Origin of the sequence: Ramlibacter lithotrophicus, from assembly GCF_012184415.1 — a bacterium.
Lineage (GTDB): Bacteria > Pseudomonadota > Gammaproteobacteria > Burkholderiales > Burkholderiaceae_C > Ramlibacter > Ramlibacter lithotrophicus.
In genome coordinates, this window is record NZ_VTOX01000005.1 from 220,751 (window position 1) to 276,283 (window position 55,533).

Annotated in this window: 53 protein-coding genes (2 of these 53 only partly in view); 17 read left to right on the top strand and 36 right to left on the bottom strand. The window is 69.5% G+C overall.

Features of this window, described 5'->3' with window-relative positions; translation table 11 throughout:
- The 4 genes from RAMLITH_RS15610 to gpmA form a co-directional block, all read right to left on the bottom strand.
- On the bottom strand, positions 1-1,339 hold the 5' portion of the coding sequence (locus RAMLITH_RS15610) for a sigma-54-dependent transcriptional regulator (RefSeq protein ID WP_168108357.1). It extends 89 nt beyond the left edge of the window; only the first 1,339 of its 1,428 coding nucleotides appear in the window; the start codon lies at positions 1,337-1,339; the stop codon falls past the left edge of the window.
- The gene (locus RAMLITH_RS15615; RefSeq protein WP_168108358.1) at positions 1,336-2,967 is read right to left on the bottom strand and encodes a sensor histidine kinase; all 1,632 of its coding nucleotides are present in this window, start codon (positions 2,965-2,967) and stop codon (positions 1,336-1,338) included. Before RAMLITH_RS15615 ends, RAMLITH_RS15610 begins: the two co-directional genes overlap by 4 nt.
- A gap of 181 nt (positions 2,968-3,148) precedes the next feature.
- Positions 3,149-4,588, bottom strand: a complete 1,440-nt coding sequence (locus RAMLITH_RS15620; protein ID WP_168108359.1) for a S41 family peptidase — start codon at positions 4,586-4,588, stop codon at positions 3,149-3,151.
- A gap of 163 nt (positions 4,589-4,751) precedes the next feature.
- Positions 4,752-5,495 carry a 2,3-diphosphoglycerate-dependent phosphoglycerate mutase gene (gpmA, locus tag RAMLITH_RS15625; RefSeq protein ID WP_168108360.1) on the bottom strand — a complete coding sequence of 248 codons (744 nt, stop codon included), beginning with the start codon at positions 5,493-5,495 and terminating at the stop codon, positions 4,752-4,754.
- 85 nt (positions 5,496-5,580) lie between these two features.
- Between gpmA and RAMLITH_RS15630 the strand changes: the two genes are divergently transcribed.
- From RAMLITH_RS15630 to RAMLITH_RS15645, 4 genes are all read left to right on the top strand, one after another.
- A complete protein-coding gene (locus RAMLITH_RS15630) occupies positions 5,581-5,988 on the top strand; it encodes a rhodanese-like domain-containing protein (protein ID WP_168108361.1) in 408 nt (135 codons plus the stop codon).
- A 42-nt stretch (positions 5,989-6,030) separates the two neighbouring features.
- A complete protein-coding gene (gene grxC, locus RAMLITH_RS15635) occupies positions 6,031-6,297 on the top strand; it encodes a glutaredoxin 3 (RefSeq protein WP_168108362.1) in 267 nt (88 codons plus the stop codon).
- Between the two features lie 110 nt (positions 6,298-6,407).
- On the top strand, positions 6,408-6,872 hold the full coding sequence (secB, locus tag RAMLITH_RS15640; protein ID WP_168108363.1) for a protein-export chaperone SecB: 465 nt from the start codon (positions 6,408-6,410) through the stop codon (positions 6,870-6,872).
- 19 nt (positions 6,873-6,891) lie between these two features.
- The gene (locus tag RAMLITH_RS15645; protein WP_168108364.1) at positions 6,892-7,893 is read left to right on the top strand and encodes an NAD(P)H-dependent glycerol-3-phosphate dehydrogenase; all 1,002 of its coding nucleotides are present in this window, start codon (positions 6,892-6,894) and stop codon (positions 7,891-7,893) included.
- Positions 7,894-7,966: 73 nt separating this feature from the next.
- Here RAMLITH_RS15645 and RAMLITH_RS15650 read toward each other — a convergent pair whose 3' ends face one another.
- Genes RAMLITH_RS15650 through RAMLITH_RS15665 form a run of 4 tightly spaced genes read right to left on the bottom strand, consistent with a single transcriptional unit; the run spans position 7,967 to position 11,216 of the window.
- Positions 7,967-8,635, bottom strand: a complete 669-nt coding sequence (locus RAMLITH_RS15650) for a cytochrome b/b6 domain-containing protein (protein ID WP_168108365.1) — start codon at positions 8,633-8,635, stop codon at positions 7,967-7,969.
- Positions 8,632-9,990 (bottom strand): cytochrome c3 family protein, encoded by a 1,359-nt coding sequence (locus RAMLITH_RS15655; RefSeq protein ID WP_168108366.1) that lies wholly within the window; start codon positions 9,988-9,990, stop codon positions 8,632-8,634. Before RAMLITH_RS15655 ends, RAMLITH_RS15650 begins: the two co-directional genes overlap by 4 nt.
- 36 nt (positions 9,991-10,026) lie before the next feature.
- Entirely contained in the window at positions 10,027-10,746 is a 720-nt protein-coding gene (locus RAMLITH_RS15660) for a response regulator (RefSeq protein WP_168108367.1), read from the bottom strand.
- Positions 10,743-11,216 (bottom strand): response regulator, encoded by a 474-nt coding sequence (locus RAMLITH_RS15665; RefSeq protein WP_168108368.1) that lies wholly within the window; start codon positions 11,214-11,216, stop codon positions 10,743-10,745. Before RAMLITH_RS15665 ends, RAMLITH_RS15660 begins: the two co-directional genes overlap by 4 nt.
- Positions 11,217-11,494: 278 nt before the next feature.
- Between RAMLITH_RS15665 and RAMLITH_RS15670 the strand changes: the two genes are divergently transcribed.
- Positions 11,495-12,244, top strand: a complete 750-nt coding sequence (locus tag RAMLITH_RS15670; protein ID WP_168108369.1) for a HesA/MoeB/ThiF family protein — start codon at positions 11,495-11,497, stop codon at positions 12,242-12,244.
- 81 nt (positions 12,245-12,325) lie between these two features.
- Here RAMLITH_RS15670 and RAMLITH_RS15675 read toward each other — a convergent pair whose 3' ends face one another.
- The 3 genes from RAMLITH_RS15675 to RAMLITH_RS15685 form a co-directional block, all read right to left on the bottom strand.
- Positions 12,326-13,738: an amidase gene (locus tag RAMLITH_RS15675; protein WP_168108370.1), complete on the bottom strand. Its 1,413-nt coding sequence runs from the start codon at positions 13,736-13,738 to the stop codon at positions 12,326-12,328.
- Positions 13,739-13,811: 73 nt separating this feature from the next.
- A complete protein-coding gene (locus tag RAMLITH_RS15680) occupies positions 13,812-16,064 on the bottom strand; it encodes an AsmA family protein (RefSeq protein WP_168108371.1) in 2,253 nt (750 codons plus the stop codon).
- A gap of 7 nt (positions 16,065-16,071) precedes the next feature.
- Positions 16,072-16,254, bottom strand: a complete 183-nt coding sequence (locus tag RAMLITH_RS15685) for a hypothetical protein (protein WP_168108372.1) — start codon at positions 16,252-16,254, stop codon at positions 16,072-16,074.
- Positions 16,255-16,499: 245 nt separating this feature from the next.
- On the opposite strand from RAMLITH_RS15685, the gene RAMLITH_RS15690 reads away from it, so the two are divergent.
- Entirely contained in the window at positions 16,500-16,889 is a 390-nt protein-coding gene (locus RAMLITH_RS15690; protein ID WP_168108373.1) for a response regulator, read from the top strand.
- A gap of 7 nt (positions 16,890-16,896) precedes the next feature.
- Here the strand turns inward: RAMLITH_RS15690 and RAMLITH_RS15695 are convergent, their stop codons facing one another.
- Positions 16,897-17,529: a response regulator gene (locus RAMLITH_RS15695; protein ID WP_013902425.1), complete on the bottom strand. Its 633-nt coding sequence runs from the start codon at positions 17,527-17,529 to the stop codon at positions 16,897-16,899.
- 140 nt (positions 17,530-17,669) lie between these two features.
- On the opposite strand from RAMLITH_RS15695, the gene RAMLITH_RS15700 reads away from it, so the two are divergent.
- From RAMLITH_RS15700 to RAMLITH_RS15730, 7 genes are all read left to right on the top strand, one after another.
- Positions 17,670-19,010: a CHASE3 domain-containing protein gene (locus tag RAMLITH_RS15700; protein WP_168108450.1), complete on the top strand. Its 1,341-nt coding sequence runs from the start codon at positions 17,670-17,672 to the stop codon at positions 19,008-19,010.
- A gap of 181 nt (positions 19,011-19,191) precedes the next feature.
- Positions 19,192-19,356, top strand: coding sequence for a DUF1328 domain-containing protein (locus tag RAMLITH_RS15705; protein WP_168108374.1), 165 nt, complete (start codon positions 19,192-19,194; stop codon positions 19,354-19,356).
- Positions 19,357-19,394: 38 nt separating this feature from the next.
- Positions 19,395-19,736: a hypothetical protein gene (locus RAMLITH_RS15710; protein WP_168108375.1), complete on the top strand. Its 342-nt coding sequence runs from the start codon at positions 19,395-19,397 to the stop codon at positions 19,734-19,736.
- Between the two features lie 20 nt (positions 19,737-19,756).
- Positions 19,757-20,128 (top strand): phage holin family protein, encoded by a 372-nt coding sequence (locus tag RAMLITH_RS15715; RefSeq protein WP_168108376.1) that lies wholly within the window; start codon positions 19,757-19,759, stop codon positions 20,126-20,128.
- Between the two features lie 76 nt (positions 20,129-20,204).
- The gene (locus tag RAMLITH_RS15720; RefSeq protein ID WP_168108377.1) at positions 20,205-20,684 is read left to right on the top strand and encodes a hypothetical protein; all 480 of its coding nucleotides are present in this window, start codon (positions 20,205-20,207) and stop codon (positions 20,682-20,684) included.
- 107 nt (positions 20,685-20,791) lie between these two features.
- Entirely contained in the window at positions 20,792-21,106 is a 315-nt protein-coding gene (locus tag RAMLITH_RS15725; RefSeq protein ID WP_168108451.1) for a BON domain-containing protein, read from the top strand.
- Positions 21,107-21,241: 135 nt separating this feature from the next.
- Positions 21,242-22,369, top strand: coding sequence for a zinc-binding metallopeptidase family protein (locus RAMLITH_RS15730; protein ID WP_168108378.1), 1,128 nt, complete (start codon positions 21,242-21,244; stop codon positions 22,367-22,369).
- 61 nt (positions 22,370-22,430) lie between these two features.
- Here RAMLITH_RS15730 and RAMLITH_RS15735 read toward each other — a convergent pair whose 3' ends face one another.
- Both RAMLITH_RS15735 and RAMLITH_RS15740 read right to left on the bottom strand, forming a co-directional pair.
- A complete protein-coding gene (locus tag RAMLITH_RS15735; RefSeq protein ID WP_168108379.1) occupies positions 22,431-22,955 on the bottom strand; it encodes a BON domain-containing protein in 525 nt (174 codons plus the stop codon).
- Positions 22,956-23,118: 163 nt separating this feature from the next.
- A complete protein-coding gene (locus tag RAMLITH_RS15740) occupies positions 23,119-25,590 on the bottom strand; it encodes a ligase-associated DNA damage response DEXH box helicase (protein WP_168108380.1) in 2,472 nt (823 codons plus the stop codon).
- 52 nt (positions 25,591-25,642) lie between these two features.
- On the opposite strand from RAMLITH_RS15740, the gene RAMLITH_RS15745 reads away from it, so the two are divergent.
- A complete protein-coding gene (locus RAMLITH_RS15745; protein ID WP_168108381.1) occupies positions 25,643-26,959 on the top strand; it encodes a sulfatase family protein in 1,317 nt (438 codons plus the stop codon).
- 81 nt (positions 26,960-27,040) lie between these two features.
- A complete protein-coding gene (locus RAMLITH_RS15750; RefSeq protein WP_168108382.1) occupies positions 27,041-28,711 on the top strand; it encodes a SulP family inorganic anion transporter in 1,671 nt (556 codons plus the stop codon).
- Here RAMLITH_RS15750 and RAMLITH_RS15755 read toward each other — a convergent pair whose 3' ends face one another.
- The 22 genes from RAMLITH_RS15755 to RAMLITH_RS15860 form a co-directional block, all read right to left on the bottom strand.
- On the bottom strand, positions 28,712-29,530 hold the full coding sequence (locus RAMLITH_RS15755) for a DUF429 domain-containing protein (protein ID WP_168108383.1): 819 nt from the start codon (positions 29,528-29,530) through the stop codon (positions 28,712-28,714).
- Positions 29,527-30,519, bottom strand: coding sequence for an NADPH:quinone reductase (locus RAMLITH_RS15760; RefSeq protein WP_168108384.1), 993 nt, complete (start codon positions 30,517-30,519; stop codon positions 29,527-29,529). The genes RAMLITH_RS15755 and RAMLITH_RS15760 overlap by 4 nt, the downstream gene beginning before the upstream one ends.
- 19 nt (positions 30,520-30,538) lie before the next feature.
- Positions 30,539-30,961, bottom strand: coding sequence for a BLUF domain-containing protein (locus RAMLITH_RS15765; RefSeq protein ID WP_168108385.1), 423 nt, complete (start codon positions 30,959-30,961; stop codon positions 30,539-30,541).
- A gap of 2 nt (positions 30,962-30,963) precedes the next feature.
- Positions 30,964-31,686 carry a GTP cyclohydrolase I gene (gene folE / locus RAMLITH_RS15770; RefSeq protein ID WP_420376916.1) on the bottom strand — a complete coding sequence of 241 codons (723 nt, stop codon included), beginning with the start codon at positions 31,684-31,686 and terminating at the stop codon, positions 30,964-30,966.
- 73 nt (positions 31,687-31,759) lie between these two features.
- Positions 31,760-33,484, bottom strand: coding sequence for an ATP-dependent DNA ligase (locus RAMLITH_RS15775; protein ID WP_168108387.1), 1,725 nt, complete (start codon positions 33,482-33,484; stop codon positions 31,760-31,762).
- Positions 33,481-34,500, bottom strand: coding sequence for a ligase-associated DNA damage response exonuclease (locus RAMLITH_RS15780; RefSeq protein ID WP_168108388.1), 1,020 nt, complete (start codon positions 34,498-34,500; stop codon positions 33,481-33,483). The genes RAMLITH_RS15775 and RAMLITH_RS15780 overlap by 4 nt, the downstream gene beginning before the upstream one ends.
- On the bottom strand, positions 34,500-35,720 hold the full coding sequence (gene clsB, locus RAMLITH_RS15785; RefSeq protein ID WP_168108389.1) for a cardiolipin synthase ClsB: 1,221 nt from the start codon (positions 35,718-35,720) through the stop codon (positions 34,500-34,502). Before clsB ends, RAMLITH_RS15780 begins: the two co-directional genes overlap by 1 nt.
- 6 nt (positions 35,721-35,726) lie before the next feature.
- Positions 35,727-36,455, bottom strand: coding sequence for an endonuclease/exonuclease/phosphatase family protein (locus RAMLITH_RS15790; protein WP_168108390.1), 729 nt, complete (start codon positions 36,453-36,455; stop codon positions 35,727-35,729).
- Positions 36,456-36,519: 64 nt separating this feature from the next.
- Positions 36,520-36,984 (bottom strand): dihydroneopterin triphosphate diphosphatase, encoded by a 465-nt coding sequence (gene nudB / locus RAMLITH_RS15795; RefSeq protein ID WP_168108391.1) that lies wholly within the window; start codon positions 36,982-36,984, stop codon positions 36,520-36,522.
- A 54-nt stretch (positions 36,985-37,038) separates the two neighbouring features.
- A complete protein-coding gene (aspS, locus tag RAMLITH_RS15800) occupies positions 37,039-38,844 on the bottom strand; it encodes an aspartate--tRNA ligase (protein WP_238344218.1) in 1,806 nt (601 codons plus the stop codon).
- A gap of 42 nt (positions 38,845-38,886) precedes the next feature.
- Positions 38,887-39,504 carry a DUF502 domain-containing protein gene (locus RAMLITH_RS15805; protein ID WP_168108392.1) on the bottom strand — a complete coding sequence of 206 codons (618 nt, stop codon included), beginning with the start codon at positions 39,502-39,504 and terminating at the stop codon, positions 38,887-38,889.
- Between the two features lie 11 nt (positions 39,505-39,515).
- Positions 39,516-39,842, bottom strand: a complete 327-nt coding sequence (locus RAMLITH_RS15810; RefSeq protein WP_168108393.1) for an FmdB family zinc ribbon protein — start codon at positions 39,840-39,842, stop codon at positions 39,516-39,518.
- 81 nt (positions 39,843-39,923) lie between these two features.
- Positions 39,924-41,378 (bottom strand): high affinity choline transporter 1, encoded by a 1,455-nt coding sequence (locus RAMLITH_RS15815; protein ID WP_168108394.1) that lies wholly within the window; start codon positions 41,376-41,378, stop codon positions 39,924-39,926.
- 110 nt (positions 41,379-41,488) lie between these two features.
- The gene (gene ubiB / locus RAMLITH_RS15820) at positions 41,489-43,054 is read right to left on the bottom strand and encodes a ubiquinone biosynthesis regulatory protein kinase UbiB (RefSeq protein ID WP_168108395.1); all 1,566 of its coding nucleotides are present in this window, start codon (positions 43,052-43,054) and stop codon (positions 41,489-41,491) included.
- Positions 43,051-43,596: a hypothetical protein gene (locus RAMLITH_RS15825; RefSeq protein ID WP_168108396.1), complete on the bottom strand. Its 546-nt coding sequence runs from the start codon at positions 43,594-43,596 to the stop codon at positions 43,051-43,053. The genes ubiB and RAMLITH_RS15825 overlap by 4 nt, the downstream gene beginning before the upstream one ends.
- A 125-nt stretch (positions 43,597-43,721) precedes the next feature.
- Positions 43,722-44,693, bottom strand: coding sequence for a Tim44 domain-containing protein (locus RAMLITH_RS15830; protein ID WP_168108397.1), 972 nt, complete (start codon positions 44,691-44,693; stop codon positions 43,722-43,724).
- A gap of 22 nt (positions 44,694-44,715) precedes the next feature.
- On the bottom strand, positions 44,716-45,447 hold the full coding sequence (ubiE, locus tag RAMLITH_RS15835; protein ID WP_168108398.1) for a bifunctional demethylmenaquinone methyltransferase/2-methoxy-6-polyprenyl-1,4-benzoquinol methylase UbiE: 732 nt from the start codon (positions 45,445-45,447) through the stop codon (positions 44,716-44,718).
- A 178-nt stretch (positions 45,448-45,625) separates the two neighbouring features.
- Entirely contained in the window at positions 45,626-46,036 is a 411-nt protein-coding gene (locus RAMLITH_RS15840; protein ID WP_168108399.1) for a gamma-butyrobetaine hydroxylase family protein, read from the bottom strand.
- A 59-nt stretch (positions 46,037-46,095) separates the two neighbouring features.
- Complete coding sequence (locus tag RAMLITH_RS15845; protein ID WP_168108400.1) at positions 46,096-47,721, bottom strand: ShlB/FhaC/HecB family hemolysin secretion/activation protein; 1,626 nt, start codon at positions 47,719-47,721, stop codon at positions 46,096-46,098.
- 74 nt (positions 47,722-47,795) lie between these two features.
- Positions 47,796-49,175 carry a FecR family protein gene (locus RAMLITH_RS15850; RefSeq protein ID WP_168108401.1) on the bottom strand — a complete coding sequence of 460 codons (1,380 nt, stop codon included), beginning with the start codon at positions 49,173-49,175 and terminating at the stop codon, positions 47,796-47,798.
- 107 nt (positions 49,176-49,282) lie between these two features.
- Positions 49,283-49,735, bottom strand: coding sequence for an HIT family protein (locus tag RAMLITH_RS15855; RefSeq protein ID WP_168108402.1), 453 nt, complete (start codon positions 49,733-49,735; stop codon positions 49,283-49,285).
- Positions 49,735-53,616, bottom strand: a complete 3,882-nt coding sequence (locus RAMLITH_RS15860) for a DUF3683 domain-containing protein (RefSeq protein ID WP_168108403.1) — start codon at positions 53,614-53,616, stop codon at positions 49,735-49,737. The genes RAMLITH_RS15855 and RAMLITH_RS15860 overlap by 1 nt, the downstream gene beginning before the upstream one ends.
- Before the next feature lie 270 nt (positions 53,617-53,886).
- Here RAMLITH_RS15860 and ugpB point away from each other — a divergent pair, with 270 nt between their 5' ends.
- Positions 53,887-55,191 carry a sn-glycerol-3-phosphate ABC transporter substrate-binding protein UgpB gene (gene ugpB / locus RAMLITH_RS15865; RefSeq protein ID WP_168108404.1) on the top strand — a complete coding sequence of 435 codons (1,305 nt, stop codon included), beginning with the start codon at positions 53,887-53,889 and terminating at the stop codon, positions 55,189-55,191.
- Positions 55,192-55,300: 109 nt separating this feature from the next.
- Positions 55,301-55,533, top strand: the beginning of a protein-coding gene (ugpA, locus tag RAMLITH_RS15870) for a sn-glycerol-3-phosphate ABC transporter permease UgpA (RefSeq protein WP_168108405.1). It continues 655 nt past the right edge of the window; 233 of the gene's 888 nt are visible here — the first part of the coding sequence; it begins with the start codon at positions 55,301-55,303; its stop codon lies beyond the right edge, outside the window.

Sequence of the window (55,533 nt, forward strand, 5' to 3'; positions counted from 1 at the left end):
GCTGCATGCCCGTTTCCTCCGCGCTGCGGGTGACGTTCCAGCCATGGCGCTTGAGCGTCTCGTGGATGAACAGCTTCTCGATGTCCTCCACCGACTTCTCGCGCGCGATCTTCTTCACGCGCTTCAAGTCCTCGCTGGTGCGCGGCACCTCCAGGTCGCGCCGCGGCGCCACGTGCAGGATGCTCGCCAGGTGCGCCTGCCGGATCATGTCGTCGGAGGCCAGGATCACGGCGCGGTGAATCGTGTTCTGCAGTTCGCGCACGTTGCCCGGCCAGTCGTACGTCATCAGCAGGCTCATCGCGCCGTCCGAGAACTTCGGCACCGGGCGACCCAGTTCCTCGCTGAACTGCTTGAGGAAATGGAAGGCCAGCGCCGGGATGTCGTCGCGCCGCTCCCGCAGCGGCGGGATGTGGATCGGGAACACGTTGATGCGATAGAACAGGTCCTCGCGGAACGTGCCTTCCTCCACCATCGCCCGCGGATCCTTGTTGGTCGCCGCGAGCACCCGCACGTTGGTCGTGTGCACGCGCGTGTCGCCCACGGCGCGGAACTCGCGCTCCTGGAGCACCCGCAGCAGCTTCGCCTGCGTCGACAGCGGGATGTTGCCCAGCTCGTCGAGGAACAGCGTGCCGTTGTTGGCCACCTCGAACATGCCGCGCTTGTTCGCCACCGCGCCGGTAAACGCCCCCTTGACGTGGCCGAACAGCTCGCTTTCCAGCAGGTTCTCGGACAGCGCCGTGCAATCCACCGGCACGAAGGGCTCGTCCTTGCGCAGGCTGTTGTAGTGGATGGCCCGCGCCACCATCTCCTTGCCGGTGCCGCTCTCGCCCGTGATCAGCACCGTGGCGTTGGTCGGCGCGCACTTGGCGATCAGCCGGTACACGGCCTGCATCTGCGGCGAGAAGCCGATGATGTTCTCGAAGCGGTACTTGGAACTGACCTCGCTCTTGAGCGAGCGGTTCTCCTGCTTCAGCCGCCGCTGCTCCACGGCCCGGGCGACGACCATCTTCAGCTCGTCGGGGTCGAAGGGCTTGGAGAGGTAGTCGAAGGCGCCCAGCTTCATCGCCTTGACGGCGGTCTGGATCTGCGAGAGGCCGGTCATCATGACGACGTCGATGTCCGGGTGCCGTTCCTTGACGTGCTGCAGCACCTCCATGCCGTCGATCTTGGGCATCATGATGTCCAGCACCACGATGTCGTAGCCGCCCTCGTCGATCCGCCGCAGCGCTTCCCAGCCGTCGCCGACCGCCTCCACCTCGTAATCGTCACCCTCGAGGATGCGCAGGCAGCTGCGAACGACGATCTCCTCGTCGTCCACGATCAGGACCCTGTTTTTCATTGAATGCTCTCCGAGAGATGAAGCGCCGACTCGCCGACGGGCAGCCGGGCCGGCAGGCAGATGCGGAACGTGCTGCCCTCGCCCACCGTGCTTTCGACCTCGATCTCGCCGCCGTGCGAGCGGACGATGCCGTAGCTCACCGACAGGCCGAGGCCGGTGCCCTTGCCCACCTCCTTGGACGTGAAGAACGGATCGAAGATGCGCTGCAGGTTCGCCGTCGGGATGCCGCAGCCGGTGTCGGCGATCGCGATCTCCACCACCGGCAGGGCTTCGCTGGCGCCGGCCAGCTTGCGCGGCGGCAGCAGCCGGCTGCGCACGGTGACGCGGCCCCGGCCCTCGATGGCCTGCTGCGCATTGACCAGGATGTTCATGAACACCTGCTTCATCAGGTCACCGTCGACCGACAGCCGCGGCAGGTCGGGGTCGAGGTCGGTGACGATCTCGACCTGCTGCAGGGCGGCCGAGCGCTCCACGAAGCGCACCGTCTCCTGCACCAGCTGGTTCATGTCGACCAGCGCCTTTTCGGGCGTCTTCTCGCGCGCGAAATCGAGCAGCCGGCGGATGATGCTGGCGCAGCGCTTGGTTTCGCGGATCACGAGGTCCAGGTCGTCGGCGTCGGCGCTGCCTGCGGGCATCTTCTTGCGCAGCAGCGTGGTGAACGTCAGCACGCCGGTCAGCGGGTTGTTCAGCTCGTGCGCGATGCAGGCGGCGAGCTGGCCGATGGAGGCCAGCTTCTCCCCGCGCGCGACTTCGGCCTCGGCCAGCCGCAGTTCCGCGGTGCGCTCCTTGACCTTTTCCTCGAGCTTCTCGACCCAGCCTTCCATTTCCTCCCGCGACGCCTTCAGCGCCGCCATCATCGTGTTGGTGGAGCGGGCGAGGCTGCCGAACTCGTCGTCGCCGCGCACCGGGATCGAATGGTCGAAGTTGCCGGAAGCCAGCCGCTTGGCGCCTTTCTCCAGGTCGGACAGGCGCACGTAGATCAACCGGTGCAACAGCCACCCGACGCTCAGCGCCACCAGGAGGACGAAGCCGACCGACACCACGATCATGTTGATCATGTGGCTGCGCATGGTCTGGTTGATCGCATCCATCGAGTACGTGATGTCGACCACGCCGAGCACGGGCTGCGCCTTGGGGTCGTTGTGGCACGAGGCCGCGGCGCACGACTTCTCGTTGCGGATCACCTCCATGGTGCCCAGGCGCTGGTGGCCGTCGGCGGTCTCGAAGATGCGCCACTTCTTGTGGTTCGGGATGTCCGAGAGCACCTTCTCGGCTTCGTGGCAGTTGGAGCAGTGCTCGGCTTCCTTGTCGATGTTCTGGCCGATCTCCTCCGGGTGGTTGGAGTGCGCGATCACGCCGCTCTTGCGCACCACGCGCACCCGCTGGATGCCCTGCTGCTTGCCGATGTCCTGGATGATCTTGTCGACGATGTCGGGCTCGTCGAGCAACATGGCGTAGCGGGTGCTGCGGGCGATCACCTGCGACAGCTGCGTCATCTGGGCCACCAGGGTGTTCAACTGGTCGCTGCGCGCCTGCTGCGCGACCAGGAACACGAACAGCACCATCACGGTCACCAGGACCGCGCTGAGGGAGAGACTGACCCTGGCTTTGAGGCTGGTCGGGAACATGCCGGCGGGGCGCGCCGTGGTGCAGCGCGCCTCGGGGCCAGTGTGCCCTCAACCGTAACAGGGTCGTTTGATCACAAGCAAGTGAGCCGGGGTTAGCGCCTGCCGCGGCGCAGGAACGAAGAAGCGGGGACGAGCCCCGCTTCCGGTGTCGCATGGAGCGCGGCCCGCCGGCCGCCGCGACTCAGTTTTCCTTCTTCTCGTCCTTGCGCTCGACGATCTGGGTCTTGCTGATCAGGACCGGGCGGCCCTTGAGCTGGTTCAGCGCCTGCACCAGCTGGAAGTCCTTGTCGCTGCCGAACTCGGGCATCTTGCGGTCGGCCACCGGCTTCTTGGCCTCTTCCTCGGCCCGCTTGCGCGCTTCCTCGCGCGCCTTCTCGCGCACCGGATCCTTGGTCTCGGGTCCCTGGCCGCTCATCAGGTGCTTCTCCAGGTCGGCCTCGCGGGTGCGCAGGGCCGAGAAGATGTTGCCTTCCTCGGTCTCGTCGACCAGCACGTCCGGCACGATGCCCTTGGCCTGGATCGACCGGCCGTTGGGCGTGTAGTAGCGCGCGGTGGTCAGCTTCAGGCCGGTGTCCGGGCCCAGCGGGCGCACGGTCTGCACCGAACCCTTGCCGAAGGTCTGGCTGCCCAGGACCGTGGCGCGCTTGTGGTCCTGCAGCGCCCCGGCGACGATCTCGCTGGCCGAGGCCGACCCCTCGTTGACCAGCACCACCAGCGGCACCGTCTTCAGCGCAGCCGGCAGGCGGCGCAGCGGATCGGCGCCGGCGCGGCGCTGGTAGTACTCGGGCGCGGCCCTGTAGACGAACTTGCTTTCCGACAGCTGGCCGTTGGTCGAAACCACGGTGACGTTCTCCGGCAGGAAGGCCGCCGAGACCGCCACGGCCGCATCGAGCAGGCCGCCCGGGTCGTTGCGCAGGTCGAGGACCATGCCCTTGAGGTTCGGCTCGGCCTTGTACAGCTCCTCAACCTTGCGCACGAAGTCGTCCACGGTGCGCTCCTGGAACTGCGACAGCCGGATCCAGCCGTAGCCCGGCTCGATCAGCTTGCCCTTGACCGACTGGGTCTTGATCTCCTCGCGGGTGATCGTCACCGGGAAGCTGCGGTTCTCGTCCTTGCGGAAGATGGTCAGCATGACCTTGGTGTTCGGCTCGCCGCGCATGCGCTTGACGGCGTCGGAGAGCGACAGGCCCTTGACCACGGTATCGTCGATCTTGGTGATCAGGTCGTTGGGCTTGAGCCCGGCGCGGTAGGCCGGCGAGCCCTCGATCGGGGACACCACCTTGACCAGGCCGTCCTCCTGCGAGATCTCGATGCCGACGCCGACGAAGCGGCCGGAAGTGCCTTCGCGGAATTCCTTGAACGACTTCTTGTCGAAATACTGCGAATGGGGATCGAGGCTGGCCACCATGCCGGCGATCGCATCGGTGATCAGCTTCTTCTCGTCGACCGGCTCGACGTAGTCGCTCTTGATCATCCCGAACACGGCGGCAAGCTGCTGCAGCTCCTCCAGCGGCAACGGCGCCAGCGAACCACGGGCGACCGTCTGCAGGGAAACGGTCGTCAGCGCGCCGGCCAAGGCGCCCACGGAAATCCAGCCGGCAATCTTCAGTTTGTGGCTCATGGGAAAAAGGGGTCCAGTCCTTGCAGCGTTCGGAAAATATACACCTGAGAAGCTGCTCTGACGCAGCGGTTCCCCCGTGGTTCCCGCCCGCGCCGTCCAGATGTACGAAAACTTCGCGTTTACCTGAGCTTTACCCTGGTTTTCCCCAGTGCCGTCGCCGCCGTCAGGCCTTGCCCTGCGCCGCCACGGCCGCGGCGGCCTTCGCGGCCGCCTCGGGGTCACCCAGGTAATAGTGCCGCAACGGCCTGAGCTGCTCGTCCAGTTCGTACACCAGCGGAATGCCGTTCGGGATGTTGAGGCCGACGATCTCCTGGTCGGAGATCCCGTCCAGGTATTTCACCAGCGCCCGCATCGAGTTCCCGTGGGCCGCCACCAGCACGCGCTGGCCCGACCTGATCGCCGGTGCCATGGCCTCGTTCCAGAACGGCAGCACGCGCGCCACGGTGTCCTTGAGGCACTCGGTGCGCGGAAAGTCCTCGGGGCGCACCTGCTCGTAGCGCCGGTCGCCGCGCTCCCAGCGCGGGTCGCCCTCGTCCAGGGCCGGCGGCGGCACGTCGTAGCTGCGGCGCCAGACCAGCACCTGCTCGTCGCCGAACTTGCGGGCGGTTTCCGCCTTGTTGAGGCCCTGCAGCGCGCCGTAATGGCGCTCGTTCAGGCGCCAGGAGTGCACCACCGGCAGCCAGGTGCGGTCCATCTCGTCGAGCACGTGCCACAGCGTGCGGGTGGCACGCTTGAGGACGCTCGTGTAGCACAGGTCGAAGTCCCAGCCTTCCGCCTTGAGCAGCCGGCCGGACTGCACGGCCTGCTCCAGTCCGAGCGGCGTGAGATCCACGTCGGTCCAGCCGGTAAAGCGGTTTTCCAGGTTCCAGGTCGATTCGCCGTGGCGGATCAGGACGAGCTTGTGCATGGGTGAGAGGGCCCTCGGTGTGCGGTGCGGAACCCGGCATTTTAGAATTGCGGGTTCACCTGCAAGCCGCATTCCCCAAGGAACCATGAAATTCATCATCGACAACTGGATGCTCATCTCGGTGGCATTCGTCTCCGGCGCCATGCTGCTGTGGCCCGCCGTCCAGGGCGGGGCCGTGCGCGGCGTATCCGCGGCGGGCGCCGTCCAGCTCATCAACCGGGAGCGGGCGGTGGTCGTCGACGTGTGCGGAGCCGACGAATTCGCCGCCGGACACGTCACGGGCGCCAGGAACGTCCCGCTGGGCGAGTTCGAGCAGCGGCTGCCGGAGGTCGTGAAGAACAAGACCGTGCCGGTGATCCTGGTGTGCGCCAGCGGCATGCGCGCCAACCGCGCGCTGGCCACGGCCAAGAGACTGGGCTACGAAAAGGCCCAAGTGCTGGCCGGCGGGATGAAGGCCTGGAAAGAAGCTAACCTCCCGGTCGAGAAGGCCTGAACCGGCGCCCGCAGCGCGGTCGGACCCACACACAGGAATTCCATGCAGCCCGTCAAGATGTACACCACGGCCGTTTGCCCTTTCTGCATTCGCGCCAAGCAGATCCTCAAAGCCCGCGGGGTCGATGCCATCGAGGAGATCCGCGTCGACACCCAGCCGGAAGAGCGGATGAAGATGATGGAGCTCACCGGCCGCCGCACGGTGCCGCAGATCTTCATCGGCGACACCCACGTCGGCGGCTGCGACGACCTGATGGCCCTGGACGGCCAGGGCGGGCTGGTCCCGCTGCTGAACGGCCAGTCGTCCTGACCCGGGCGCCGCGCCCGCGGGCCGGTCCGCCCGCCCTGAGATAATCCCCCATCCAGCCCGCTTCGGCCGCCGCCGGCGGGCTTTCGCTCGCATTGACAGGAAGAGAAACCATGGCCGAACAGTCCAACGATCCCGTGTTCCAGATCCAGCGCGTCTACCTGAAGGAGGCGTCCCTGGAGCAGCCCAATTCGCCGGCCATCCTGCTGGAACAGGAACAGCCTTCCGTGGACATCCAGCTCGGCGTCGAGGCCCAGCAGGCCGCCGACGGCGTGTACGAGGTGGCCGTGACGGCCACCGTCACCACCAAGATCAAGGACCGCACGGTGTTCCTGGTCGAAGCCAAGCAGGCCGGCATCTTCGAGATCCGCAACGTCCCGGCCGAACAGATGAACGCCGTGATGGGTATCGCCTGCCCGCAGATCGTCTACCCCTACCTGCGCAGCAACGTGTCCGACATCGTGACCCGCGCCGGCTTCCCGCCCGTGCACCTGGCCGAGATCAACTTCCAGGCGATGTTCGAGCAACAGCAGCAGGCGCAGGCCGAGCAGCCCTCCGGCATCATCACCACCGCCTGAAGCCGTCCGGTCCGGCGCCATGAAGATCGCGGTGTTCGGCGCCGGCGCGTGGGGCACGGCGCTGGCCGTCTCCGCCGCGCGCCGGCACGAGGTCACCCTGTGGGCCCGCGACCCGGCGCAGGCGGCGGCGATCGACCGCGAGCGCGAGAACCGGCGCTACCTGCCCGGCATCGCCCTGCCGCCGGCACTGGCCGCCGCCACCGGCGGTGCGCACGTCATTCCCCGGCTGGCGGGCGGCAGTGACCTGTCCATCGTCGCGACGCCCATGGCGGGACTGCGGGAGATGCTGACCCACCTGCGGCAGCATCCGGGGCCGGTCGCCTGGCTGTGCAAGGGCTTCGAGGCGCCCGTCGGCGATGCCGACGGGCTGCTGGGCCACGAAGTCAAGGCCCAGGTCGCGCCCGGCCTGCAGGCCGGCATCCTCAGCGGACCCAGCTTCGCGCTCGAAGTGGCGCGCGGCCAGCCCACGGCGCTGGTGGCCGCCAGCGACAGCGCCGTCGTGCGCGACGCCCTCGTGGCCGCCTTCCACAGTCCGCAGTTGCGCGTCTATGGCAACGACGACGTCGCCGGGGTCGAGATCGGCGGCGCCGTGAAGAACGTGCTGGCGATCGCCACCGGGCTGTGCGATGGCCTGGCCCTGGGCCTGAACGCCCGCGCGGCGCTGATCACCCGCGGCCTGGCGGAAATGACGCGGCTGGGCGTGGCGCTCGGAGCCCGTCCGGAGACCTTCATGGGCCTTTCCGGGCTGGGCGACCTGGTCCTCACGGCCACCGGCGACCTGAGCCGCAACCGCCGCGTCGGGCTGCTGCTGGCCCAGGGCGCGACCTTGCAGCAGGCCGTCGATTCGCTGGGCCACGTGGCCGAGGGCGTCTACTGCGCCAGGGCGGTCGTGCGTCGCGCGAGGCACCTGGCCGTCGAGATGCCGATCGCCAGGGCCGTCGTCGCGCTGCTCGATGGCGAGCTCGCGCCCTCGGGCGCGGTCGCGGCCCTGATGGGGCGCGACCCCGTCGCCGAAGGCTGAGAGCCCGGCGGCATCCCCTGCCGTCCGGGCTCCGCCCGCCGGGCGGGGCCTCCCCAGGCCCGCCCCAACCCCGTCACGCCTTGGCGGCGCCTTCGGCGGCCGGCGCCACCGGCGCGTCGCATTCCTCGTGCTCTTCCTCGTACCCCGTGATCATGGCCTTGATGTGGGCGGTGGGCGTGTGGCCCAGCGTGGCCAGGTACGGATGGAAGAACATGTAGAAGACGAAGAAGATGAAGATCAGCACGTGCACCGTGTCGACCACCCGCACCCCGCCGACCATGTCGATGTACGGCTGGAAGCGCTTGACGTCCCACAGCATCAGGCCGGTGGCGAACTGCAGCGGCAGCAGGAACAGCATCAGGATCTGGTAGAGCATGCGCTGCAGCGGGTTGAACTTGTTGTACGGGTCGATGTGGTGCGGATTGGGCTCGCCGCGGAACATCCCGTACCCGTAGTACAGCATCTGCTTGAGCGACTGGTCGGCCAGCTTGACGATGTTGAACTCGGGGTGGTAGGCCTTGTTCCTGTCCGAGAACAGGTAGAACAGCAGCCAGATGAAGAAGTTGGCGATCAGCGCGAAGGCCACCCAGTTGTGCACCACGACGGCGGTGCGGAATGACATCAGGCTGAAGAGGTCCAGGTAGCGGATCTGCACCCCGGTCACGATCAGGATGATGAACATCAGCGCGTTGGCCCAGTGCCAGATGCGGACGGGCAGCGGATTGACGTAGACCCTGCTCATGATGTGCTCCGATCGTCCTGTCGCGCGGCGGACGCCGCTTCGAGCGCCTTGCGTTCGCGCTGCCGCCTGAAGTACAGCTTGGCCGCCAGGTGGGCGCCCGGCAGCAGGATGCCGCCGGCCACGGCCAGCACCAGCAGCACGTCCAGCAGCACGATGCGCGTGCTGCCGATTGCATAGAAGCCGCCGACGGCGCCGACCGACTCGATCGAGGTCAGGATGCCCTGGCTCGCCTCGCGCCGCAGCGGCCGCCCGTCCGGCCCCGCCATGCTCACCGTCACGGCCTGGAACGATGCCGCACCGCGGCGATGGCAGGTGTCGCAGTCCGCGACCGCCAGCGCCTTCGCGCCGAGCTGGTGGGCCTGCACGCCGGTCTGGACTTCGAGCCGGCCGCGGACCACGGTCTTGACGGCCGCGCCGTCCTGGTTGAATTCCTGCAGCAGGCTCCACAGCGCGCGCCCATCCAGCCCGGCATTGGCGCTGCCGGCGGCGCGGCTCTTCTCGAACGTGGGCACGCCCACCTTGCCGGCCTGGTGCGGCGCGGCGCCTTCGTACAGCCGCAGGTTGACGCGGCGCGTGGTGCCCGGCGAATGGCAGGCGGGGCACGAGATCGCCTCCAGGTGCCGCGGCGTGTTCGGCAGCCACTGCGCATGGGTGGCCGCCACGTCCTTGTGGCACGAGACGCACTGGTTCTTCAGGTGGTCGCCGAGTGCCGCGGCCTTCACGTCGTGGGTGCGGTGGCAGTCCTTGCACACCAGCGCTTCCTCGCCGCCCAGCTGCCCGTGCACGCTGTCGGCGAACGCGCGGCTGATGCCGTCATGGCACTTGGCGCATGGCGCGGCCAAGGCCCGGCCGCTGTCCTGTTCCTTGGCCGAACGGGTCGCATGCGGGTTGTGGCAGTCCGTGCACAACGGAGCCTTGTCGCTGCCCGCGCGGACCAGCGCCGAGTGCACGCTGTCCTCGTACTGCTTCGTCGTCTTCTTGTGGCAGTCGCGGCACTGCTCCATCAGCTCGGTGGCAAGCACGCGGCGGCTGGCGATCGTCCTGCCCTGCTTGTCGTGGCCGTCTTCCAGCCCCGAGTGGCAGGCGGCGCAGCCTTCCTCGCCGTGCACCGACTGCGCGAACGGCTTGCCGGCGACGTGCAGCGACAGCTTCTCGCCATTGCCAAGCTGCTTGGCCAGCTGGGGCTTCGCATGGCATGCGAGGCAGGCCCGGTCCTCGTCGGACAGGGCGGCGGCGGGTGCCGCCTGCGCCGCCAGCCCGAACAGGGAAAAAGCCAGCGCCGCGGCGACGCCCAGGAAGGCATCGCAGCGGCGCCGGCGGTCGGCGCTGCGGGAGGTCGTTCGGACACTGGTCATGAAGTCCCCGTTCGGTGCCGGCCGCCCGCCGTTTCGTCACTTCGCGGCGTGCGCGCCCGTGAGTGCCCTGGCCCCGGTCCATGCCAGCAGCGCGAGCCCCACGAAAGGATACGCGATGACGTAGCCGAGGCCGATGAACGGCGCGAACGCCAGCTTGGTCATGAACTTCGCGAAGGCGAAGCCCTCGCGCACCTTAGGCGACTCCATCGCCGCCTTGCCGCCGATCCACGCCAGCATCCCGAGGCCGACGAACGGCAGCAGGACCGCGTACAGCAGGCCGATGAAGGGCGCCGACAGGAACAGCAGCATGTTGACCAGCGTGCCGTGCTTGCGCACCGGCGCCGCGGGCACCGCAGCCGCCGGGGCGGCCGTCACCACCGCGGGCGGCGCCGGCTCCAGCGCCTTGGCGGCGGACGCCTCGATCATCTCGGGCGACAGCGGCTTGTGCAGGAACTCGGAGACGCCCGCCGCGCGGGCGCGCTCCTCGCTCTTGCCGCTGCCGTAGCCGGTGACGATCACGACCGGCGTCCACGGCTGCCGGGCCTTCACCTTCTCGGCCACCTCGACGCCATCCATCCCAGGCATCCTGAGGTCCGTGAACACCATGTCGTAGTGTTCCGACTGCAGCTTCTGCAGGGCCTCGTAGCCGTCTTCGGCCGTCACCACGATGTAGCCCTTGCCGGACAGGACGCGGTTGAAGCTCTTGCCGACCACCGGGTCGTCGTCGACGACCAATACCTTGCGCAGTGCACTCATGATGCCCTCCTGGAGAAAGAAACGGGTTGGCTGGACGAAGCGGCCGCTGCGGCCCCTTCGCTGTCGTCGTGTTCGCCGCCGGCCTCGTGCAGGGCCCAGCGCTTGTGCTGCATCGCGGCGTTGGAAGCCTCGATCACCTGCTCGGGATCGACGGGCTTGGCAAGATAGTCATAGGCGCCGAGCGCGACCGCCTCCTTGGCGGTCTCCAGCGTGGGATAGCCGGTGATGATGATCACCTCGCTGGTCGGCCAGCGCTGCTTGACGGCGCGCAGGACGGTGATCCCGTCGAGGTCGGGCATCCGCAGGTCCAGCAGCACCACGTCATACGGCTCCGCGCCCAGCGTTTCCGCGACCTGCGTCCAGCTCGACACCGCCTTCACCTGGCAGTCGGTCGTCGCCAGCGCCCGCGAGAAACTGTGGCGGACGACTTCTTCGTCGTCGACGATCAGGATCCTGGCCTTGTGGTTCATGGTGTCCCTCGGTTGCTCTCTTTGCCATGACAGATGCATCAGCCGTGCCAGTTCCGGACCGCGCGTGGTTTTGCTTGTGGAATCAAGGACTTGGATGCGCGAAGCGGCTCCGGGCCGGAACCGCTCGCGGGCGGCGAAGTACATGCGCGCCATGCACCGCCGCGGGCGGCCCGCGGCAATGTGCAATGAAATCAAGCGCTTGCACGGCAGCCACCAGCCGGAGGCGGCTATACACCGGTGCCGGCCGGCGCGGGCCGTGCTTCCGCCACAATGCGCGGATGACCGACGAACAGTTGCTGCGTTACTCGCGCCACATCCTGCTGGAGGAGCTGGGCGTGGAAGGCCAGGAGCGCCTGCTGGCGGGCCACGCGCTGGTGATCGGCACGGGCGGCCTCGGCTCGCCGGTGGCGCTGTACCTCGGCACCGCCGGCGTGGGCCGCATCACGCTGGTCGACAACGACGTCGTGGATCTCACGAACCTGCAGCGCCAGGTCGCCCACAACCTCGCCCGGGTCGGCCGGCCCAAGACCGAGTCGGCGCGCGAGGCGATCGCGGCGATCAATCCGGAGCCCGTGGTGCGGGCGATCACGGCGCGCGCGGATGCCGCGCTGCTCGACGAACTGGTGCCGCCGGCGGACGTGGTGATCGACTGCAGCGACAACTTCGGCACCCGTCACATGATCAACGCCGCCTGCGTGAAGCACGGGCGGCCGCTGGTGTCGGGCGCGGCGATCCGCTTCGACGGGCAGGTGACGGTGTACGACACGCGCGACGCGAAGTCGCCGTGCTACGCGTGCCTGTTCGCTCCGGCCGACGATTTCGAGGAGACGCGCTGCGCCACGATGGGCGTGTTCGCGCCGCTGGTGGGCATCGTCGGCGCCGTGCAGGCCGCCGAGGCGCTCAAGCTGCTGAGCGGCGCCGGAACGCCGATGGCAGGACGGCTGCAGATGCTGGATGCGCGGAGCATGGAGTGGCACGAGGTGCGGGTGCCGCGCAATCCGTCGTGCCCGGTGTGCGGGGGACGCTGAATACGGACACCCATTCACAGAGGTCGCGAAGGAGGCGTCCTCTGCGTGGCCTTGGCGTCCTCTGCGTACGGAGGTCCGCTTTCAACCCCGCGAGTCCGGCGGCGTCAGAGGCGGGCGGGCGATCGGCTGCACCTGCTCGTACGCGCGCGCCGCCCGCAGCACCAGCGCGTCGCCGAACATGGGCCCGACGATCTGCAGTCCGATCGGCAACCCAGCCGACGTCAATCCGCACGGGATCGTGCACGCCGGCTGCTGCGTCAGGTTGAACGGATAGCTGAAAGGCGTCCACCCCAGCATCGCCTCCGGATCCATCCGGCTGTGCCCGGCGGGCCTCGCCTCGAACGCGGGCACCGCGACGGCCGGCGTGACCAGCAGGTCGTAATCCAGCATGAACTGCCGCATGCGCGAACCAAGCTCGCCGCGCCGCAGGTTCAGCCGCTGCACGTCGAGCGCGCTGTAGCCGGCGCCGAGTTCCGCTTCGGCTCGGAAGTCCGGATCGGTCACCGCCTGCTGCTCGCGGGTCAGGGTGTTCCACACCGTCCACGCGCCGACGAACCACAGCCCGGTGGTGATCTCCAGCGGATCGTCGAAACCCGGGTCCACCTCCCTCACCTGCGCGCCGAGCGTCGCCAGCCGGTCGACGCCGGCCCGCACCGCGGCCGCCACCTCGGGATCGACGGTAGCGTAGCCAAGGGCCGGCGAGAACGCGATGCGCAGCCCGCGGATGCCGTCATCCAGGCCGGCGGTGTAATCGCTGTCGTCGGGCGGCAGCGACGTCCAGTCGCGGGCGTCGGGCCGCTTCATCACGTTCATCGCCAGCGCCGCGTCGGCCACGCTCATCGTGTGCGGCCCGAGGTGGGCGACGCTGCCGAACGGCGACAGCGGATAGGCCGGCACCCGCCCGAAACTCGGCTTGAGGCCGAAGTTGCCGCAGAACGCCGCCGGGATGCGCACGCTGCCGGCGCCGTCGGTGCCGATCGCGATCGGGCACATGCCGGCCGCGACCGCCGCGGCCGTCCCCCCGGAGGAGCCACCGCTGGTCCTGGCCAGGTCCCATGGATTGCGCGTGATGCCGGTCAGCGGCGAATTCGTTTCTCCCTTGCAGCCGAACTCCGGCGTCGTGGTCTTGCCCAGGATCACCGCCCCGGCTTCGCGCAGGCGGGCCGTCACGGGCGCGTCGACCTCCCAGGGCTGGCTCGCATCCACCGTGCGCGAGCCGCGCAGGGTCGGCATGCCGCGCGTGAGGATCAGGTCCTTGATCGCGACCGGCACGCCGTCGAGCGGCCCGCACGGCGCGCCGCGTTGCCAGCGCTGTTCGCTGGCGCGGGCGCTTGCCAGCGCCGGCTCCTCGTCGATCCAGCAGAAGGCCCGCAGCGCGGGATCGGCCTCGCGGATGCGCGCCAGGCAGGCGGCGGTCGCGTCGACCGGCGACAGGCTGCGGTCGCGGAAACGGGCCAGTAACTGCGTGGCCGTGAGTTGCGTGATGTCGGGCATGGCGGTTCTCCTCGCCCCACCATGATGCGCGGCGCGGCGGGTGCCGAGGCTGGTGTTAGCCCTGAGAGCGCTGCTAGGGCCCGTACGGCTTGCCGGGCGAGCCGGGCGCGTGGGGGCCGCGCTCCTGGCCGGCTTGCGGCGCGGGCGCCGACGCGGCGCCCTGGCGCTCGCGGCCGGTCGGCGCCGGCACGTCCTGTGTCGCCGGCTCCTTGTCGTTCGGGCCGCCGAGGATGCGCGACAGCAAGCCCTTCTTTTTCGTGTCGTCCTTCACTTCGGGCGGCTGGTTCATCACCGCGATGCGCGCCGCCTGGTAGGCCGACGACGCCTCGCGCAAGGCAGGTCCGCAGTTGGCGTTCTCGCCGGGGCCGGTCTCGATGGTGGCGGCCAGCGCCAGCAGCGGGTTGACCGCGCCCAGGGCCAGCGCGAACCCGCCGCGCGCGGCCAGTGCGCCCTTGTCCGGGCCGGCCTGCGGTCTGGCGAAGGTACCGCCCACCTTCAGCGGCGAGCGCAGGCTCAGGATGCTCATGTCCTTGGGATAGGGCCGCAGCGTGAAGTCCATCGCCTCGGTGGCCAGGCTGATCGCGCCGCTGCCGTAGATCACCGTGTCGCTGGTGTCGAAGACCACCGCGCGGCTGGTCATCAGGCCGTCCTTGACGTCGAACGCGGCCGCGGCGCAGCGCAGTTCCACGTTCTCGTCGCCCTGCATGAAGAACTTGATGATCTCGGCGCCGTCGATGCCGGCGATCTCCATCAGCAGGTTGCTGATCCGGCCGCTTCCCATCAACAGCGCCACGGCGCCATCCGACGTCGCCAGCATCTTCGCCACCGTGTTGCCGCGGCCCTTCAGGTCGATGTCCCCGTGGATGCGGCCGACGCTCGCCTTGGTCAGCTTCGCATTCGGAAAGAGCCGGGCGAGCTGCAGCGACCTCGCATCGAGGCGCACCTCGGCCACCGCCGGGTCCTTGGCGCCGTCGATGCGGACGCGGCCGGCGAGGCTGCCCCCCGCCACGCCCAGGTTCATCTGGTCGAGATCGAGCACGCCGTCCTTGAGCCGCACGTGCACGCTCATCCGGTCCAGCGGCAACTTCTCGACGTGGGTGATCCGGGCCGCCCGGTAGGTGACGTCGGCGTTCATCCGCCGCAACCGGTCGACGTCCAGTTCGGCGGTGGGCAGCACCTTGGTGCCCGCCGCCGTGCGCACCGGCGCCGGCCGCCTGCCCTTGACCTGCGGCACGCCCGCGGCGCTGCGTGGCTGCTCCTGCAGGCCGACGAGCGGTGCCAGGTCCACGAAATCGAGGGTCCTCGATTCGAGCTTGCCGGTCAGCACCGGTACCGCCACGCGGCGGTCGAATGCCAGCTCGCCGCGCAGGTCGGAGTTGCCCAGCTTGCCGTCGATCTGCCGGATGTGCCACACCTCGTCCTGCTTGGACAGGCGTCCCTGCAGGGAATAGCGCGGCGTCGCGGGCAGCACCATGCCAACCAGCTGGTACAGCTCCTGCAGGTCCTTGCCCTGGATCGTGAACGAGGCGTCCGCGCCTTCCAGGCTGGCCAGGCTCGCGATCGAGCCCTTGGCGCGCAAGGTCGTGTTCGCCGCCGTCGCCTCGAGTTCGGCCGGGAACGGCTGCTGCAGCGCCTCGCGCAGGTACAGCACGTTGCCGGTCCGGCCGCGGGCCGTGAACGGCTCCTTCTGCCAAGTGCCCTTCGCGACGAAAGCGAGAGGCAGCGCGGCTTCGGCCGACGCACCCGGCTGCGCGGCGCCGGCGCCGGACGACGCGGCTTGCGGCGCCAGCCGCAACGGCCCGGCGACGGTGAAGTCGGCCCGGATGTCGGCGCCGTGCTCGCTGGCGACGAAATGCACGCTGCCCTGGTCCACCGCCAGCGCGCCGATCTCGGGCAGGTTCGCCGGGTCCCCGGTGTCGCGGCCGAGCGCCCAGCTGCGACGGCCATCGGGCTCGATCTGCAGTCCCAGCTGCGGCTCGCGCAGCGCGACCAGCGGCATCACGACGCGGCGCCTGAGCAGCGGCAGCAGTTCGATCTGGACTTCCGCGCCCTGCGCCTTCACCAGCATCGGATCGCGGGCCCACTCGGGGTTGGCGAACTCGAGGCCGTCGGCAAGGATGCGAGTCGTCGCCCCGAGCTTGACGTCGAGGCGGCGCGTGATCTCGAAGTGGCGGCCGGTCTTTTCGGTGACGTAGCGGTTGAGGGGACCGCGCAGCACGTCCCATGGAAAGAAGGCGATCAGCAGCCCGAGCAGCGCCGCCAGCACGACGACCCCGGCCCACAGGGGGCGGCCCCGGGGCGCGCGGTGCGTGGCAGCGGCATCCATGCGGCTCTCAGCGCGCGGACGCAGCGGCCGCCGGTTCGGGCCAGGAGCCCTGCAGCACCACGAGCGTGCCGGGCTCGCCGCCGCCCTGCGTCGCGAAGGAAGCTGTCGCCTGCGGCTCGCCCAGCGCCAGCAGTCCGGCCGCCATCAGCGTGCCGAAGAAGATCATTGCAGATTGAACCAGCAGTCTCATCGCGCATCGTTCCCGAGTCTGCGGCAAGTGTGCGCGGCCGCGGGCGGCTGCCTGGTCGGCACCTCGCGGCAGATCCTGTCAGCAGCGGCCTACGGCGAGCCTGTAGGATTGCTCCTACCGCGCGCCGCCGGGCCCGCTGGCACAATGGGGCGGAGCACGAGGTGGGACGCTCGCGAAGACGGACGGCCCCGGCGCCGGCACGACACCAACAAAGCCATGCGGCCCAGGCCCTGAACTGACCCACTGTGGAATTGCGCACCTATATCGTCGAAGACAATGCCACGATTCGCGAGAACCTGATCGGCGCGCTGGAAGAACTGGCCTCCATCAAGGCGCTGGGCTGGGCGGAAACCGAAGGCGATGCGACGAACTGGCTCACCGGCCACGGGTCGGGCTGGGACCTGGCGATCGTGGACCTGTTCCTCAAGCAGGGAAGCGGCCTCGGCGTGCTCGAAGCCTGCCGCGCCCGCGGGCACGACCAGCGCGTGGTCGTGCTCAGCAACTATGCGACGGCGGACATGCGCAAGCGCTGCCTGCAGCTGGGCGCCGATGCGGTGTTCGACAAGTCCAACGAGATCGACGCGCTGGTGGAGTACTGCATCGTGCAGTCGGAAGGACCGCGGCCCGATGCCTGATCGAACCTCAGTCGATCAGCTTGTTCTTCAACGCGTAGTACGTCAGGTCGCTGTTCGACGCGAGGCTCATCTTCTCCATCAGCCGCGTGCGGTAGGTGCTGACGGTCTTGACGCTCAGGGACAGCGCCTTCGCGATGTCGCCGGCGGTCTCGCCCTTGGCGAGCTTGAGGAACACCTGGAACTCGCGCTCGGACAGCTGCTCGTGGGGCGCGCCGCCTTCCTTGCGATTGAGTTGCTGCGCGAGCAGTTCGGCGACGGCCGGCGAGATGTAGCGCCGTCCCAGCGCGATGGTGCGGATCGCGTTGACGATCTCCATCGGCTCGCATTCCTTGTTCAGGTAGCCGCTGGCGCCCTGCCGGATCAGGTTCATCGCGTAATGCTCCTCGGGATACCCGGAGAGGATCAGGATGCCGACGTCCGGTGCCTTGGCGCGGATCATGCCCAGCGCGTCGATGCCGCTTTGCCCCGGCATCGACAGGTCCATGACGAGAACATCGAGCTCGGTGGTGCGCACCAGGTCGATCGCTTCACGGCCGCTGGCGGCCTCGCCCACCACGCGCAGGTCGACCTGTTCGGAGAAGAACTGCTTCAACCCCGAGCGGACGATCGCGTGGTCATCGACAATGCCGACTTTGATCATGTCTGTTCTCTTTCGCGTTCAAGTTCAGGGCATTGTGCCCAACTTCCAGCTGAAAAGGCCTACCCTTCAGTGATGGCTCATACGGATTCTAGGCACATCGGGGAGAACGTGGCGTGCTGAGGTTCCTGCGCAGCTTCTCGATGCCGAAGACGGGCATCGGCCTGGCGCTGGCCCTGCTCGCCTCGGTGGTCCTCATCGGCATCAACGAGACCGGCTTCAACCAGTCGACCAAGGCGCTCGACCATATCGCCGAGGCGTCGCGCACGCGCGCCTCGCTCAACCGTGTGCTCCAGCACGTGCTCGACGCCGAGACCGGGTCGCGCGGCTACCTGCTGACCGGCGATCCGCGCTACCTGGAGCCCTACAACGCCGCCGTGGCGGAGATCGGGCAGCAGCTCGATGCGCTGCGCGTGATCTACGCGCCCAGCGCCGACGAGCACGCGATCCTGGGCCAGCTCACGCGCAACGTGCAGCGCAAGCTGGCGGAGATGGACCTGTCGGTGCGGATGCGCAAGCAGGGCAACGAGGACGCGTGGAAGTTCGTGCTGATGACCGACGTCGGCAAGGAGCATATGGACGCCATCCGCGAGCAGGCGACGCGGCTCATCACCGCAGCGACGGGACGCATGGAGGTCAGCCAGGTGCAGGTGCGCAGGTCGCTGCTGCTCTCGCGCATCGGCATCGCGGCCGTGGCGATGGCTGGCCTGCTCGCGTTCTATCTCTACCTGCGGCAGACCACCGCGCTGGAGCGGGCGGGCGAACAGCAGCAGAAGATCCTGCAGCAGGAGCGCGACCTGCTGGAGCGCCAGGTGCGCGAGCGCACGGCGACGCTCGCCGAACTGGCCACCCACCTGCAGCAGGTGCGCGAAGAGGAGCGCGGCCACCTCGCGCGCGAACTGCACGACGAGCTCGGGGCGCTGCTCACCGCGGCCAAGCTGGACGTGGCCCGGCTGAAGTCGCGGCTGGGCACCCAGTTGAGCCCCGAGGTGGCGCAGCGGCTGCAGCACCTGACCGACGCCCTGAACAGCGGCATCGCGCTCAAGCGCCGCATCATCGAGGACCTGAGGCCTTCTTCGCTGTCCAACCTGGGGCTCACGGCGTCGCTGGAGATCCTGGCGCGCGAGTTCTCCGAACGTTCGGGGATCGAAGTCACCTCGGAACTCGAGTCGGTGCAGCTGGACGAGCCGCGCCAGCTCACCGTCTACCGGCTGGTGCAGGAGTCGCTCACCAACGTGGGCAAGTACGCCGAGGCCAGGCACGTGGCGATCACGCTCCAGAACCACGACAACCACGTCGAGGTGGAGATCGGCGACGACGGCAAGGGCTTCAACGTCGCGGACATCCGCCCGTCGACCCACGGCCTGGCCGGCATGCGGCACCGGGTGGAAGCCGCGGGCGGCCGCCTGACGGTGGTGTCGACGCCGGGCAAAGGCAGCCGGATCTCGGCGGTCCTGCCGAAGCCGGTGCTCACTGCCGCCTGACTGCTGCCGAGTTTGTCCGACAGCGCCTTTTTCGCCGTAGGCCGGTTCCTACACGCGCGGGTCCCGCCTACCGACATGCAGTCACGCCTGCCGCTGATCAGGGGCGGCTGACGGCACCCACTACCCTTGGCGCAGGCGTTCGGCGACGCCCCCACACCGGCCGCGGCCCAAGGAGTTCGTGATGTTGCACTACGCCATAGTCTTCCTCGTGATCGCGCTCGTGGCCGCCCTCTTCGGCTTTGGCGGGATCGCCGCCGGGGCCGTAGGCATCGCCAAGATCCTGTTTTTCGTGTTCGTGATCATGGCCATCGTGGCCTTCGTCGCGAGCTTCGGCCGCAAGGGCTAGCCACCGCATTCCACCAACCACCGAGAGGACCAGCCACCATGTTTTCGACCCGCAGCAAAGAACTCCATGCCTCCGCCGCCGCCGACGAGGCGCATGGCATGACCGAACGGGCGCTCGGCACGACCAAGGAGATCGCGGCGCAGGCGATCGACCGGGTACGGGGCCTGGGCACGGGCGTGAAGGGGCTCGCCAGCAAGAGCGCCAGCAGCATGGGAGACGTCACGGCGCGGGCCGGGCGCCACCTGGGCGACTATGCGCACGCCACCGGCCGCTACGTGAGCGACCAGCCGGTGAAGTCGGCCTTGATTGCCGCCGCCGTGGGCGCCGGCGTCGCCGCGCTGCTGCTGGCCATGCGCCGCAACAAGCGCTACTACTACTGAACCGCGGGCTCGAGGCAGGCATGGTCCATCCGATCTTCTCCGTGCTGATCACGCGTCCCGAACTGGTCGTGGACCATGTCGCGGGCTATGCGGCGCTGGTGCAGGAAGAGGCGTCGACTGTCGGCCTGCAGGTCGCCAGGCGCGTGATCGCCGGTGGCATCGCGCTCGTGGCGCTGATCGTCTTCTTCCTGCTCGTGGGCGTGGCCGTCATGCTCGGCGCGATCCACGGCTTCCACTGGTCGCTGGTGCTGACACCGGCGGTGGCGCTGGTGGTGGCCGGGGTCGCCGCGAACGTGGCGCGCCAGAAGCTGCCTTCCAGGGCGTTCACCGAGCTGAAGGCGCAGCTGGACGCGGACGCCCAGGCGCTGCGAACCATCGGAGCGCGCACATGAGCGGTGCCCGCCAGCACCGCCCGCCACCCGCGGCCGCCGCGCGGCCATCGTCCACCTTCATGTGCAAGAGGCCCGCATGAGCGACGCCGCCGACAAGCTGGCAGCCACGCGCCTTGCGATCATCGCGCACCTGCAAGGGCGCGAACGCCGCCACGAGCATCGTGGCGCCGAGCGCTACGCCGATCCGCAGCAGGATGCGCAGGACGGGGAACGGACCGACCGGCCGCGGGCCCGGAATGGCGGCCGCCGCAGTCCGGCCGGCTGGCTGCAGCACGCGCAGCACGTCGCGCGCAGCTGGTGGCGCCACCATCCGGCCAGCATGGGCCTCGAGCTGGTGACGCCCGCGCTGTCCTCGTATGCGGCCCGCAAACCCGTGCAGTACCTGGGCATTGCCGCCGCGGTCGGCGCGGTCTTCATGGTCGTGCGCCCCTGGCGGCTGATTTCGGTGACCGGCCTCATTGTCGCGATCGTCAAGTCGTCGCAGCTCTCCAGCGTGGTGATGTCCGCGATGGCAGGCGCCGACTTCGGCAAGGAGGACGGCGAGCCGCCGGTCTAGCAAGGTAAACAAGCCGGAGCGGGTGGTGCCGTCGCCCCGGGGAGTCTTTGGGAAGCTTCGGCACCGCTCAACCACCCAATCAAGGAAGGGAGAACCTCATGAAGGCAATCAAATACACACGCGCGCTGGCGTTCGCACTGCTCGCCGGCGCCACCGTGCTCGGCACGGGCTGCTCGGTGATCCGCGGCCAGACCTCGGTCGGCGGCTACGTGGACGACACCGCCATCACGACCGCCGTCAAGGCCAAGTTCGTCGAGGACAAGACCGTGGACGCCGGCGCCATCAAGGTGCAGACGCTCAACGGCACGGTGCAGCTGTCCGGCTTTGCGAAGTCGAATGCCGAAAAGGCGAAGGCGGAATACATCGCGCGCAACACCAAGGGCGTGCGCGAAGTGCAGAACAACCTGGCGGTCCGGCCGTAAGCGGCTGCGAGACCAGGGGCCAGGGCAAAGCCCGGCTTCGGTGCAAGAGCGGGCGGCTCGCGAGGGTCGTCCGCTTTTTGCTTGCGGGCCCAGCCCCTCCGCCGCCCCCATCTTCAGCCTCCAGCCTCCAGCCGCATGAAGACCTTCGACTGCGACCACTGCGGCCAGCCGCTCTTTTTCGAGAACGTGCAATGCCTGCGCTGCGGCAGCGCGCTGGCGTTCCTGCCCGACCGGCTGGCGCTGGCCGCCATCGAGCCGGTCGGGGGTGTCGAGGGGACCTGGCGCCGGCGAGCCGCCGAGGGGCGCGAGGCCGGGAGCCGCAACTACCGGCTGTGCAGCAACAACACGGAACACCAGGCGTGCAACTTCGCCGTCCCGGCGGACGATCCGAACCCGCTCTGCGTCTCGTGCCGGCAGACCCGGATCCTGCCGGACCTGTCCGTGCCGCGGAACCGCGACCGCTGGTACCGCATCGAGGTCGCCAAGCGGCGGCTGTTCTACACCCTCGCCAGGCTCGGACTGGTGGCGGTGGAGCCGCCCGGCAGCGAGCGCGACGGGCCGGTTTTCGAGTTCCTCGCCGACCTGCCGGGGCAGCAGGTGCTGACCGGCCACTGCGAAGGCGTGATCACGCTCAACGTCGCCGAGGCGGACGACGCCGAGCGCGTCGCCCGGCGTATCGCCCTGCATGAGCCGTATCGCACGCTGCTCGGCCACCTGCGGCACGAGTCGGGCCACTACTACTGGGACCGCCTGATCCTCGAAGGCGGGCGCACCGGGGATTTCCGGGCGATGTTCGGCGACGAGCGCATCGACTACGGCCAGGCGCTCGATGCCTATTACGCGGCCGGCGGCGCGGCGCCCGGCTGGCAGGAGCGTCACGTCAGCGCCTATGCGACTTCGCACCCGTGGGAGGACTGGGCCGAGACCTGGGCGCACTACCTGCACATGGTAGACCTGCTGGAGACCGCGTCCTCCTACAACACCAGGCTGGCCCTTCCCGGCCAGGCGGCGCACGACGTGGAGCAGGTCATCAATCCGTTCGACGCCGGCACCGCCGACTTCCATCGCCTCGTCGAGCAGTGGGTTCCGCTCACGCTCCTCCTCAACAGCCTCAATCGCAGCCTCGGCCAGGACGACGCCTATCCGTTCGCGCTCAGCGGACGGGCCCTCGAGAAGCTGCGCTTCGTCCACGACCTGATCGAGTCGCGGCCGGCCGGCGAGCAGGTGGCGGGAAGCTGCCAGGCGCAGGCAGCGGCCCGCTGAGTCCGCCGGACCCGGTGGAGAGGACCGCCCGGAGGCGGCCCTGTTGCACATCGGCGCTCCGTCAGCCGGCCCTGATCGTGAGCTGGTTGTTCACCGAAGCCACGCCCTTGACCTTGAGCGCCAGTTCCGCGGCCCGCTCCTTGGCGCTGGCCGTCGGGGCCGGACCGCTGAGGGTGACGACGCCGTCGCGCGTGTCGACGTCGACCCGCAGCGCGCTCAGCTCCCGGTCCGCCGCCAGCGCGGCATTCACCTTGGCGGTGATGGTGGCGTCGTCGACCTTGCCGGCGGCGGCAGCGCCCATGGCACGGGTGTCCTGCGCGGCGCGGTCCATGGATGCGTCCGCAGCCGCGGTGGCTTCGCGCGCGTCCTTGCGCGTCTCGCGAGCCGCCTCGCGGGTCTCCTGGCGAGCCTCGCGCGCGGTTTCGCGGGTCTTGTCGCGACTGTCCCGCGCCACCTGTTCGTTCTGGCCGGTCGCGGACTCGTGGGTCGCGGCAGTGCGGTCGTCGGCGCGGTCACAGGCGGCCAGTCCCAGCGCCAGCGCGGCGGCCGAAACGGCGAGCAGGCTCTTGCGTTGATGGGTTCGCATGGTTTCTCCTTCCAGGGTCGGTTCCGGGGCATGTCGCCCCACGGATCACCTCACTGTAGGCAGCCGCAAACCCCGCTGCGGTCGGACCGCTCCGAAGCGGGCGTAGGAGAAGGCGAGTGATGAGCCGGGGCCGGTCATCCCGTTCGGCTGCGGCCGCAGCCCCCTAAGAGTCGTCCCGCTCCATGTCGCGCAGGATGCGGTCCAGCCGGCTGGAAAGCTGTTCGGTGGAGAGCTGCTCGCGGAAGCGCTCGACCATCAGCGGCAGGCTCATCGGGCTCGGATGGCGCAACGGCGCATGCTCGAGGTTCTTGCCGAGCAGCCGTTCCAGCGTGGCGCGCAGGCGGGTCAATTCCAGCTCCTGGCTCAGCACTTCCTGTTGCGCCTGGCCCAGCAAGAGGTTGCCCTCGTCGTACTTGCGGAAGACCTCGAAGAACAGGCCGCTCGAAGCCTGCAGTTGCCGCGCGCTCCTGGGCTGGCCCGGATAGCCGGAAAAGATCAGCCCGGCGACGCGCGCGATCTCGCGGAAGCGCCGCTGCGCCAGTTCGGTGGAGTTGAGCGAGGCCAGCACGTCGTGCAGCAGATCGTCCGTCGAGAACACCGCGCGGCTGGTCACCGGCTCGAGATCGATCGGATCGGCGCTCACCAGCTCGAACCCGTAGTCGTTGACGGACATGCTGAAGGTGTTGGGCCGATCGCGCGCGAGGCGCCAGGCCAGCAGGCTCGCCAGCCCCAGGTGGACATGCCGGCCGGCAAACGGGTACAGGTACAGGTGGTGGCCTTCGCGCGAGCGGAAAGTCTCCAGCAGCAACGCTTCGGGGGTCGGGATCCGCGAGAGCCGCGCCTGCGTCTCCAGCATCGGCCGCGCCGCCCGCAGCTCCGGTTCGCCGAAATCGCCGCGGGCCCCGCGCTGCATCATCGCCTGCACGGCATCGCCCAGTTCAACCGACAGCGCCATCTTGCTGCCCTGCCACGTGGGCACGGTGCCCTTGTTCCTCGTCGCCTTGCGCACGTAGGCCGCCATCTCCCGCACCCGGACGAACTCCAGCAGCCGGCCGGCGAAGTAGAAGCAGTCGCCCGGTCGCAGCCGCGCGATGAAACCTTCCTCGATGGTGCCGATGTGGCCGCCGCTGAGCCACTTCACCTGCATCGCGGCGTCGCTCACGATCGTGCCTATGCCCAGCCGGTGCCGCTTGGCCACCTGGCGGTCCGGCACCCGGTACACGCCGGCCTCGTCCGCCACGATGCGGTGGTAATCGGGATAGGCGGTGAGACTGCGCCCGCCCCGCTCGCAGAACGCCACCGCCCAGTCGAACTCGTCGCGCGTGAGCTCGCGGTAAGCCCACGCGCTGCGCACTTCCCCGAACAGGTCGTCGGCGCGAAAGCCGCCGCCCAGCGCCACCGTCACGAGGTGCTGGACCAGGACGTCGAGCGGTTTCTCCGGCGACCGCCTTTCCTCGACCCGCCCGGCCAGCATCGCCTCGCGCGCGGCCGCCGCCTCGATGATCTCCATGGTGTTGGTCGGCACCAGCGTGAGGCGGCTCGCGCGGCCCGGCGCGTGTCCGCTGCGGCCGGCGCGCTGCATCATGCGTGCCACGCCCTTGGGCGAGCCGACCTGCAGCACCCGCTCCACCGGCAGGAAGTCCACGCCGAGGTCCAGCGAGGACGTGGCGACCACCGCCCGCAGCCGGCCGTCCTTCAGGCCCTGCTCGACCCAGTCGCGGGTGGCCTTGTCGATCGAACCATGGTGCAGGGCGATCTCGCCGGCCCAGTCGGGACGCGCTTCCAGCAGCAGCTGGTACCAGATCTCCGCCTGCGAGCGCACGTTGGTGAAGACCAGCGTCGTCCCGGAGCGGGCGATCTCGTCGACCACCGGCTGCTGCATCCGCGCGCCCAGGTGGCCGGCCCACGAATACTTGCCGGGATCGGGCGGGATCAGCGTGTCGATGACGAGGTTCTTCTCGATGCGGCCCTGCACCAGCACCGGCGCTGTCGCCCCCGCCGCCACGCCGGGATGGCACAGCGTGGCCATCGCGCCTTCCAGGTTGCCCAGCGTGGCGCTCAGGCCCCAGGCGACCAGCCGCGGGTTGAATCGCCACAGCCGGGCCAGCGCCAGTTGCGCCTGCACGCCGCGCTTGCTGCCAAGCAGTTCGTGCCATTCGTCGACCACGACGAACTCGACGCCCCCGAGTTCCTCGCGCGCGTGCTCGCGGGTGAGCATCAGGCTCAGCGACTCCGGCGTCGTCACCAGGACCGTCGGGAAGCGCCGGTCCTGGCGCGCGCGCTCCGCGCTGGGCGTGTCGCCGGTACGCTGCCCGATCGTCCAGGCCGGTGCGAGGTCGCGCAGCGGGGCGGCCAGGGCCCGCGTCGTGTCGGAGGCGAGGGCCCGCATCGGCGTGAGCCAGACCATGCGCAGCGGCTCGGCCGCACGCGCCGACGGCGGATGGCGCCGCACGAGTTCGGCCAGCATCCCGAGCCACACCGCGTAGGTCTTGCCGGACCCGGTGGTCGCGTGCAGCAGTCCGCTGCGCCCCTCGCCGATCGCCTGCCACACCTGGCGCTGGAAGGCGAAGGCGTCCCACCCGCGCGCGGCCAGCCAGGCGTCGACGGGGGAAAGGCTGGGGATCGCGGGCGGCATGGCAGCCCGCTGTTATAAACCGCGCACCGGCTCCAGCGCAGGCACGAACACCATGAACCGTCCCAACATCGTCTTCATCGTCGCCGACGACCTCGGCTTCGCCGACCTGGGCTGCTATGGCGGCAGGCCGGCCACCTTCGGCGGCGTCTCGCCGGTGCTGGACGGGCTGGCGGCCAGGGGCCTGAAGTTCACCGAGGGGTATTCGAATTCGCCGGTGTGCTCGCCGACCCGGTTCGCGCTGATGACCGGCCGCTACCAGTACCGGCTGCGCGGCGCGGCCGAGGAGCCCATCAAGAGCAGCAGCCGCGGCAGCACGACGCTGGGCCTGCCGCCCGGGCATCCGACGCTGCCTTCGCTGCTGCGCGCCGGCGGCTACCGCACGGCCCTGTTCGGCAAGTGGCACCTCGGCTACCCGCCGGCGTTCGGCCCGCTGCGCTCGGGCTACGAGGAGTTCTTCGGCCCCATGTCCGGCGGGGTCGACTACTTCACCCACTGCGGGTTCACGGGAGACCCCGACCTGTTCGAAGGCGAGGCCCTGCGCCACGAGGAAGGCTACCTCACCGACCTCATCTCGCGCCGCGGCGCGGACTACATAGCGCGGATCGCGGCGCAGGACGCGCCGTTCTTCCTCAGCCTGCACTACACGGCCCCGCACTGGCCATGGGAAACGCGCGACGATGCGGGCGTCGCGCCCGACGTCAGGGGCAACCTGTTCCACCTGCACGGCGGCAGCATCCACGTCTACCAGCGGATGATCCACCACATGGACGAAGGCATAGGCTGGGTGATGGAGGCGCTGCGCCGCAACGGCCTGGAAGAGGACACGCTGGTCGTCTTCACCAGCGACAACGGCGGCGAGCGCTTCTCGGACAACTGGCCGCTGGTCGGCGGCAAGATGGACCTCACCGAGGGCGGCATCCGCGTGCCATGGATCGCGCACTGGCCGCGCGTGATCGCACCCGGCGGCGTGACGCGGCAGCACTGCATGACCATGGACTGGTCGGCCACCATGCTCGATGCGGCCGGGGTCGCGGCGCATCCGGACTACCCGCTGGACGGCGTGTCGCTGCTGCCGGTGCTGCGGCAACCGGCGCAGGCGTTCGCGCGGCCGCTGCACTGGCGCATGAAGCACCGCGGGCAGCGTGCGCTGCGCGATGGCGACTGGAAGTACCTGCGCGTGGATGACAACGACTACCTGTTCGACATCGCCGCCGACGAGCGCGAACGCGCCAACCTGGCGGCGCGCGAGCCGGACCGCCTGGCGGCGATGCGCCAGGCCTGGGAGCGCTGGAACGCGACGATGCCGCCGATTCCCGAGGACGCCACTGTGAGCCTCGGCTATTCGGTGAAGGACATGCCGCAGCGGTGAGCCTCTTTTCTGCGTCCGCTGCGAATCTTTCGCCGCCTCTGCGCCCCGTTGTCTGGTTTCTCCCCGGGCATACTTGAAGCGATGCAGTCCCTCTCCCGCTGGTTGCCTTTTCTTCGCTGGCCGCGTCCCGACGCGGCCTTGTTGCGTGGGGAGTTCGCCGCCGCGCTCACTGTCGCCGTCGTGATGGTGCCGCAATCGGTCGCCTATGCCGGCCTGGCCGGCATGCCGCTGGTGACCGGCCTCTACGCCACCTTCCTGCCGGCGCTGGCCGCCGTCCTGTTCAGCGCTTCGACCCGGCTGTCGGTCGGACCTTCGGCCCTCAGCGCGGTCCTGGTGGGCGCATCGCTGACGGGGCTGGCGCAGCCGGCCAGCCCTGAATGGGTGGCGCTGGCCGTATGGCTCGCGCTGCTGTCCGGCGCGATCCAGGTCGGGCTCGGCGCCGCCGGCGCTGCCTGGGTGCTGAACCTGGTGAGCTCCCCCGTGCTGGCCGGTTTCGCGCAGGGCGCGGCGCTGCTGATCATCGCGTCGCAAATTCCGGCGCTGCTCGGCCTGCAGGGCCCGCTCGCCTCGCTGTGGCAGTCGCCTCAGTTCGACTTCACGGCGCTGGCGTACGGTGTCGGCAGCGTGCTGCTGTTCGTCGCCGGCAAGCGGTTCGTGCCGCGCCTTCCCACCGTGCTGCTGGTTCTGGCCGGCGCCGCGGCGCTGAGCTGGTGGAGCGGCTATTCCGCGCGCGGTGCCGTCATCGGTGCCTTGCCGGTGGGCTTGCCCGCCCCATACTGGCCGCCGCTGCCCCCCGCCGCCACGCTCGCGGCGCTGCTGGTGCCGGCGCTGGTGATCACGCTGGTGAGCTCGCTCGAGATGGCGGCCAGCGCCAAGATCGAGAGCCAGCGCGACGGCAAGCGCTGGGACGCAGGCCAGGACCTGGTCGGCCAGGGCGTGGGCAAGCTCGCCTCGGCCCTCTCCGGCGCGTTTCCGACCAGCACCTCCTTCTCTCGCTCCGCCATCACCTTGTATGCCGGCGCACGCACCGGCTGGGCGACGGTGTTCGCCAGCGGCGTGGTGCTGGTCGTGCTGCTGTTCCTCACCCCCGCCCTCCAACACGTGCCGCGCGCCGTCCTGGCCGCGGTGGTGGTCACCGCGGTGGCCGGCCTGGTCAAGCCGGGGATCGTCGCGCGGCTGTGGCGCATCGACCGGTTCGAGGCGGTGACGGCGCTGGTCACCTTCGCCGTCACGGTGGCGAGCGCTCCCCGCATCCACTGGGGCGTGCTGGCGGGCGTGCTGCTGGCCCTCGGCCACTTCCTGTACCTGCGCCTGCACCCGCGCATCATCGAGGTCGGACTGCATCCGGACGGCAGCCTGCGCGACCGGCAGCTGTGGAACCTCACCCGCCTGGGACCGCAGGTGTTCGCGCTGCGCATGGACGCGGAACTCGATTTCGCCTCGGCCAGCGCCTTCGAGCGCACGCTGGTCGACTACCTTGCCGCGCATCCGGCCGTGGCCCACGTGTGCCTGTTCGCGCTGCCGATCAACCGCGTCGACGCGACCGGCGTGGAAGTGTTCGGGCAGGTGCGCAAGATGCTGGCGGCCCGCGGCATCCACCTGCACGTCAGCGGCCTGAAGCTGCCGGTGGAGCGGGTACTCGAGAAGGCCGGCGTGCTGGCGCCGGGGCCGCTGCTGAGCATGTATCGCACCGACGCCGAGCTGCTGGCCGCACTGGAGCGCCTCGCCCCGGCCGCGCCCAAGCCCGGCTGATCAGGCGCTGACGATCCAGCCCTCCAGCGGGTCCAACGTCGCCGGCAGCCCGTACCATGGCGCGCCCTGGCGCCGCGCCCAGGCCGCCTGCATCAGGCACAGCACGGCGTCGAGCCGGTCGCCGCTGGCGTCCGCCACCAGCGCGTCGCGCTGCGCGTGGGTGAGCTTCAGGCGCAGCCCGAGCCGGGTCTGCCCGTGCTCGAGCGCCGTGATCAAGTCCTTGCGTGCGATCAGCCGCTCCGGCGTCTGCTTGCCCTTCTCGTCGCTCTTGTAGCTGCGCCGCGCCAGGACCTCGCGTGCCAGCAGCCCCGGATACGCTTCCAGCGCCACCCGGCTCGAGTCGCCCTCCTGCAGGCCGGGAATGTGCACGCCCGCGGCCAGCAGCCGCGGCAGCGCCGCGTGCAACATGTAGGCCACCGGCGGATTCACCCATTTCATCGACGGGCTGGAGCCGGCCAGCCTGTCGAAGGCGCGGTTGGCGAACTTGGCGCCGGCCGGCCGGGCCGCGCAGAAGGCAGCGAAGGTCTCGCGGATACGCGGCCGCGTGAGCGACGCGTAGTGCTCGATGCAGGCACGCCACTGCGTCGGCCAGCCCAGGTGCTCGACCAGTTCACGCGGCAGGCCGAACGGGAAGTCGAAGCCGCCGACCCACTCCCCCGGTTGCGCGAGCCAGTCGCCGAAGGCGTCGAGCGTCTCGAGCAACTGCGTGCCGGCCAGCGTCACGCGGCCGCCCTGCTCGTGGCCCAGGGCCAGCACGATCGGCTTGCGGCGTGTCGGCGTGCTGGAGAAATCGCAGCCGACCAGCAGCGGCCCGCTCACCCCCGGCTGCAATCCACCACCACGTTGCCCATGGCCTGGCCCGACTCGACGAGTTCGTGCGCCTGCACGATGTTGGCCAGCGGCACCCGCTGCGCCACGTTGTGGGCCAGCGCGCCGCGGCGCAGCCAGGCCGCAAGGTGCGCTTGCGCCTGCGCGCGCGCGGCCGCGTCGAGCTCGTACACGATGAAGAAGCGCAGCCGCACGTGCTGCACGATCAGCGGGAAGAACGGCAGCTTGAACTCGCCCGCGCCGCTGCCGTAGACGACGACGTCGCCACCCTGCTTCAGCACCTGCAGGTCCAGCGCCGAGTTGGCGGCGATGTCGACCTCGATGATGCGGTCCACGCCGGCCCCGGCGGTCGCTTCGCGGATGCGGGCGGCGGCGTCATCGCGCCGGTAGTCGACGGCCAGGTCGGCGCCTGCGTCCAGCGCGAGCCGCGCCTTGGCATCGCTGCTGACGGTGGCGATCACCTGGCGCGCGCCCAGGAGCCGCGCGCACTGCACGGCGTAATGGCCTACCGCGCCGGCCCCGCCGGCGACCAGCACCGACTTGCCGGCGACGCCGCCATCGACCGCCGCCGCGTGGTAGGCCGTCAGCGCGGGAATGCCGAGACAGGCGCCGGCATCGAAGCCTACCTGCTCGGGCAGCTGCACGGCCTGCGCCGACGGCAGCACGACGTATTCGGCCGCCGTCCCCCAGGCCCGCTTCCACGCGGCGTTCCAGATCCACACCCGCTCGCCGACGCGGGCCGGCGCGACGCCAGCGCCGACGGCATCGACCACGCCCGCGCCATCGCTGTGCGGCACGATGCGCGGGAACGGCAGCGTCTTGTTGCGCAGCCCGGCGCGGCCCTTGACGTCGGACGGATTGACGCCTGAACACACCACCCGCACGCGGACCTCGCCGGGGCCCGGCTCGGGCAGCTCGATCCGGCCGACGTGCAGGACTTCGCGCGCTGGACCCGTGGATTCGTAGAAGGCAGCTTGCATGTCACGCTCCCGGTCGCAGCTACACCCGCCCGCACACCGCCGCCGTCGCCGCCAGGTCCTCCAGCAGCGCCAGCGAGACCTTGCCGGACAGCGCATACGGGTCGAGCTCCAGCCCTTCCGAGTACTTCAGCAGCTGGGTGTGGTTGGATTTCGAGATGTTGACCTGGCCCATGCTCCAGCCGCCGAAGCGGCGCTCCAGGATCTCCTCGTAGTGCAGCAGCGTGACGTCGCGGTGGCGCGCATCGCGGAGGATGTGGCCGTACAGGTCGTTTACCGCGGCGCGGCCGCCTTCGATGCACTGCAGGAAGATGCCGCTGCCGTAGCACAGCACGCCGGTGATGCCGTTGGCCGGGTTGTACTCGCGCGACTGGGCCAGGATGGATTCGATCGCCTCCGGGCTCGCGTCCACGGCCCGGCTGGCATAGAGCAGTCGTACCAGCATGGCTAATCTCCTTTCCGTGGCGCGAGCGCCAGGAATTCGCGGCGCAGCGCCGCGTCCTTCAGGAACGCGCCGCGCATCACCGAGGTGATCATCTTGGCGTCCATGTCCTTCACGCCGCGCCACGCCATGCAGTAGTGGCTGGCCTCCATGACCAGCGCAAGGCCGTCCGGCTGGGTCTTTTCCATGATCAGATCGGCCAGCTGCACCACCGCTTCTTCCTGGATCTGGGGCCGCCCCATCACCCACTCGGCCAGCCGCGCGTACTTCGACAGGCCGATCACGTTGGTGTGCTCGTTGGGCATCACGCCGATCCACAGCTTGCCGATCACCGGGCAGAAGTGGTGGCTGCACGCGCTGCGCACCGCGATCGGGCCCACGATCATCAGCTCGTTGAGGTGTTCGGCATTGGGAAACTCGGTGATCGCCGGCGGCTTCACGTAGCGGCCGCGGAACACCTCGTTGACGTACATCTTGGCGACCCGGCGCGCGGTGTCGGTGGTGTTGTGGTCGCTCCCGGTGTCGATCACCAGGCTGTCCAGCACCGCCTGCATCTTGCCCTCGACCTCCTGCTGCAGCAGGTCGAGCTCGCCCGGCTCCAGGAAAGCCGCGATGTTGTCGTTCGCGTGGAACCGCTTGCGCGCAGCCTGGATGCGCTGGCGGATCTTCACCGACACCGGGGTCCCGATGTCTGCCTCGGATGCGTCCATGGTGGATTCGGCCTTCATGAGCATGCCAAATGCTAACACCGGGGCCCCCGACCGCCCGCTCGCGGCCCGGCCGCCCCGGACGGCAGCGCGCCTATGCGCCGAGCAGCGCTTCCAGGTCCTGCAGCGTGTTGGCCTCGTGCAAGGGCTTGTCGAAGCGGATGCGCAACATGCGCGGGAAGCGCACGGCGATGCCGCTCCTGTGGCGGCCGCTGCGGTTGATGCCTTCGAAGCCGAGTTCGAACACCAGCGACGGCCGCAGGCTGCGCACCGGCCCGAACTTCTCCACCGTGCTCTTGCGGATGATGGCGTCCACCTGGCGGAACTCCTCGTCGGTCAGGCCGGAATAGGCCTTGGCGAACGGGACCAGCTGCAAGGCGCCCGCGGCTGGCGGCTCCTTGCGCGCGATCGCCTCGACCACGGCCTCGGCCTCCTCGCGCCCCGCCGGCGCCCGGTTCCATACCGCAAACGTGTAGTCGGTGTGGATCGAGGCGCGCCGGCCGTGCCCCGGCTGGGCGTAGACCAGGACGCAGTCGATCGTCATGGGCTCGATCTTCCATTTCCACCAGAGGCCCTCGGCCTTCGTCCGCCCCGTGCCATAGGCGGCGTCCTGCCGCTTGAGCATGAAGCCTTCCACGCCCAGTTGGCGCGAGCGCTCCCGGCGCTGCGCGAACTCGAGCCAGGAGCCGGCGGTCTCCACCGGCGACAGCTTGATCCGCGTCGGGCGCAACAGCTGTTCCAGCCGCCGGCGGCGCTCGCGCTGCGGCAGCGCACGCACGTCCATGCCGTCCTGCTCCAGCAGGTCGTAGGCCATGAAGGTCGCCGGCGCCTCGGCCAGCACCTTCTTCGTAAGCGTCTTGCGGCCGATGCGCTGCTGCAGCAGCGCGAACGGCGCCGGCCGGCCGACCCAGGTGCCGGGCGGCTCGGCCGGCTCGTCCGACCAGACCACGATCTCGCCGTCGAGGACCGTGCCATCGGGGAGGTCCTGCGCCAAGGCGACGATCTCGGGAAAGCGCTCGGTCACCAGCTCCTCGCCGCGCGACCAAACCCACACCCGGCCGGCGCGCTTGACGACCTGGCCCCGGATGCCGTCGTACTTCCACTCCACCAGCCAGTCGTCGACTGGCCCCAGGCGCGACGCGAACACCTCCGCCGGCGCGTCGAGCTGGTGGGCCAGGAAGAACGGGTAAGGCTGGCCCTCGTCCTGCGGGGCGCCGCCGCCGTCGGTGGTGGTGGCGACCAGCGCCTGGAACCGCTCCGGCGTCGGCATCACCTTGCCGTCGGTGTAGCCCATCATGCGCTGCGCCACCAGCTTGGCGTCCACCCCGGCATGCGCCGCCAGCGCCCGCTGCACCAGCAGCTTGCTGACGCCGACCCGGAAGCCGCCGCCGATCAGCTTGGAGAGCAGGAAGCGCCCGGTCTCGTCCAGCTCGCGCCACCAGGACGTGACGCGCTGCGCGATCTCCGCCTCGCCCATGCCGCGCAGCGGCAGCAGCCGCCCCTCGACCCATCCGGCCAGGCCAAGGTCGGTCGCCTGGTCGCCCCGCGGCAGCACCAGCGCGATGGTTTCGGCCAGGTCGCCGACGGCGTGGTAGCTCTCGTCGAACAGCCAGCCCGGGATGCCAGCCTCCTGGCAGGCGAGCTGAGCGAGAAAACCCATGCTGACCACCTGGCGCGGCTTGCCGCCGGAGAGGAAATACACGGCCCAGGCCGCATCGCGGGCCGGCGCCTGCGCGAAATAGCGCTGCAGCGCGTCGATCTTCGCGTTGGTCGATGTGGTCGCGTCCAGTTCGGCGAACAGCTGCACGAAGCGCTTCATGCCGGGGGCTCCTGCGTGTCGGCCTCCACGGCGTCGCCGCCGTATTCGGTCTCGAACAGCTCGGCACGCAATCCCAGTTCGCCCAGGAAGCGGGCCAGCACCGGCCCGCTGCCGTGGGTGACGATCACCCGCTGCGCGCCGGTGGCGGCGATCGCCTCGAGCAGCCCCGGCCAGTCGGCGTGGTCGGACAGCACGAAGCCGCGGTCCCAGCCGCCGCGCCGCCGGGTGCCGCGCACCTGCATCCAGCCGCTGGCGAAGGCCGTGCCCGCATCGCCGAAGCGGCGGATCCACGGACTCGCGACGGCGCTGGGCGGGCAGATCACCAGCGCCCGCCGCAAGTCCGCCTTGTCCTTGACCTCGGTGACGTGCTGCGTGTCCGGCAGCCCCACGCCGGCCGCGCGGTAGGCGGCGTTGAGCGGCTCGACGGCGCCGTGCACGATCACCGGGCCGATCGACGCGTCGATGCCGCTCAGGATCCGCTGCGCCTTGCCGAAGCTGTAGCAGGCCAGCACGCTGGCCCGGCCGGCCAGCACGTTGCGGGCCCACCAGTCGTTGATGCCGGCAAACAGATCCGCGTCCGGGCACCAGCGGTAGATCGGCAGCCCGAAGGTCGATTCGGTGATGAAGACGTCGCAGCGTACCGGTTCGAACGGCGCGCAGGTCGGGTCGGGCGCCACCTTGTAGTCGCCGCTGGCCACCCACACCGCACCGCCGTGTTCCAGCCGCACCTGGGCCGAGCCCAGTACATGTCCCGCCGGGTGCAGTGACAGCGTCACGCCGTGGTGCACGATGCGTTCGCCATACGCGAGCGTCTGCAAGTGGATGTCGCCCAGCCGGGCCCGCAGCACGTGTTCGCCGGCGGCCGACGCGAGGTAGTGGCCGTTGCCGACGCGCGCATGGTCCGAGTGGGCATGCGTGATCACCGCGCGCAGCACCGGACGCCAGGGGTCGATGAAGAAGTCGCCGGCCGGGCAGTACAGGCCCTCGGGCCGCTGGACGACCAGGTCCTGCGCCATCAGAGGTACTTCTTGCCCTGGATGATCAGCGCCACGCGCATCAGAGCGAGCGCCACGTGTTCCATCACGCGCTGGCGCAGCGGCCGCTTGCCGTACTCGTCGGGGCTCATCACCCGCCCTTCCTCGCGCATCGCCTGCAGCAGTCGGGCGCGCAGCTGGCCGGCGAAGGCCGTGTCGTCGATCACCACGTTGGCCTCGCGCGCCAGCAGCAGGCTCAAGGGATCCAGGTTGGAAGAACCGACCGTGGCCCAGCGGCCGTCGATCACCGCCACCTTGGCATGCAGGAAGCTCGGCGAGTACTCGTGGATCTCGACCCCGGCACGCAGCAGCGCACCGTACACCGGGCGCGCCGCGTAGTACTGCATGAAGTACTCGTAGCGCCCCTGCAGCAGCAGCCGCACCTTCACCCCGCGCCGGGCGGCGGCGATCAGCGCCACGCGCATCTTGCGTCCCGGGACGAAGTAGGCGTTGGCGATGATGATCTCCTTGCGCGCGCGGCCGATCGCGCGCCGGTAGGCGCGCTCGATCCGCGTGCGGTTGCGCAGGTTGTCGCGCAGCAGCAGCGCGGCCTTCGCCCTCGGATGGGCGTGCCCGGGTCCCGCGCGCCGGCGCAGCCGCCGCCTGGCTCTGGCGGCGCGCAGCGCGTCCAGCGCCACCGCGAGCTGGACCCGGCGGATGTCGCGCACCGCCTCCATGCGCCACCACAGCTGCGCCATGCTGGTCTCGGCTTCGGCCACCAGCGGCCCGGTGACGCGGACGGCGAAGTCCAGCCGGGGCGCCTCCAGCGGCCCGTGGTTCGGATCGTGCAGGTCGTCCAGGACGTTGATGCCGCCGCAGAAGGCCACCTCGCCGTCGACCACGCACAGCTTGCGGTGGAGCCGGCGCCAACTCCCCAGCCGCAGCATGCCGATCCAGCCGACCGGCGCGTACACGCGCCAGCCGACGCCGGCGCGCTGCAGGCGCTGCTGCCACGCCGGGGGCAGCGGCGACGTGCCGAAGCCGTCCACGACCACCTTCACGGACAACCCGCGCCGGCCGGCGCGCTCGAGCGCGGCGGCGACCTGCTCCGCGTCGCCGGTGACGTCGAAGATGTAGGTCTCCAGGAGCACTTCACGCGTCGCGCCGTCGATCGCCGCCACCAGCGCCGGGAACAGCTCGCCGCTGCCCTGGAGCAGTCGCACCTCGTGGCCGCTGCGGGGGGTGAACAGGCCGTGGGTCATGGCGGGCTAGATGCGGAACTCCGCGATCAGCGGCAGGTGGTCGGACATGCGCCACCAGATGCGGCCTCGCGGCACGTGCACGCCGACCGGTTTGAGCCCGCGCGCATAGACGTAATCGAGCTGCGTCAGCGGCAGGCGCGACGGATACGTCAGCACCCGCTCGCCGACGAAGTCGCGCAGGCCGATCCGGTTCATGGCGGGGCGCAGCTTGGCGCCCCAGTCGTTGAGGTCGCCGGCGACGATCAGCGGCGCCGTGCGCGGCACCTCGCGTTCGATGAACTTGCCGAGCTGCTCGACCTGCCGCACGCGGCTGCCCGCGATCAGGCCCAGGTGCAGCACGATCACGTGCACCGTCCGCCGGTGCGTCTTCACTTCGACGTGCAGCAGTCCGCGCTGCTCGAACCGGTGGTCGGACATGTCCTCGTGGCCGTGCGAGACGATCGGCCAGCGCGACAACATCGCGTTGCCGTGCTCGCCGTGGCGCGTCGTCGCATTGGTCTGGTACACCGCCGCGTACCCTTCCGGACACAGGAACTCCGCCTGCGGCAGCTCGGGCCAGCGCGTGAAGTAGCGCTCCTCGCGCCGGTGCAGCTTGCGCACCTCCTGCAGGCACACGACGTCGGCGTCGAGCTGCTCCACCGCATGCCCGAGGTTCAGGATCTCCAGCCGCCGCGCCGGGCCCAGCCCTTGCACGCCCTTGTGGATGTTGTAGGTGGCGACCCGCAGCAGCGCCATCGTCAGCGCGCCTCCAGGGCCGCCGCGGCGGCCGCCAGGGGATCGGCGTGCCGGAACTGCTGCCTCATGCCGCAAATTGTGGCAGCAACAGGATCGCCTCGGCGTTGGACGGCGAGAAGCAGGCATCGGCGGCTGCGCGCCAAGGTAACCACCGGTATCCCGTGTGCTCGCGCGGATCGAGCGTCACCGGCGTCGCGGCCGGCACGCGCAGGCCGAACACGTGCTCCGTATTGCGCGTCACGCCCGGCGCATAGCGGTGTTGCCAGCGCGGATAGATGTCGTAGACGTTCTCCAGGCCCCAGTCCGCGAGCCCCGCGTGCAAGGGCGTGCCGGGCCGGCAGTCGATGCCGGTCTCCTCGAAGACCTCGCGCACCGCGGTCTGTTCCAGCGTTTCCTCCAGCCAGTCCTTGCTGCCGGTGACGGACTGCCAGAAATCCGGCGCGTCGGCCCGATTGATGAGCAGCACGTCGAGCTGGGGCGTGTGGATCACCACCAGGACCGACTCCGGGATCTTGAAGGGACGTGGCATCAATGACGAAAGGGCGCCGCAGCGCCCTTTCATTCTGCCGCACCGGCGGCTGTTTCAGGCCGCGGGTTGGGGATTGCGCAGGCGGATATGCAGCTCGCGCAACTGCTTCTCGTCGACCGGGCTGGGCGCCTGCGTGAGCAGGTCCTGCGCGCGCTGGGTCTTCGGGAACGCGATCACGTCGCGCAGCGACTCGGCGCCGGTCATCAGCATCACGAAACGGTCCAGGCCGATGGCGATGCCGCCGTGCGGCGGCGCGCCGTACTGCAGCGCGTCGAGCAGGAAGCCGAACTTCAGCTGCGCCTCCTCGGCGCCGATCTTCAGGGCGCGGAACACCTTGCTCTGCACTTCCTCGCGGTGGATCCGCACCGAGCCGCCGCCCAGCTCGATGCCGTTCAGGACGGCGTCGTAGGCCTTGGCGACGCAGCGGCCGGGGTCGGTCTCCAGCCAGTCCTCGTGGCCTTCCTTGGGCGACGTGAACGGATGGTGCACGGCGTTCCAGCGCTGGCCTTCCTCGTCGAACTCGAACATCGGGAAGTCGATCACCCACAGCGGCTTCCACTCGCCTTCGATCAGGCCGTGGGCCTTGCCGAACTCGCTGTGGCCGACCTTCACGCGCAGCGCCCCGATCGCATCGTTGACGACCTTGGCCTTGTCGGCGCCGAAGAAGATCAGGTCGCCGCTGGCGGCGCCGGTGCGCGCCACGATCTCGGCGATGGCGCGGTCATGCAGGTTCTTGACGATCGGCGACTGCAGCCCCTCGCGCCCCGCCGCCGCGTCGTTGACCTTGATCCAGGCCAGCCCCTTGGCGCCGTAGATCTTGACGAACTCGCCGTAGCCGTCGATCTCGCCGCGGCTCATCGCGCCGCCGCCGGGCACCCGCAGCGCCACGACGCGGCCTTCGGGCGAATTCGCCGCGCCGGAAAACACCTTGAAGTCGACGTCCTTCATGACGTCGGTCAGCTCGGTGAACTGCATCTTCACGCGCAGGTCCGGCTTGTCCGAGCCGTACAGCCGCATCGCGTCCGTGTATTTCATCACCGGAAACGCGCCGATCTCGACGCCGATCGCGTTCTTGAAGACGGTGCGGATCATGCCCTCGAACATGGTGCGGATCTCCTCCTCGGTGAGGAAGGAGGTCTCCACGTCGATCTGGGTGAACTCGGGCTGGCGGTCGGCGCGCAGGTCCTCGTCGCGGAAGCACTTGGTGATCTGGTAGTAGCGGTCGAACCCGGCCATCATCAGCAGCTGCTTGAACAGCTGGGGCGACTGCGGCAGCGCGAAGAACATGCCGTCGTGCACGCGGCTGGGCACGAGATAGTCGCGCGCGCCCTCGGGCGTCGACTTGGTCAGCATCGGGGTCTCGATGTCGACGAAGCCGTTGGCGTCGAGGAACTTGCGCACTTCCATCGTCACCTTGTAGCGCAGCATCAGGTTCTTCTGCATGTACGGCCGGCGCAGGTCCAGCACGCGGTGCACCAGGCGGGTGGTCTCTGACAGGTTCTCGTCGTCCAGCTGGAACGGCGGCGTCACCGACGGATTCAGCACCGTCAGTTCCTGGCACAGCACCTCGATCTTCCCGCTCTTGAGACTTTCGTTGGTGGTGCCTTCGGGGCGCGCGCGCACCAGGCCCTTGACCTGGATGCAGAACTCGTTGCGCAGTCCCTCGGCGGCCTTGAACATGTCGGGCCGGTCGGGGTCGCACACCACCTGCACGTAGCCCTCGCGGTCGCGCAGGTCGACGAAGATCACGCCGCCGTGGTCACGGCGGCGGTTCACCCAGCCGCACAGGGTCACGGTCTGCCCCAGCAGGGCTTCGGTCACAAGACCGCAATAGGTCGTACGCATTTTCTGGGTGAACATGGATGGAACTTCCGCTGCAGGCGCGGCACCGGCGGTGCCGCCTTATCGATTGAGGAGGGGGGGCGCGCCGGGCACGACGACGCCCATGGAAATGACGTACTTGAGCGCCTCGTCGACGGTCATCTTGAGTTCGAGGCAGTCGGTCTTGCGCAGGATCACGAAGTAGCCGCCCGTGGGGTTGGGCGTGGTCGGCACGTACACGCTGACGTAGTCGCCGGGCAGGTACTGGCTCACTTCGCCGCCGGGCGAGCCGGTGACGAAGGCGATGGTCCACACGTCCGGGCGCGGCCACTGCACCAGCACCGCCTTGCGGAAGGCGTTGCCGCCCGGCGAGAACAAGGTGTCCGAGACCTGCTTGACGCTGGAATAGATCGAGCGCACCACCGGGATGCGCGCCACCAGCGCATCGCCCCAGGTTACCAGCTTCTTGCCGACCAGATTGCTGGCAGCCGCCCCCACCAGCAGCAGGATCGCCAGCGTCAGCAGCACGCCCAGCCCGGGGATGTGGACTCCGATGAAGCGATCCGGCTGCCATGACTCGGGCAGGATCAGGAGGGTGCGGTCCAGCGTGCCGATGATCCACTGCAGCACGCTGACGGTGATGGCGACCGGGACGACGACGAGCAGTCCGGCCACCAGCCATTTGCGCACCGCGGACATGGTTCGCGCTTTCAGTGGCAGGCGCAGCCGCCGCCGCAGCCGCCGGCGGACGCTGCGGGGCTGTCGGACTTGGTAGCGGGAGCGGTGTCGGCCGGCTTGGCCGCCTCGCCGGCCGGCTTCGCGTCGCCGCCGGCGTCCTTGGCGGCGCCGCTGGAGCCGCCCCGGAAATCGGTGGCATACCAGCCCGACCCCTTCAGCTGGAACCCGGCGGCGGTGAGCTGCTTGGCGAACGCGTCCGCGCCGCAGGCCGGGCACACCGTCAGGGGCGCGTCGGAAAACTTCTGCAGGACATCCTTGGCATGGCCGCAGGAGCCGCATTTGTAGGCGTAGATGGGCATCGCTCGAGGGAGGGGGTTGTCTGCAAAGCCCTCAATTATAGGCGGAGCGTCGAAACGCAACCCCCCGCCCCCAGTCCCCGATCAGGCGGCGGCACTGCCCTCGAAGTGGTGCACGCGCCCGCGATGGTCGGCCACCCGCTGGGGCAGCAGCGAACCGGCGACCATGCCCGCCAACGCCGCCAGCACGCCCGCCAGCTGCTGCGGGAATGCCTCGGACAGCGCCGGCGTCGCCACGAACACCAGCCAGGTGCCCAGGCCCAGGACCACCGAGGCGATGGCGCCCTGGGTGGTGGCGCGCGACCAGTACAGGCCGAAGACGAGCGGCACGAAGGCGCCCACCAGCGGCACCTGGTAGGCGCCGGACACCAGCTCGTAGATCGACGTCCCTTCCATGGCGATCGCGTACATCAGCACCACGCCGGTGACGACGACGACGGTGATGCGCATCGCCTTGAGCGTCTGGCCGTCGGTCATGTGGGGCCGCATGTTGCGCAGGATGTTCTCCACGAAGGTCGTGCTCGGGGCCAGCAGCGTCGCCGAGGCGGTCGACATGATCGCCGACAGCAGCGCGCCGTAGAACGCGACCTGCAGCGCGACGGGCATGTGCTTCAGGACCAGGGTCGGCAGCACCTTCTGCGGATCGTCGGCCAGCAGTTTGGTCGCCTCCTCGCCCATCACCAGCACGGCGGCCGTCACGACGAACATCGGGATCAGCGCAAACAGGAAATAGAGCGTGCCGCCGATGACGGGGCCGCGGACGGCGGTCTTCGCGTCCCTGGACGACATCACCCGCTGGAACACGTCCTGCTGGGGGATCGAGCCCAGCATCATGGTGATGGCGGCGGCGAAGAAGAAGATCCACTCCTTGGCGCCGCCGGTCGGGAAGAACTGGAACTTGCCTTCGCTCCTGGCGTAGTCGATCACCTTGCCCGCCCCGCCCGCGAGGTCCGCGGCGAACCATGCGATGGCGACCAGGCCGATGGCGATGACGATCATCTGGACGAAGTCGGTCAGCGCCACCGACCACATGCCGCCGAAGATCGTGTACAGCAGCACGATGCTGGTGCCGATCACCATGCCCATCGGGACCGAGACGGCGCCGTCGGTAAGCAGGTTGAACACCAGTCCCAGGGCCGTGATCTGCGCGGCGACCCAGCCCAGGTAGCTGATGATGATCATGATGGAGCACAGCAGCTCCACGCCGCGCCCGTAGCGCTGCCGGTAGTAGTCGCCCAGCGTGATCAGGTTGCGCTGGTATAGCTTGTAGGCGAAGAACAGGCCGACGAACACGAGGCACAGGGAAGCCCCGAAGGGGTCTTCGACCACGCCACCGAGCCCGTCGGTCACGAATCGCGCCGACACGCCCAGCACCGTTTCGGAACCGAACCAGGTGGCGAAGGTCGTGGCGATCACGACCGGCAGCGCGAGGCTGCGGCCGGCCACCGCGTAGTCGGCGGTATTGCGCACGCGCGTGGCGGCGAACAGGCCGATGGCCACCGAGGCGATCAGGTACAGCACGACGAAGGTGATCAGCATGGTTTCTCCGGGACGGCGACCCCGCTCGTGGCTCATGTGTGGCGGGCTGCGGGCGATTATCGTCAAACCCGCGCGGCCAGCGAGTCGGGACACCCCTGATGCCGCAGCCCCTACCAGAGGCCGGCGCGGACGGCCAGGTGCATCGCCATCAGGCCCAGCCCGAAGCCCATGAAGGCATAGAGGACGCGCTGCAGGCGGCGATTGGAGCGCCGCTGCTCCGCCAGCAGTTCGAGCAGCTCGCGCCGGTGGTCGGCCGGACGGTGCGACAGGTATTCGTGCAGCAGCCGCGGCAGCTCCGGCAGCATCTTGGCGTAGCGCGGCGCCTCGTCGCGCAACTCGTTCAACATCTTCTGCGGGCCGATCTGCTCCAGCATCCACTTCTCCAGGAAGGGCTTGGCCGTGGCCCACAGGTCCAGCTCGGGGTCGAGCTGCCGGCCCAGGCCCTCGATGTTCAGCAGCGTCTTCTGCAGCAGGACCAGTTGCGGCTGGATCTCCACCTGGAAGCGGCGCGAGGTCTGGAACAGGCGCATCAGCAGCAGACCCAGCGAGATCTCCTTGAGCGGCCGGTCGAAATACGGTTCGCACACCGTGCGAACGGCGGCCTCGAGCTCCTCCACCCGGGTGTCCGCCGGCACCCAGCCCGACTCGATGTGCAACTGGGCCACCCGCTTGTAGTCGCGGCGGAAGAACGCCGTGAAGTTCTGCGCCAGGTATTCCTTGTCGTATTCGGTCAGCGTGCCGATGATCCCGAAGTCCAGCGACACGTAGCGGCCGAAGGTGCCGGGCGCGACGCTCACCTGGATGTTGCCGGGGTGCATGTCGGCGTGGAAGAAGCCGTCGCGGAACACCTGCGTGAAGAAGATGGTCACGCCGTCGCGGGCGAGCTGCGGGATGTCGACGCCCGCCTCGCGCAGCCGGTCGACCTGGCTGATCGGCACGGCATACATCCGCTCCATCACGATCACCTCGGGGTGGCAGTAATCCCAGAACATCTCCGGGATCAACACCAGGTTCAGCCCCGACATGTTGCGGCGCAGCTGGGCGGCATTGGCGGCTTCGCGCACCAGGTCCAGCTCGTCGTGCAGGTACTTGTCGAACTCGGCGACCACGTCGCGCGGCTTCAGGCGCCGCCCCTCGACCCAGATGCGCTCCAGCCAGCCGGCCGTCATGCGCATCAGGCTGATGTCCTTTTCGATCACGGGCAGCATGCCCGGGCGCAGCACCTTCACGGCGACGTCGCGGGTGTGGCCGTTGCGATCCACGAGGGTGGCGAAATGCACCTGCGCGATCGAGGCGCTGGCCACCGGCACCCGCTCGAAGCTGGCGAAGATGGTGTCCACCGGCTTGCGGAACGCCCGCTCGATGGTGGCGATCGCGATTTCCGGGTCGAACGGCGGCACCCGGTCCTGCAGCCGCGCGAGCTCGTCGGCGACGTCGGGCGGGAGCAGGTCGCGCCGGGTCGAGAGCACCTGGCCGAATTTGACGAAGATCGGGCCGAGGTGTTCCAGCGCCATGCGCAGCCGCTGGCCGCGCGGCGCCGTCAGGTTGCGCCCGACCGCCAGCACGCGTGCGATCCGGCTCAGCCAGGGACGCTGGAAGCTGTTCAGGACGAGTTCGTCCAGGCCGAACCGGAAAGCCACCCAGATGATGGCGATGCCGCGCAGGTACCGGGTCATGCCCCCGCCTGCCCCGGGCCGTCGCCGCTGCCGCCGGCAAAACGGCGCAGCGCCTGCATCATGCGGCGCATCGTCTCGCCCATCGCGTGCGCGGGCGCGTCGCCGATGATGCGGGCCAGGTCCTCCTCGGCGTCCCAGCGGACGTGCTCGACCAGCCAGTTGATGTCGGCCGCGAGCTGCACGTCGCCGGCGATGTGCACCGGGGGCCGTGCGCCGCCCAGCGCCGCCTGGGCGAACTGCCATGGCGACACGTCCGACAGGGAGAGCGTCAGGTCCGGCTGGGCATCCGCGGGGGCCAGGTCCAGCAGGCCGGCCGGCGTGATGCGCAGGCGCATCTCGAACAGGCGCCAGCGCGCCTCGACGGTGCCGCCGGCCTGGCGAGCGAGCCGGGACTGCGCTTCGGGCTCCTGCATCAGCACGTGGTTTGCGAGCAGCAGCAGCCGCCGCTGGATCTCCTCGAGCATCCAGGCCGGGGGCTTGAGCCCGCCGGCGATCCTGGAAACCAGGTCGTCCAGGAAGGGAAATGGGGACTGTGTTGCCATAGCCCGCAATTCTCGCCGAGAACCCGGGGGCGCCCTCGGCGCCCCACTTCACTGTCTTCTCTTGCGGCTTCCGCGCAACTTCTGGGGCTTCTGCGTCCCGGCTGTCCGCCCTCCGCGTCTGGCGGCTACTGCAGCGCCTGCACGCCCGCCACCAGCCAGCCGCCGCCGGACTTCGGCTTGGACATGTTCCAGACCTCCCGGAACGAGCTCGCGCCGGCGGACGGCTCTTCGCGGATCATCCCCGAGAACTCCACGCTGGCGAGGTAATCCGTGCCCGTGTCCTCGATGCCGAGCAGCTTGGCGTCGAGCATCTCGACGTCCGTCTTGCCCGATCCAGCGTTGTCGCGCTCGCGCTGGGCCAGCTGCGACTTGATCTCGCCGAGCATCTCGTCGGTCATCATCGACCTCAGCGTGCCGACGTCGCCGCGGTCCCAGGCGTCCTGCAGCATCACGAAGTTGCGCTTGGCGGCGACGAGGAACCCTTCCGTGTCGAAGCCCGCCGGGATGCCCCAGGTCTGCGAACCGGCCAGGCCCGAGCCGATCTGCACGCCGCTGCCCGCGCCGGCCTTCGGCGCCTCGAACGCCATGCTGCTGCGTTCCCAGGGACGTGCCGAAGCGTCATTGCCGACCTTGTCGGGGCTGTACTGTCGCGGTTCGACCGGCGACTGCGCGGTCGCGCCGGCTCCCTGGTACGCATAGCCGCCCTGCGGCCGGGCGCCGGCGCGCGAGCGGCGCACGGCAGCGATGACCGCCAGGATCGCCATGCCCAGCAGCAGGATCAGCAGGAAGTTGGCAAAGCCGGCGCCCAGCCCCAGCGAATTCGCCAGCCAGGCAAGGCCGAGGCCCGCCGCCAGTCCGCCGAGCATCGCGCCCCACGGACGGCGCGGCGCCTGCGCCGCGGCATTGGCGCCGGGCTGGGTGGCCGGCGTGGCCTGTTGCTGCTGCTGCGGCGCCTGCGCGGGGCGTGCCGCCTCGCGCTGCGTCACGTTGCCCGACTGGCGGCCGAGCGAGCCGCCTCCGCCCAGGCGACGCGCCGCCTCGGATTCGAAGCTGGCGAATGCCAGCACTGCCACCAGAACCCAGGACCACATCTTCATACTGCCTCCAGAACGGCTTGCCTCAACACTTGATTCCAACATGGAGGGCGACGACACCGCCCGTCATGTTGTGATAGTCCACGTGCCCGAATCCGCTTTTCTGCATCATCGCCTTCAGTTCGCGCTGGTCGGGATGCATCCGGATCGACTCGGCCAGGTAGCGGTAGCTGCCGCTGTCGCCGGCGACCAGGCGGCCCAGCTGCGGCAGCACGTTGAACGAATACCAGTCGTACGCCCGCCGCAGCGGCTGCGCCACCTTCGAGAACTCCAGCACCAGCAGCTTGCCGCGCGGCTTGAGCACGCGGTTCATCTCGGCGAGGGCGATGTCCTTGTGCGTCATGTTGCGCAGGCCGAAAGCGACGCTCACCACGTCGAAGCTGCCGGCCTCGAACGGAAGTTTCTCCGCGTCGCAGACCAGCGTGGGTAGGACGACGCCGGCATCGAGCAGGCGGTCGCGTCCGGTCCTGAGCATCGCCTCGTTGATGTCGGTATGGACCACCTGGCCGGTGGCGCCCACCTTCTTCGCGAACGCCAGCGCCAGGTCGCCGGTGCCGCCCGCGATGTCGAGCACCCGGTCGCCCGGCCGCACGCCGCTCACCAGGATCGTGTACGCCTTCCAGGCCCGGTGCAGGCCGAGCGACATCAGGTCGTTCATCAGGTCGTAGCGCGGCGCGACGGAATCGAAGACGCCCCGGACGCGGCGCGCCTTCTCCCGCTCTTCCACCGATTCGAAACCGAAATGTGTGCTGCTCATGTGCGTGTGGCGCTCCTCGCGCGCGGCCGGTCCGGGAACGACCCGGAATGGTTCATGTGGGGGTAATCGTAGGGCACCCAGGCAAAGCGTGCTTGGAGCGCCGTTGCGCGCCGACGTCCGCGTGGCGGCCGCGCGGACGGCATCCGGGAAGCGCTGAACGACCCGGACCGCGACCGCCTCAATGGCCGCAGCCCGGTGCCGCCTTCTGCGGCATGGGCGCATCGCGGTCCATGCCGGCTTCCTTCAGGCGCCTTTCGTAGTCGGCCCACAGCTGCTCCTGCTTCGCGCCGAGGAAGTAGAGGTAGTCCCAGGAGAAGATCCCGCTGTCGTGGCCGTCGGAGAACCGCGGCTGGACGGCGTAATTGCCCACCGGCTCCAGCGACTCGAGCTCGACCTGCCGCTTGCCGGTCTGCAGCACCTCCTGGCCCGGACCGTGTCCCTGCACCTCGGCCGAAGGCGAGTAGATCCGCATCAGCTCGAACGGGAGCCGGAACTGGGCGCCGTCGGAGAACGTCACCTCCAGCACGCGGGACTGGCCGTGCACCGTGATCGACTGCGGCGTGGGGGTCTGGGAATTCAAGCCTGCCATGGGCCGATTCTAGTGCGCGGCCCCCGCGCCTGATGCTTTCGCCCTACCCGGCACGGGCCTCAGAACCGCCAGGAGAAGTTCACGTACACCCGGTCGTCGCCGCGCCGGGGCGAGGCCGAGTTGAGCGCGAGCGGTACCCGGCTGCCCTTGACGATCCGGCCGTAGTCGAGCGATCCGCCGAACCGCTCCCCGCCGTAGCGCACGCCGACGCCGACGCTGGCGAGCCGGTCGCCGGACGGCTTGTTGGCCCCGTTCGGGCTGTTGTTGCCGAGCCAGCCGGCGTCGGCGAAGCCCACCAGCCGCAGCGCCGGCCGCAGCTCGGGTGTCGTGACCTCCAGCGACGCGGCGATGCCCTTGTCGCCCGTGACCGGACGATCCGTGCGGGTCCCCCGCACGAAGCCGATGCCGCCCAGGCCGAACTGCTCGCCGGAGATCAGCACGTCGGGGCTGTACTGGAAACTGGCGCGCGCCAGCCACATCCAGCTGCCGGCGAACGGCGCGGCGTAGTTGGCGCCGCCGCGCAGCGCCTTCCACCGGGTGGTGGTGATGCGCGGGTCCTCGGTCTGGTAGGAAGCCAGGTCGTTGAAGCTGCCGCCGCCGGTGTTGGCGGCCAGGTCGAGGTTGTAGCCCCAGCTGGCCGTGTCGGAGTCGGTGCGTGCCGAATAGCCGACGGTCACCGGCCGGCTGCGGCGATCGGTGCCGATCGGCACGTCGTTGATCACGGTGGCCTCGAACACCTTGTCCTCGAGCCCGAGGGTGACGTAACTGCGGCGCCCCGCGTCCGGCGTGAGGTACCAGGTGCCGGACACGCCCATCGTGTGGCCGGCGCCGGTGCTGGTGAACGTGCCGAAACTGCCGACCACGTCCGAGCGGGTGTAGCTCGCGCCCACCACCATTCCCTGCCGGTACCAGGGCGCGCGGTAAGACAGGCCCAGTTGCTTGACGTCGCCCGGCCGCTCCAGCGACGTGGTGTACGCGGCGAGCACCTGGTGATCCAGGTCCCACACGTTGCTGTGACCAGCCGTGAAGGTGACGCGATCGCGCCCCGACGATTCGCTGCCGCCGATGTTGGATGCGTTGACGCCGAAGCTCCAGGGCGCGCTTTCCTTGACGGTGATCACGGCGTCGATGCGGTCGGGCTCCTCCGACTCGCGCAGGCCCACCTGCAGCTGCTTGTTGGGGTTCTCGTTGGCGATCGCCGTCTGCACCGCCAGGCGCTTGAAGTTGGGCGTCGCGCCTTCGCGCAGTTCCGGCACCGCCTGCCGCACGTTGGCGTCGCCGTAGCGGCTGTTGCCCTCGATCAGCACCTTGGCGATGGTGAACTTCACGATCTCCAGCCGCACGACGTCGCCCACTTCCTGCGGCGGCAGCGCGACGCGGTGCAGGCCGAAGCCGCGCTCCCGCAGGGCCGTCTCCAGGGCCGCCGTCGCCTTCTGCAGGGTGTCGATGGTGCCCTGGCCGACGAACGGCGCGAGCACCTGCTGCGTGCGGGCGTCACCCAGCGGATTCTCGCCCGTGACCTGGAATCCCTTGATCGCGAACACCGGCGACGGTGCGGCGGTGGCCGGGGCCGGCGCGGCCGGCGCCTGGGCCGAGGCGGCCGTCGCGCCCGCGAGGGCGGCGGCGAGGATCGCAAGGCGGATGCGGCCGCGGCGCGGGCCGGTCGGGGGCAGGCCTGAGACCATGTTGTTCTTGTCCCTCTCTCAAAATGGGTGGGCCGCCGGGGCGGCCCACTGCCTCGCGACAGCGCCGGACGCCGTCAGCGGCACTGATTGTTGCTGCGGCCGCCCGACTCGGACAACAGCGTCGTCACGCCGGGGTTGCGCGCCGTCGGCAGCGGCAGCCGGTCGAAATCGATGAACTTCGGGATCAGCAGCGGACGCGCCGTGTCGCCGCGCGGCCCGGCGAAGCCGGCCTCGCCGCGGCCCAGGTGGAGGATCTCCCCGGTGGACGAGGCCACCGCGATGTGGCCCTCGCGCACGAACACGAACAGGCCCTCCTGCGTGTCCTGGACCGGCGCCGCGGAAAAGAGCTTCGGCGGCACGGTGACGCTGTCCGGGCGCGGGCCTTCCATCGGCGGCTGCGTGAACACCGGGCGGATGCCGGTGGGAGAGATGAACAGGCCCTGGCCGGCCTGCAGCACCTGCAGGGCCGTCTGGCCGGCGGGCGTGACGGCGATCGAGCCGAGCCAGGTGAACAGCGTCAGGCCCGAGTTGCCGTCCAGGGACGGCTCGCCGGCGCAGGCGCCGGTGCAATTCATGTCGATCCCGGTGCCGCGGATGCCGATCGTGGCCGTGGCGGTGGTGAAACCGACGTTGCGGTTGTTCGCCTTGGCGATCAGGCCCGTGAGGGCGCGCACCGACCCCTTGAGCAGCGACACCAGGAAGCGCCCTTCACCCGCGTTGCGCTCGTCATAGATGAAGTTGTCGACGCGGAACCGGGTGTTGGAGCCGAGCGTGATCCGGCTGTCGTCGCGGAACGCCAGCACCGCCCGCGTTCCGCCGGCCGTCTCCACCTGGTCGCCCGGGTAGACGCTGCCGCCGTCGACCAGGCGGCGCCGCTGTCCGGAGGCGTCGACGGCGAACAGGTCGCCGCCCTGCAGCGAAACGACCTTGGCGCTGGCCAGCACCGCGTTGGGCCGGGCAGACGCGCTGACCCGCGCCGACTCGGCGCCGCACTCGCCGGCGCACAGGCGCGCGTCGAAGTCGGTGCCGCGGATGCCGATCGTGGCGGTGCTGGTCTGCACCTTGGCCGCGTCCGGGCCGCTCTTGGCGATCAGGCCGGTAACGGCGCGAAAGCCGCCCCGCACCAGTTGCATCAGCATGCTGTTGTCGGTGGCGTTTTCCTTGAACTGGTATTGCTGCAGCACCAGCTCGGAACTGGGGCGCACCGTCATGCGGGTGCCGTCCGCCATCTTGATGATCGCGGAGCCGTTCTCCGAGGTCGTGACGCGATCTCCTTGCTGCAGCGGCAGGCCCTTGCCCAGGATCCGGGGGGTCTGGGTGCCGGTCTGCGCGAAGCCGACGCCGCGCGAGAACTCCACCTCCCCGGCCGCCTGCGCCTGCGCGCCGCTGGCCGCCAGCGCGAACGCGGCGGCGAGCGCCAGGCGCACCAGCGGTGAACTGTGCGAGGCATCCATCGCGAAGCTTCGCTCCTCTTGTCTTTGTGGCAGGGTGTAACGAACAGTTATACACCGTTCTGCCAGGGATGCCCACTTCGGCGCCGCGCTCCGGCGCCCGCGTCCGGTCAGCGCCGCGGGTTGGCCGGCGCCAGCGTGGAGAGTTGCCGCACCATGTCGGCTGCCAGCAACGGTCGCAGCGCGGCGACCCGTGCCAGCTGCGCTGGCGGGGCCTCGCGCCTCGCGGCCGCCCACACCGGCGCCGGGAAGTGGCTGTCCCACTCGAAGCGCGCGATCACGTGCCAGTGCAGGTGCGGCACCATGTTGCCCAGGGTCGCCAGGTTGACCTTGGCCGGGTGCAGGTGGGCCCGCAGCGACTGTTCCACGGCGACGACGGCGTCGAGACAGAGGGCGCGGTCGGCCGGCGCCAGGTCCGACAGCTCCGGCACGTGCTCGTTCCAGACCACCCGGTAGAACGCCGGAAAGCCGCCTTCGTCGGTGCGGATCACGCGAAAGGCGGCGCCCTGGAACACCAGGTCGCCGCCGGGGCTCTCGCACAAGGGGCAGCCGGCCTGCTTCATCACACCAGCACGCGCTCGATGCCGCCGCTGTTGGCGGCGTGCACGTATTCGGGCAGCCAGTTCTCGCCCAGGATCTGGCGCGCCATCTCCACCACGATGTAGTCGGCCTCCATCAGCCCGTTCTGCAGGTCGTGGGTGTAGCGCGACAGCCCTTGCAGGCAGCTGGGACAGCTGGTGAGCATCTTGATGTTGCCCTTGGCCGCAACGGCACCGCTCGCGCGCAGGGCGGCCTCGTCCTTGCGCAGTTCTTCCTCCTTGCGGAAGCGCACCTGCGTGGCGATGTCGGGCCGCCCGACGCCGAACATCCCCGATTCGCCGCAGCAGCGCTCGGACTTGCGCACCTGGTCGCCGACCAGCGCCTTCACCGTCTTCAGCGAGTCCTGCAGCTTCATCGGGTTGTGGCAGGGCTCGTGGTACAGGTAGCCGCCCTGTCCTTGCGGCAAGGTGATTCCCTTCTCGAGCAGGTACTCGTGGATGTCGATCAGCCGGCAGCCGGGGAAGATCTTCTCGAATTCGTAGCCCGCGAGCTGGTCGTAGCAGGTGCCGCAGCTGACCACCACCGTCTTGATGTCCAGGTAGTTCAGCGTGTTGGCGACGCGGTGGAACAGCACCCGGTTGTCGGTGATCATCTTCTCGGCCTTGTCGAACTGGCCGGCGCCGCGCTGCGGATAGCCGCAGCACAGGTAGCCCGGCGGCAGCACCGTCTGCACCCCGGCGTGCCACAGCATGGCCTGGGTCGCGAGCCCGACCTGCGAGAACAGCCGCTCCGAGCCGCAGCCGGGGAAATAGAAGACCGCCTCCGTTTCCGCGTTGGTCGCCTGCGGGTCGCGGATGATCGGCACGTAATCCTTGTCCTCGATGTCCAGCAGCGCGCGCGCGGTCTTGTTCGGCAGGCCGCCCGGCAGCTTCTTGTTGACGAAGTGGATCACCTGCTCCTTGACCGGCGCGCTGCCCCCATGGGTGGCCGGCGGACGCGAGACCTGCTGGCGCGCGAGCCCGCGCAACAGGTTGTTGGCCATGCGCTGCGCCTTGAAGCCGACGCCGACCACGCCCGCCCGCAGCGCCTTGATCGTCTCCGGGCTGGTCGCGTTGAGCATCAGCATCCCGGCCCAGCTGCCGGGCTTGAAGCTGCGCTGGCCCATCTTGCGCAGCAGGTTGCGCATGTTCATCGACACGTCGCCGAAGTCGATGTTCACCGGGCACGGCGACTCGCACTTGTGGCAGACGGTGCAGTGGTCCGCGACGTCCTCGAACTCCTGCCAGTGCTTGATCGACACGCCGCGCCGCGTCTGCTCCTCGTAGAGGAACGCCTCCACCAGCAGCGAGGTCGCGAGGATCTTGTTGCGCGGGCTGTACAGCAGGTTGGCGCGCGGCACGTGGGTGGCGCACACCGGCTTGCACTTGCCGCAGCGCAGGCAGTCCTTGACGCTGTCGGCGATGGCGCCGATGTCCGACTGCTGCATGATCAGCGACTCGTGCCCCATCAGGCCGAAGCTGGGCGTGTACGCGTTGGTCAGGTCCGAGTAGACCGACGTCGCCGAATCCGCCTGCGCATGGCGCAGCAGCTTGCCGCGGTTGAAGCGGCCATCGGGGTCGACCTGCTGCTTGTATTCGGCGAACGGACGCAGCTCCTCGTCGGTGAGGAACTCCAGCTTGGTGATGCCGATGCCGTGCTCGCCCGAGATCACCCCGTTGAGCGATCGCGCCAGCACCATGATCCGCTTCACGGCCGCATGCGCCGTCTGCAGCATCTCGTAGTCGTCGCTGTTGACGGGAATGTTGGTGTGCACGTTGCCGTCGCCGGCGTGCATGTGCAGCGCCACCCAGACGCGGCCCTTGAGCACCCGCTGGTGGATCGCGTTGACCTCGGCCAGCAGCGGCGCGAACGGCTGGCCGCTGAAGATCGTCTGCAGCGGCGCGCGGATCTGCGTCTTCCAGCTCGCGCGCAGGCTGTGGTCCTGCAACTGCGGGAACAGGGCGTCGACCCGGGCCAGCCAGTCCCGCCACTGGGCGCGCACGCCCCGGATCAGTTCCAACGCCTTGCCGACGCGGTCTTCCAGCAGCTCGGGCGACGGAATCTCGCTGGCGTCGTCGTGGCGCGAGAGGGGCAGCTGGCCGCGCGCGAAGAAGGCCTCCAGCTCGTCGGCCAGCCTGATCTTGTTGGCCAGCGACAGCTCGATGTTGATGCGCTCGATGCCGTCCGTGTACTCGGCCATCCGCGGCAGCGGGATCACCACGTCCTCGTTGATCTTGAACGCGTTGGTGTGCTTGCTGATCGCGGCCGTGCGCTTGCGGTCCAGCCAGAACTTCTTGCGCGCCTCGGGGCTGATGGCGACGAAGCCTTCGCCGCTGCGCGAATTGGCGATGCGCACCACCTCCGACGTGGCGCGCGCTACGGCGTCGGCGTCGTCGCCGGCGATGTCGCCCACCAGCACCATCTTGGGCAGCACGGCGCGCCTGGACTTGGTGGAATAGCCCACGGCCCGCAGGTAGCGGTCGTCCAGGTGTTCCAGGCCGGCCAGCACCACGCCGGTCCGCCGCTGCTCGGCGAACATGAAGTCCTTGATCTCCACGATGCTGGGCACCGCGTCGCGCGCATTGCCGAAGAACTCCAGGCACACGGTGCGGGTGTGCTGCGGCATGCGGTGCACCACCCAGCGGGCGCTGGTGATCAGCCCGTCGCAGCCTTCCTTCTGGATGCCCGGCAGGCCCGACAGGAACTTGTCGGTCACGTCCTTGCCCAGGCCCTCCTTGCGGAACGTGCGGCCCGGGATTTCCAGGCGCTCGGTGCGCACCGGCGTCTTGCCGTCCGCCTCGAAATAGCGCAACTCGAACCGCGCGAAGTCCGCGTCGTGGATCTTGCCGAGGTTGTGGTCCAGGCGGGTGATCTCCAGCCACTCCGACTGCGGCGTGACCATGCGCCAGGACACCAGGTTGTCCAGGGCCGTGCCCCACAGCACGGCCTTCTTGCCGCCGGCGTTCATGGCGATGTTGCCGCCGATGCAGGACGCCTCGGCAGAGGTCGGGTCGACCGCAAACACATAACCGGCGCGCTCGGCCGCATCGGACACGCGCTGGGTCACGACGCCGGCCTCGGTCCACACCGTCGGCACGGGCTGGTCGTGGCCGGGGATGGCGACCATCTCGACCTCGGTCATCGCCTCCAGCTTCTCGGTGTTGATGACGGCGCTCTTCCAGGTCAGCGGCACCGCCCCGCCGGTGTAGCCCGTGCCGCCGCCGCGCGGGATGATCGTCAGCCCCAGCTCGATGCAGCCCTTCACGAGCGCGGCCATCTCGGCCTCGGTGTCCGGCGTCAGCACGACGAACGGATACTCCACCCGCCAGTCGGTGGCATCGGTGACGTGCGACACGCGCGACAGGCCGTCGAACTTGATGTTGTCCTTCGCCGTCACGCGCCGGAGCGCGCGCACGGTGCGGCGGCGCAGGTCGGCCACCTCGCGAAAGCCGCGGTCGAAGGACTCGACGGCGCCCCGGGCCACCGTGAGCAGGTCGCCCACCAGGGCGTCGCGTTGCGGGTCGGTGTCGGGCGTGCGGCGCTTCTCGACCTCGGCCAGCCGGTGGTGCAACGCGTCGACCAGCAGCTGCCTGCGCTTCGGGTTGTCCAGCAGGTCGTCCTGCAGGTAGGGATTGCGCTGCACCACCCAGATGTCGCCCAGCACCTCGTACAGCATGCGGGCCGAGCGGCCGGTATGCCGCTCCTCGCGCAGCTGGTTGAGGACCGTCCACGCCGGCGCGCCCAGCAGGCGGATGACGATTTCGCGGTCGGAGAACGACGTGTAGTTGTAGGGGATCTCGCGCAGGCGCGGCGCCCCGGCGTCGACATCGGCCAGGAGATGGGTGAGCGTGATGGGTGCGTTCATTCGTCTGTCGGTGCCTGCTCGCGCCGTCCCTGGCCAACGGCTTTCCGGGTCGGCGTGTCGTGCGGGCGTGGCGGCTTCAAGGCGCGCGGCGGCTGGGCGAAAGATGGTACCGCACTGCAGCATTCCGCAGGCGCGGCGCGGCCATCCGTGCGCCCGGCGCATGCCGCTGCGCCTTGAGGGAAACCCGGTTGCCGAGCGCGCAGCGCGGCTGTCCAATCTCCTGTCACAAACTGTTCGTACACTCCCAGGTTCTTGACAGAAGGAGAATCCATGAAGCTTCAACTTTCCGCGGCAGCCGTCGCCCTCGCCCTGTGCATTCCGGCGCAGGCCCAGACCGAGATCCAGTGGTGGCATTCCATGACTGGCGGCCTGAACGACTGGGTGGTCGACCTCGCCAACGGATTCAACGCCAGCCAGAAGGAATACAAGGTCGTGCCCACCTACAAGGGCAGCTACGACGAGTCCATGTCGGCGTCGATCGCCGCCTTCCGCGCCGGCAACGCCCCGCACATCCTGCAGGTGTACGAAGTGGGAACCGCCACCATGATGGCCGCCAAGGGCGCGATCGTCCCGGTGGGCAAGGTCCTGTCCGATGCCGGCTACAAGTTCGACCCCAAGGCCTACATCCCCGCCGTGGTCGGCTACTACACGGCGCCCAACGGCCAGATGCTGAGCTTCCCGTTCAACAGCTCCACCACGGTGCTGAACTACAACAAGGACCTGTTCAAGAAGGCGGGCCTCGATCCCAACAACCCGCCCAAGACCTGGCCCGAGCTGGTGCTGGCGGCCGGCAAGCTCAAGGCCTCCGGCGTGGCCTGCCCCTTCACGACGAGTTGGCAGACCTGGACCCAGCTGGAGAGCTTCTCCACCTGGCACAACACGCTGTTCGCGACGCACAACAACGGCTTCGGCGGCACCAAGGCGCGCCTGGCGTTCAACAGCCCGCTGCACGTGCGCCACATCGAGAACCTGTCCAACATGGCCAAGCAGGGCCTGTTCCACTATCGCGGCCGCGGCAACAAGGGCGACGCGCCCTTCTACTCCGGCGAATGCGCCATGGCCACCGCCAGCTCGTCGACCTACGCCAGCATCAAGAAGAACGCCAAGTTCGACTTCGGCATCGCCCCGCTGCCGTACTACCCCGACGTGCAGGGCGCGCCGCAGAACACCGTCATCGGCGGCGCCTCGCTGTGGGTCATGTCCGGCAAGCCGGCGCCCGAGTACAAGGGGGTCGCGGCCTTCTTCAACTACCTGACCAACGCCGAGATCCAGGCCAAGAGCCACCAGCGCACCGGCTACCTGCCGATCACCCTGGCTTCCTTCAAGATGACCGAGGACTCCGGCTTCTACAAGCAGAACCCCGGCACCGATACGGCCGTGAACCAGATGATCCGCAAGACGACCGACAAGTCGCGCGGCGTGCGCCTGGGCAACTTCAACCAGATCCGCGCGATCATGGAAGAGGAACTGGAACAGGTCTGGGCCGGCAAGAAGTCGGCCAAGGAGGGCCTGGACGCGGCCGTCAAGCGCGGCAACGAGCAGCTGGAACGCTTCGAGCGCGCCAACAAGGGCTGACACCCCCCCTGACGCGGCGGGCACGGCCCGCTGCGCGACAATATGACCCCCGCCAGCGCGCGCCAGCGTGCCGGGCGGGGGTCCTTCCATCCAGATCCCAAGAGGTATCGTGGCCGTCGAAAAACGAGTTCGCTTCAAGAGTTGGTGGCTGCCGTGGGTGCTGCTCGCGCCGCAGGTGGCTGTCATCACGATCTTCTTCTTCTGGCCGGCCGGCCAGGCGCTGCTGCAGTCGCTGCAGCAGCAGGACGCCTTCGGCGCCTCGATCGAGTGGGTGGGCCTGGACAACTTCCGCCGGCTCTTCGACGACCCCGGCTACATCGCGTCCATCCGCATCACCGCCCA

Bases quoted from the DNA above. Each gene is read 5' to 3' on its own strand.
- RAMLITH_RS15620 (WP_168108359.1), bottom strand. From the start codon at position 4,588: ATGAGCCACAAACTGAAGATTGCCGGCTGGATTTCCGTGGGCGCCTTG.
- grxC (WP_168108362.1), top strand. From the start codon at position 6,031: ATGCAGCCCGTCAAGATGTACACCACGGCCGTTTGCCCTTTCTGCATT.
- RAMLITH_RS15715 (WP_168108376.1), top strand. From the start codon at position 19,757: ATGGTCCATCCGATCTTCTCCGTGCTGATCACGCGTCCCGAACTGGTC.
- ugpB (WP_168108404.1), top strand. From the start codon at position 53,887: ATGAAGCTTCAACTTTCCGCGGCAGCCGTCGCCCTCGCCCTGTGCATT.
- RAMLITH_RS15695 (WP_013902425.1), bottom strand. From the start codon at position 17,529: ATGATCAAAGTCGGCATTGTCGATGACCACGCGATCGTCCGCTCGGGG.
- nudB (WP_168108391.1), bottom strand. From the start codon at position 36,984: ATGCCACGTCCCTTCAAGATCCCGGAGTCGGTCCTGGTGGTGATCCAC.
- ubiB (WP_168108395.1), bottom strand. From the start codon at position 43,054: ATGACCCGGTACCTGCGCGGCATCGCCATCATCTGGGTGGCTTTCCGG.
- clsB (WP_168108389.1), bottom strand. From the start codon at position 35,720: ATGACCCACGGCCTGTTCACCCCCCGCAGCGGCCACGAGGTGCGACTG.
- RAMLITH_RS15730 (WP_168108378.1), top strand. From the start codon at position 21,242: ATGAAGACCTTCGACTGCGACCACTGCGGCCAGCCGCTCTTTTTCGAG.
- RAMLITH_RS15775 (WP_168108387.1), bottom strand. From the start codon at position 33,484: ATGAAGCGCTTCGTGCAGCTGTTCGCCGAACTGGACGCGACCACATCG.
- RAMLITH_RS15735 (WP_168108379.1), bottom strand. From the start codon at position 22,955: ATGCGAACCCATCAACGCAAGAGCCTGCTCGCCGTTTCGGCCGCCGCG.
- ubiE (WP_168108398.1), bottom strand. From the start codon at position 45,447: ATGAGCAGCACACATTTCGGTTTCGAATCGGTGGAAGAGCGGGAGAAG.
- folE (WP_420376916.1), bottom strand. From the start codon at position 31,686: ATGAAGGCCGAATCCACCATGGACGCATCCGAGGCAGACATCGGGACC.
- RAMLITH_RS15645 (WP_168108364.1), top strand. From the start codon at position 6,892: ATGAAGATCGCGGTGTTCGGCGCCGGCGCGTGGGGCACGGCGCTGGCC.
- RAMLITH_RS15780 (WP_168108388.1), bottom strand. From the start codon at position 34,500: ATGGCGCAGGACCTGGTCGTCCAGCGGCCCGAGGGCCTGTACTGCCCG.
- RAMLITH_RS15710 (WP_168108375.1), top strand. From the start codon at position 19,395: ATGTTTTCGACCCGCAGCAAAGAACTCCATGCCTCCGCCGCCGCCGAC.
- RAMLITH_RS15790 (WP_168108390.1), bottom strand. From the start codon at position 36,455: ATGGCGCTGCTGCGGGTCGCCACCTACAACATCCACAAGGGCGTGCAA.
- RAMLITH_RS15855 (WP_168108402.1), bottom strand. From the start codon at position 49,735: ATGAAGCAGGCCGGCTGCCCCTTGTGCGAGAGCCCCGGCGGCGACCTG.
- RAMLITH_RS15655 (WP_168108366.1), bottom strand. From the start codon at position 9,990: ATGACCAGTGTCCGAACGACCTCCCGCAGCGCCGACCGCCGGCGCCGC.
- RAMLITH_RS15685 (WP_168108372.1), bottom strand. From the start codon at position 16,254: ATGAGACTGCTGGTTCAATCTGCAATGATCTTCTTCGGCACGCTGATG.
- RAMLITH_RS15805 (WP_168108392.1), bottom strand. From the start codon at position 39,504: ATGTCCGCGGTGCGCAAATGGCTGGTGGCCGGACTGCTCGTCGTCGTC.
- RAMLITH_RS15860 (WP_168108403.1), bottom strand. From the start codon at position 53,616: ATGAACGCACCCATCACGCTCACCCATCTCCTGGCCGATGTCGACGCC.
- RAMLITH_RS15825 (WP_168108396.1), bottom strand. From the start codon at position 43,596: ATGGCAACACAGTCCCCATTTCCCTTCCTGGACGACCTGGTTTCCAGG.
- RAMLITH_RS15650 (WP_168108365.1), bottom strand. From the start codon at position 8,635: ATGAGCAGGGTCTACGTCAATCCGCTGCCCGTCCGCATCTGGCACTGG.
- gpmA (WP_168108360.1), bottom strand. From the start codon at position 5,495: ATGCACAAGCTCGTCCTGATCCGCCACGGCGAATCGACCTGGAACCTG.
- RAMLITH_RS15675 (WP_168108370.1), bottom strand. From the start codon at position 13,738: ATGCCCGACATCACGCAACTCACGGCCACGCAGTTACTGGCCCGTTTC.
- RAMLITH_RS15745 (WP_168108381.1), top strand. From the start codon at position 25,643: ATGAACCGTCCCAACATCGTCTTCATCGTCGCCGACGACCTCGGCTTC.
- aspS (WP_238344218.1), bottom strand. From the start codon at position 38,844: ATGTTCACCCAGAAAATGCGTACGACCTATTGCGGTCTTGTGACCGAA.
- RAMLITH_RS15810 (WP_168108393.1), bottom strand. From the start codon at position 39,842: ATGCCCATCTACGCCTACAAATGCGGCTCCTGCGGCCATGCCAAGGAT.
- RAMLITH_RS15670 (WP_168108369.1), top strand. From the start codon at position 11,495: ATGACCGACGAACAGTTGCTGCGTTACTCGCGCCACATCCTGCTGGAG.
- RAMLITH_RS15840 (WP_168108399.1), bottom strand. From the start codon at position 46,036: ATGGCAGGCTTGAATTCCCAGACCCCCACGCCGCAGTCGATCACGGTG.
- RAMLITH_RS15850 (WP_168108401.1), bottom strand. From the start codon at position 49,175: ATGGATGCCTCGCACAGTTCACCGCTGGTGCGCCTGGCGCTCGCCGCC.
- secB (WP_168108363.1), top strand. From the start codon at position 6,408: ATGGCCGAACAGTCCAACGATCCCGTGTTCCAGATCCAGCGCGTCTAC.
- RAMLITH_RS15660 (WP_168108367.1), bottom strand. From the start codon at position 10,746: ATGAGTGCACTGCGCAAGGTATTGGTCGTCGACGACGACCCGGTGGTC.
- RAMLITH_RS15740 (WP_168108380.1), bottom strand. From the start codon at position 25,590: ATGCCGCCCGCGATCCCCAGCCTTTCCCCCGTCGACGCCTGGCTGGCC.
- RAMLITH_RS15845 (WP_168108400.1), bottom strand. From the start codon at position 47,721: ATGGTCTCAGGCCTGCCCCCGACCGGCCCGCGCCGCGGCCGCATCCGC.
- RAMLITH_RS15680 (WP_168108371.1), bottom strand. From the start codon at position 16,064: ATGGATGCCGCTGCCACGCACCGCGCGCCCCGGGGCCGCCCCCTGTGG.
- RAMLITH_RS15760 (WP_168108384.1), bottom strand. From the start codon at position 30,519: ATGCAAGCTGCCTTCTACGAATCCACGGGTCCAGCGCGCGAAGTCCTG.
- RAMLITH_RS15615 (WP_168108358.1), bottom strand. From the start codon at position 2,967: ATGTTCCCGACCAGCCTCAAAGCCAGGGTCAGTCTCTCCCTCAGCGCG.
- RAMLITH_RS15720 (WP_168108377.1), top strand. From the start codon at position 20,205: ATGAGCGACGCCGCCGACAAGCTGGCAGCCACGCGCCTTGCGATCATC.
- RAMLITH_RS15765 (WP_168108385.1), bottom strand. From the start codon at position 30,961: ATGCTGGTACGACTGCTCTATGCCAGCCGGGCCGTGGACGCGAGCCCG.
- RAMLITH_RS15700 (WP_168108450.1), top strand. From the start codon at position 17,670: ATGCCGAAGACGGGCATCGGCCTGGCGCTGGCCCTGCTCGCCTCGGTG.
- RAMLITH_RS15705 (WP_168108374.1), top strand. From the start codon at position 19,192: ATGTTGCACTACGCCATAGTCTTCCTCGTGATCGCGCTCGTGGCCGCC.
- RAMLITH_RS15750 (WP_168108382.1), top strand. From the start codon at position 27,041: ATGCAGTCCCTCTCCCGCTGGTTGCCTTTTCTTCGCTGGCCGCGTCCC.
- RAMLITH_RS15830 (WP_168108397.1), bottom strand. From the start codon at position 44,693: ATGAAGATGTGGTCCTGGGTTCTGGTGGCAGTGCTGGCATTCGCCAGC.
- RAMLITH_RS15815 (WP_168108394.1), bottom strand. From the start codon at position 41,378: ATGCTGATCACCTTCGTCGTGCTGTACCTGATCGCCTCGGTGGCCATC.
- RAMLITH_RS15630 (WP_168108361.1), top strand. From the start codon at position 5,581: ATGAAATTCATCATCGACAACTGGATGCTCATCTCGGTGGCATTCGTC.
- RAMLITH_RS15665 (WP_168108368.1), bottom strand. From the start codon at position 11,216: ATGAACCACAAGGCCAGGATCCTGATCGTCGACGACGAAGAAGTCGTC.